Source organism: Roseovarius indicus (assembly GCF_008728195.1).
In the GTDB taxonomy this organism is placed as follows: domain Bacteria; phylum Pseudomonadota; class Alphaproteobacteria; order Rhodobacterales; family Rhodobacteraceae; genus Roseovarius; species Roseovarius indicus.
Window position 1 is genome coordinate 3,861,761 of the sequence record NZ_CP031598.1, and the last position, 55,208, is coordinate 3,916,968.

A 55,208-nucleotide genomic window follows, 5' to 3' on the forward strand; every position below is an offset into this window, starting at 1 on the left:
CGCCCGCGCCTCGATCAGCGCCTCGGGCTCGCCAAGACTGCGCAGAAGGTCCGGATCCGTGCTCAGCACCCGGTGCCCGGGCGAGACCACCATGTCGCGTTCCGGCTGACCCGGCCCGAGCGCGCCCGCGCGAATCCGCACCGGCGCCGCGTCTCGCGGCGCATCGCTCAGCGCCGCACGGCGCATCCCGCGCCACACCACCGGCTGAAAGCCGCGATCCCGGGTCAGAAGCTTGTCCCCCGGCCGCACCGTCTCGACCGCGCGCTTGCCGCCGAGCGTCGTCACCATCGTGCCGGGGGTAAAGCACGGCACGACCCGGTCGGCGACGGTTTCCACCCGCCGGTCGCCCAAGGCGCCGGCCGCTGTCGTATATTCGCCTGTCGTGTACTCGCCCGCACCAAGGGCATCCACACCCTCGGCATGCACCGGCATCGCCTTTGCCCTGAACACCTGCTTCACCTCTTGAGACATCAACCGCATCGGCAGTTGATCTGTATCAGCGCGGCCTTCTGCTCGCCCGACGAAACTAGGATCGGTTTGTGGCGGGAATAGGAACTTCTCGGGGATACGAGTTGACATTATGGCGACAATCCTGCCGAAACCGTTAAGACATGGGCCCGGCACAACCGGGCAGGAATGCGCAGGAATATGAGAGGCGAGGACATGGATTTTTCAATCAGGCCAGAGATCAGGGAGTTGCTCGACAGGGTGTCCACCATGGTCCGCGACGAGATCGCCCCGCTCGAGGCCGAGTATCAGGCCGAGATCGGCAAGGGCGACCGCTGGCAATATACCGAACGCCAGGCCGAGATCCTCGAAGGGCTCAAGGCCCGCGCCAAGGCGGCCGGACTCTGGAATTTCTGGCTCACCGACAGCGACCGGGGCTTTGGCCTCACCACCGTCGAATACGCCTATTTCGCCGAGGAGATGGGCAAAACCCCGATGGGCGCCGAGGTGTTCAACTGCAACGCCCCCGACACCGGCAACATGGAAGTCTTCGAACGCTACGGCTCGCCCGAGCTGAAAGACCGCTGGCTCACCCCGCTGCTCGAAGGCGAGATCCGCAGCGCCTACCTGATGACCGAACCCCAGGTCGCCAGCTCGGACGCCACCAATATCGAAATGTCCTGCGTGCGCGACGGCGACGACTACGTGCTCAACGGCGAGAAATGGTGGGCCACCGGCGCCGGCGATCCGCGCTGCAAGGTCTACATCGTCATGGTCAAGACCGGCGGCGAAGACACCTCCAAGCACAAGCGCCACTCCATGATCGTCGTGCCCGCCGATACGCCCGGCGTCGAAAAGCTCCGCCCGATGGAGGTCTACGGCCATGACGACGCGCCCCACGGCCACATGCATTTCCGCTTCACCGACGTCCGCGTGCCCGCAGGCAACATGCTCCTCGGCGAAGGCCGCGGCTTCGAGATCGCCCAGGGCCGCCTCGGGCCGGGCCGCATCCACCACTGCATGCGCGCCATCGGCCAGGCCGAATCGGCGCTCGAACTGATCTGCCGCCGCGGCATCGAGCGCGAGGCCTTCGGCAAACCCCTCGTCCAGCTCGGCGCCAATTACGACATAATCGCCGAATGCCGGATGGAGATCGAACAGGCCCGCCTGCTCTGCCTCAAGGCCGCCTGGATGATGGATCAGGGCGACGCGCGCGCCGCCGCGCCGTGGATTTCCCAGATCAAGGTCGTGGCGCCCCGCGTCGCGCTCAAGGTGGTCGACGAGGCGGTGCAGCTCTTCGGCGGCCAGGGCGTCAGCCAGGACGTGCCGCTCTCGGCCATGTGGACCCACCTGCGCACCCTGCGCCTCGCCGACGGGCCCGACGCGGTGCACCGCCGGCAGGTCGCCCGGACCGAGCTGAAGAAATACACCCAGCAGAAGATGTGAGGCGCGGAAGAATGCCCGGCGGAGTAGCCCCTACTCCGCCACCTCCGCCTCTTTCGCCCGCCGCTGCATCCTGACCGGGATCTCCCGCGCCAGCCTTAACAGATGCGCCATGAAGGGCTTGTCGCCGTCATCCTCGCGGATCGCCGCGTAAAGCCGCTTGGTCACGCCCTTCTCCGTCAGCGGCCGGGTGATGTAATCCGAACTCGCCCTTTGCTCGCGCAGCACCCAGTCCGGCAAAACCGCCACCCCCCGGTTCGACGCCACCAGCAGCAGGATCACCGCCGTCAATTCCACCTGCCGCACCGCCCGCGGCTCCACCCGCGCGGGCGTCAGCAGCTCGGTGAACACATCGAGCCGCGTCCGTTCCACCGGGTAGGTGATCAGCGTCTCGCCCCTGAGATCCTCCGCCTCGATAAACGCCTTCTCCGCCAGCGGATGCTGCGACGAGGCAACGAAAACCGGCTCATAGTCGAAAAGCGGCCGGAACGTGATCCCGTCCAGATCCTCCGGATCCGACGACACCACGAGATCCACCTCCTCCTTCTGCAAGGCCGGCAGCGCGTCAAACGCCAAGCCGGGCCGGATGTCCACATCCACATCCGGCCAGGATTTCCGGAACTGCTCCAGCACCGGGAACAGCCACTCGAAACAGGCGTGGCACTCGATGGCGATATGCAGCCGCCCGGCACTGCCCAGCCGCAGCCCGTCGAACTCGGCCTCCAGCGCCTCGATCTCGGGCAGCACCTTCTCGGCCACCCTGAGCAGCCGCATCCCCGCCGCCGACAGGCGCAAGGGCTTGGACCGCCTGACAAAAAGCTCCACGCCGGCCTGATCCTCCAGCCCCTTGATCTGGTGGCTCAACGCCGACTGGGTGATGTGCAACAGGTCCGCCGCCTTGGCCAATCCGCCCGCCTGGTGAACCGCCCGGATCGTTCTGAGGTGCCGGAAGTCGATGTGCATTATTAGTCCGCCTCAACTAAACCATGAATATTATGAAGTTGTCTCACGTTCCCGCGCCTGCGACAAGGGTGGCAAGCATGCCCCTTTGCAAAGGATCGATCACCATGAAAGCCCCCTCCGTCTCCTTCGAGTTCTTCCCCCCCAAGTCGCTCGAGGCCTCCTTCCGCCTCTGGGACACCGTCCAGGCGCTGGCCCCGCTCGAGCCCGACTTCGTGTCGGTCACCTACGGCGCCGGCGGCACCACGCGTGAGCTGACCCGCGACGCGGTCGCGACCCTGCACAAGACCTCCGGCCTCAACGTCGCCGCCCACCTGACCTGCGTCGACGCCAGCCGCGAGGAAACGCTCGCCATCGCCGACGGCTTTGCCGAGGCCGGCGTGAACGAGATCGTGGCGCTCCGCGGCGACCCGCCCAAGGGCTCGGGCGGCTTCACCCCCCACCCGGATGGCTTCAACGACAGCTGCGAGCTGATCTCGGCCCTGGCCGAAACCGGCAAGTTCAAGATCCGCGTCGGCGCCTACCCCGAGAAACACCCCGAAGCGGCCGACTCGAACGCCGATATCGACTACCTCAAGCGCAAGATCGACGCCGGCGCCGACGAGGCGATCACCCAGTTCTTCTTCGAGGCCGACACCTTCTTCCGCTTCCGCGACGCCTGCGCCAAGGCCGGCATCGACGCGCCGATCCTGCCCGGCATCCTGCCCATCGAGAACTGGAACGGCGCGCGCCGCTTCGCCGAATCCTGCGGCACCTCGGTCCCGGCATGGCTGGCCGACGCCTTCGAAAAGGCCCAGGCCCATGACGACGGGCGCGAGGACCTGCTCGCCGTGGCCGTGGCGACCGAGCTCTGCAGCAAGCTGATCGACGGCGGCGTCGAGCACCTGCACTTCTACACGCTCAACCGCCCCGACCTCACCCGCGACGTCTGCCACGCCCTCGGCGTGCGCTCCAAGGTCGAACTGCGCGACGTCGCCTGACACCGTTCCGACGGGGCTCTCCGCCCCCGTCCCTCCAGCCCGGCCGCAGCACCGCCTGCTGGCCGGGCTTTTTTCGTGCCGTAGCGTCAGGCTTGCCCCGCACGCCGCGGCCCACCTAGGCTCTGCCACAACGAAGGGAGCCCGCCGCATGTCCGACCCCCAGCCCCACGTCGCCCAAACCCTCGACGACCTGCCCGACATGGCCGACCTGCTGTCGCGCACCGGGCTCGAATTCATGCAGGACGTGCTCGCCGGCAAGCTCTCCGGCCCGCCGATCGGTGCCACCATGGGCTTTCACCTCGCCCATGTCGAACCGGGTCGCGTGGTCTTCGAAGGCACGCCCGACTTCACCGTCACCAACCCGATGCGCGGCGTGCATGGCGGCTGGTACGGCGCCATCCTCGACAGCTGCATGGCCTGCGCGGTGATGACCACGCTGCCAAAAGGGCAGATCTACACGACGCTCGAATACAAGGTGAACATCACCCGCGCCGTGCCGCTCGGCACCCGGATGGAAGCGGTGGGCGAGGTCAGCCACGCCGGCCGCCGCACCGGCGTCGCCACGGGCGAGTTGCGCGGCGTCGACGACGGCAAGCTCTACGCCACCGCCAGCACCACCTGCCTGGTCATGGACGCAAACCCCTGAAGCCGGGGCACCGGGCCTCACCGCTGGGGGCGCTGCCCCCAGACCCCCGGGATATTGGAACCAAGAAGAAGCAGGGGCGCGCGCAAGGCCCGGCTGTCAGTGTGCCGCCGCCGCCCCGGGCAGCAGGTCGTCCCGCCCGCGCACGGTATCATGCAGCCGTTCCGACCGGTCCTGCCCCACCACGCGCGCGCTGCGGATCAGGAAGATCTTGCCCCAGCCGCTCCACGTGCCGCAGGAGGGCGCGTCGGGATCGGCCGGAAACCGCGCCTCCCAGCCTTCGGGCAGGGCCACGCCGCACTCTTCCAGCTTGCCCATCATCCAGCGGAACGGCACGTTGGCCAGCGGCCTTGCCGCCTCGACCCCGCCAAGCTGGCCGCCCACGTCGCCGTGATTGCCGCGGAACCAGACCTGTTCGACCTTGCCGGGAAAGCCCTCCGGCGTTTCCCACAGGACCGGTGTGTAGACCGTCCGCCGCTCGTCCAGCGCCAGCGCGTGATAGCCGCGCTTGATCGCGGGCCCGAGGCGATGGTTGTGGAAGGCATGCGCCGGCTCCGACCAGCGCCAGACGATGGGAAGACGCAGGCCCAGCGCCTTGACCGTGTCCCAAACGCCGATCATCTCGATCTCGACCGTTTCGTGGCAATAGGCGGCGACAAAGGCGCGCTCGGCCGCCGTCTCGCCGCCCGCCTGGTAATGGCGATAGGCGGTCATGATGTTGCGCTCGGTCGCATGCCGCGCCTTCAGGAGCCCGACCTGGTCGATGATCCCGGCCAGCGAGCGCACCGCGTAGGCGCCCCGGGAATAGCCCATCAGGATGATCCGGTCGCCGGCGCGATAGCGGCTGGCAAGATAGCCGTAGGCCCGCCGGATCTGCCGGTTGATCCCGCGCCCCGTCACCACGTCGCCGGTCGAGGCCCAGTCCTGCCACTGCACGCCCGCCTCGTAGTAAAGCGACAGCCGCGCATGGGCGACCTCGCTCAACAGCCGATAGGCCAGCCCGGCATTGCTTTCATGGCCTGCGTCCAGCGTGGACATCGTCCCGTCGAGGATGATCACATGCGTGACCTGCCCCCGCGTGCCTTCGTACCGGCTCTGCTCGTGGCGCAGCCCCGGCCGAACCAGATGGTAAAGACGCTTAGCCCACCGTGTCCATTGCATCGTTCAGCATCTTCCATACGCGCGACGGCGTGAACGGCATGTCGGCCTGCCGCACCCCTCGTTGCCACAGCGCGTCGGCCACCGCATTGGCGGTCGCCGCCATCGCCCCTACCGTGCCGGCCTCGCCACAGCCCTTCATGCCCATCGCGTTGGCGGTCGACGGCACCGGCTCCGAGGTAAACCCGATCATCGGCACATCATCGGCCCGCGGCATCGCATAGTCCATGAAACTCCCGGTCAGCAGCTGGCCATCCTCGTCATAACCCACATGCTCCCAAAGCGCCTGGCCGATGCCCTGCACGCTGCCGCCATGCACCTGGCCCTCGGCCAGCATCGGGTTGATCAGGTTGCCGAAATCGTCGACCACCGTGTACCGCTCCAGCGTGACATGCCCCGTCTCCGGATCGACCTCGACCTCGGCCACATGGGCCCCGTTGGGGTAGGACCGGCCCGGCAGCGTCGCCGTCTCCTCATGCACCAGCAAATCGGTCCGCCCGTCGACCCGCGCCATCTCGGCGGCCTCCACGAAGGTCGGCGTCAGGTTCGAGCCCGGCGCGCGGAAGGTCTCGTCGTCGAACGCCACATCCTCCGGCGCCACGCCCATCTTCTCGGCCAGGTAGGGCGTGAACGCCTCGACCATCTTGCTCACCGTCGCCAGCGTCGCGTTGTTCTGCGTCGTCACCGACCGCGAGCCGCCGGTGCCGCCGCCGGTGGCCACCTTGTCGCTGTCGCCCTGCACGACGCGGATATTCTCCACCGGTATCCCAGTCTGATCCGACAGGAAGCGGGCATAGGCCGTCTCGTGCCCCTGCCCGTTCGACTGCGTGCCTACATAGATCGACACCGTGCCATCCTCGTGAAACTCCACCTTCGCGGTCTCGGTCGGGTTGCCGAGGATCGCCTCGATATAATAGCACAGCCCCATGCCGCGCAGCCGGCCCTGACCTTCGCTCTCGGCCTTGCGCGCCGCGAACCCGTCGCGATCCGCCGCCTCTTCCGCCTTGGCCAGAAGCCGCGCGAACTCGCCCACATCATAGGTCTCGCCGGTAAAGGATGTGTAAGGAAACTGGTCCGGCTTGATGAAATTCCGCCGGTGCAGCTCCCACGTATCCACGCCCAGCTCGCGCGCCGCCCGGTCCATCACCCGCTCCAGCGCATAGATCGCCTCGGGCCGCCCGGCCCCGCGATAGGCATCGACCTGCGTCGTGTTGGTATAGAACCCCTCGACATGCTGATAGGCGGTCTGGATATCGAACACCCCCGTCAGCACCTTGGAAAACAGCACCGTCTGGATCGGCTGGTTCAGCCCGCTGTTATACGCCCCCATGTTGCAGCGCGTCTCGACCCGGTAGGCGGTGATCTTCAGATCGTCGTCAAACGCCAGCGTCAGGTCATGCTCAAGGTCGCGCCCCGCATTGTCGCTCAGCATCGTCTCCGACCGGTCGGCATACCAACGCACCGGGCGCTCCAGCATCCGTGCCGCCTGCCCGACGAGATAGGTCTCGGGATAGTCCGGCGCCTTGGTGCCGAACCCGCCGCCCACATCCGGGATGGTCACCCTGATCTCTTCCGGCTCCAACCCGTAGATCTTCGCCCCGTTCCGCTTGGTGTTCCACACCCCCTGCCCGCCGAAGGACAGGTGCAAACGCCCGTCTTCCATGTCGGCCCAGGCCCCGCGCGGCTCCATCGGGTTCGAGATGATGCGGTTATCCCCCACCGACAGCCGCACCACATGCGCGGCCTCGGCAATGGCCTTCTCCGTGCCCTCTTCATCGCCCAGCGCCCAGTCGAACGCCCGGTTCTCCGGCACGTCCTCGTGCAGCGGCTCGCCACCGGCGGCCAGCGCCATGTGTACCGGCAGATCCTCGTAATCCACCTCGATCAACTCGGCCGCATCCCGCGCCTCCTGCAGCGTGTCGGCCACCACCATCGCCACAGCCTCGCCAACAAAGCGCACCCGCCCCTCGGCCAGAAGCGGCCGGCGCGGGGCGGCGCCCTTGCTGCCGTCGCGATTGTCCACCGTCACGGCGGCCAGCCCTTCGGTCACCCCCGCCTCGCGCAGGCCTTCGCCATCCAGCACGAGGTGCACCCCCGGCGCCTCCTTCGCGGCCTCCAAATCGATCGACGCAATCGTCGCATGCGCCATGGGCGAGCGCAGGAAATACACCCGCAGCGCCTCTTCCGGCGGCGTGTCATCCAGGTACCGGCCGTGACCGGTCAGGAAACGAACGTCTTCAAGGCGGGAGGCCGGTTGGCTCTTGCCGAATTTCTGCATGGGTCAGCGTCCTTCTGGCCTGTGTCGGGTCGAGCCCGACCCTAGCCCTTGGGCGCCCGGTGTCCAGACCCGATCAGCCCAGCCGCGCCACCGTCACCGCCTCGCCCGGCCCGTACCCGTTGAACCGGGTCGCGATGGCGCGCGAATAGGCACCCATGCCATCGAAGAGCACATAGTCCCCTTCCGCCATGTCGCCGGGCAGCGCCACGGGCGCCGGCAACCGGTCGAGGCTGTCGCAGGTCGGCCCGTAAACCACCCGGCTCACCGCCTCGCCGCCCCGCGCCGCACCATCCGGCCCGATCACCCGGATCCGGTCGCCCATGCCGATATCGCGCGCCTCGAACAGCCCGCCATAGATGCCGTCATTGAGGAAAACCGCCCCGCAACCGCGCAGCGCCTTGACCCGCGTGGCCAGCGTGAACGCCTCGGCCACCATCGCCCGGCCCGGCTCGCATACGAGCGCCGGCGCGTCCTCACCGAAAGCCCGGCGGGTCACCACCGCGACATGATCGAAAATCGCCTCCAGGTCCGGGGCGACCCCGTCCCGATGCGAGGCAAACCCGCCGCCGACATTCAGCCGCCTGATCCTGACACCGGCCGTCTTCGACACATCCGCCGCCGCCTCGATATAGGCGCCCCACGCCGCGGGGTCCGCGCATTGCGTGCCCGGATGGAACGTCATCGCCGGCACGAACCCCATCGCCGCCACCTCGCGCAACAGCGCCGCCGCCTTCTCCGGCCCGGCCCCGAACTTCTCGCCGAAATCATAGGCCGCCCCGCTCACCGGCAGCGCCAGCCGCACCGCGACCTCCGTCTCCCTCGGCAGCGGATCGAGCTTCGCCAGCTCTCCGAAACAGTCGACCGAGCACGACGCCACACCCACCGCGCGGGCCACGGCCACCTCCTCCCGCGACCGGACCGGGTTGTTGTAATGCAGAACCGCATCGGGGCAGAGCGCGCGCACCGCGTACATCTCCCTCGGGCTCGCCACGTCGAAGGCGCGCATGCCCGAGGCCACGAGGTTGGCCAGAACCTCCTCCCCGGCATTGGCCTTGACGGCATAGGTCACCAGCCCCGGAAACCCGTCCCGAAACCGCCGCGCCGTTGCCTGCAAAATCGCCGGAGAGAAATAGAACTGCGCCATGTCCGGCGTATGCCGCGCAATATGGCTGGCCGGGTCGGCCCATGTCGGGGTGTCTCGCATCTCACTGCCTCGCGTCCTGTTTTCTTTTCAGTCTGCGCGCAAATCTCGTCGATTTCATCAGGCGGATCGTATAAATTGACGCAAACTGTCGTCAGATCGCCAAGACACCATGCAAATCGACCAACTCGACCAGGCCCTGCTCTCGCTGCTTCAGGAAAACGCCCGCATGCCGGTGGCCGTCCTTGCCCGCCGCCTCGGCCTTGCCCGCACCACCGTGCAAGCCCGGCTCGACCGGCTTGAGGAAACCGGCACCATCGCCGGCTATACCGTTCGCCTGACCGACGCGCTGCGCGCGCCCCTGCGCGCCACGGCCCTTGTCAGCATCGAGCCGCGCAGCGCGCCCACCGTCCTCGCCCGGCTCGAGTCGCTGCCGGGCGTGCGCACCGTCCACACCACCTCGGGCCGTTTCGACCTGATCATCGGGCTCGAGGCCACCACCACGGAAGAGCTCGACGACACGCTCGACCGCATCGGCGAGGCCAAGGGCGTCAAGGGCTCCGAAAGCCTGATTCACCTCTCCACGAAAATCGACCGGCGCGGGTAAGCGGCCTCAGCTGCCGTAGACCCGGCCCCAGCGCTCCAGCAGCCGCTGCTGCAGATCCTTCGACCGCGCGTTCCACGTCCGCGCCCCCTCGGGCCGCGCGCCCGAGCCCTTGTCGAACCCTTTCCGAAGCTCGGGATTCGCCGTGAAGATCGCGAAAGCCAGCTCCCGCCCGTCCGGCGCCGTCAGGTACCCGGCCAGCGAACTGACGAAATACAGCGTCCCGGTCTTCGCGACCACCTTCACCGGGTGGGCGACATTGACCTGCCCGTTCGAGCCGTACATCGGAATATCCTTCAGGATCGGCTTCAACAGCCCGTCCTTGTGAACCTTCGCCAGCGCCTGCGCCAGCGCCGCAGACCGAAGCCGCGATGTCTCGCCCAGCCCCGAATGGTCGACCAGCTTCGCCCCCGGCATCCCCAGCGTCGTCTGCGCCCAGCGGCTCATCTCCTCGGCCGAGTCCTTCATCGACGCGGGCTTGCCCAGCCGCCGCGCGGTCGCGGTCATGCCGCACAGCTCGGCGGTCAGGTTGTTGGAATAAAGCAGCATCAGGCGCAGGATCTCGTCCAGCGTCTCGCTCTTGTGGGTCACCAGAACCCGGCCCTCCGGCGCGCGTTCCGGCGGCTGACCCATCTCGAGCTTGATCCCGTGCGACCGGGCGAAGGTGGCAAACACCTCCGCGGCATAGGCCTCGGGCTTGCGCACCGGCAGCCACCTTGCGCCGCCATTGCCCAGCGCGCCCCGCGCCACGGTCCAGGCATCGTGGTCGCCCATGTCGGCATAGGTATAGACCGGCACATCGCGCGCGGCGACCTGCATCCGCGCGACCGTCACGTCGGGGCGGTACTTGCCCGACCGCGCATCCATCGTCACGGTGTATTTCCCGCCCGACAGCTTCCATTCGAAATGCACGCGGTTGTAATTCAGGTTCAGCCCCGAAATCGCCGGATTGTAGCCGACCTCCTCGGGCTGGCTCGGGTCGATCACCCGCTCGAAGGGCAGCGCCCCGCCCCACACCCGGAACTTGCCACGCACCTCGCGCACCCCGGCAGCCTTCAGCCTGGCGGCCATGTCCGCCAGCTGATCGGTGTCCAGCATCGGGTCGCCCCCGCCGGCCAGCACAAGGTCGCCGTGCAGCACCCCGTCCTTCACCTCGCCCCCGGCCAGAAGCCGCGTCTCGAACCGGTAGTCCGGCCCCAGCGCATCGAGCGCGTAAAGCGCGGTGACCGCCTTGGTCACGCTGGCGGGCGGCTGGCCGGTATAGCCGTCATGGGTCTCCAGCACGTCGCCGCTTTTCACGTCGATCACCGAAAAGGTGACAACCCCGCTCAGCCGCGACTCCCGGATCAGCTCTTCGACGCTTGGAACAGAGCTTTCGGTAAATCCCCCGGGCCGTGCCCTGGGCCTCAGCGAAACATCCGGCGCTCCAGCCCAACTCAGGCTGGCGAGCCCCCCCAGAGCCCCTCCCAAAAACACCCGTCTCGAAACACGCTTCAACATATCGTCAATTATGCCAAACTTTCTCGCACAAACAATCCGCTACACGGCTCACGATACCGTCAATTGTTGACGTTACGTCGCCAATCCCCGGCTTCCCGAAGCTCGGTCGACGAAATCCCGCGCATCGGAACGTTCACGAAACACCAAGCGGGCGCCTCGGCCTGCCCCAGAAACCGGCTTTTCGCCCCCTTGAGCCGCGCAAAGCGATAGACCCGCGCCGCCTTCGACACCCGGGCGGAGATTCGCTGACCCGGCCGCGCCAGCACCCCCAGCGGCACCCGCTCGACGATATCGCGCCAATCCTGCCACTGGTCGAGCTGCGCCAGGTTGTCGGCGCCCATCAGCCAGACGAACCGCACCTTCGGCCGCGCCCGCTGCAACACGCACAGGCTTTCGGCCGTGAACCGCGTGCCGGCCTGCGCCTCGAAATCCGAAACGAACATCCGCGGATGATCCAGCATCGCCCGGCACGCCGCCATCCGGTCATCCAGCGGCGCGGGGCCCCGCGCCTTCAACGGGTTGCCGGGGCTCACAAGCCACCAGACCTGGTCCAGCCCGAACCGGCGCAACGCCTCGCGGCTGATATGCACATGGCCCTGGTGCGGCGGGTCGAAGGACCCGCCCAGAAGCCCGACCACCTGTCCGGGGCGCGTATGTGGCAGCTGATATCGCATCGCGCCTTTGTGACCGCACCGGCGCCCGGGTGTCCAGCGGTTTCGTGCCACCGGTCCGCCTGTGCCCGGGGCAGGCCGGGGAAGCCTCCGGCGGGGATATTTGGACCAAGAAGAAGCAGGGGCGGCGCAAAGCCCCTTTCCCCATTTGAATTTGCCGCGCGGCCCGGTTACATGGGCGCCAACCCGAGAGTTTTCAGGAAGAGAGCCCCAATGGCGCAGAAATTCGTCTACCACATGCAAGGCGTGTCCAAGGCCTATCCCGGCGGCAAGAAATGCTTCGAGAACATCCATCTCAGCTTTCTGCCGGGCGTGAAGATCGGTGTCGTGGGCCCGAACGGGGCCGGTAAATCGACCCTGATGAAGATCATGGCCGGGCTCGACACCGAGTTCCAGGGCGAGGCCTGGGCGGCCGACGGCATCCGCGTGGGCTATCTCCCGCAGGAGCCGCAGCTCGATTCGGATCTCACCGTGCGCGAGAACGTCATGAAGGCGGTCGCGCCGCAGCTGGCCAAGCTCGAACGGTTCAACGAACTGGCGATGAACTATTCCGACGAAACCGCCGACGAGATGGCCGCCCTGCAGGACGAGATCGACAGCCAGAACCTCTGGGATCTCGACGCCCAGGTCGACGTCTCGATGGAGGCGCTCCGCTGCCCGCCCGACGACGCCGATGTCGACTCGCTCTCGGGCGGCGAACGGCGCCGCGTCGCGCTCTGCAAGCTGCTGCTCGAGGCGCCCGACATGCTGCTGCTCGACGAGCCCACCAACCACCTCGACGCCGAGACGATCGCCTGGCTCCAGCAGCACCTGATCGACTACAAGGGCACCATCCTGATCGTCACCCACGACCGCTATTTCCTCGACGACATCACCGGCTGGATCCTAGAGCTCGACCGCGGCCGCGGCATCCCCTACGAGGGCAACTACTCGGCCTGGCTGGAACAGAAGGCCAAGCGCCTGGCGCAGGAGGCCCGCGAGGACAAGTCGCGCCAGAAGACGCTCGAACGCGAGCTGGAATGGATGCGCCAGGGCCAGAAGGCCCGGCAGGCCAAGCAGAAGGCACGGATCAACGCCTATAACGAGCTCGCCAACCAGTCGGAGCGCGAGAAGGTCGGCAAGGCCCAGATCGTCATCCCCAACGGGCCGCGACTGGGCTCTAAGGTGATCGAGGTCGAGGGGCTGAAAAAGCACATGGGCGACAAGCTCCTGATCGAGAACCTCTCCTTTTCGCTGCCGCCCGGCGGCATCGTCGGCGTGATCGGCCCGAACGGCGCCGGCAAGTCGACCCTGTTCAAGATGCTCACCGGGCAGGAAGCGCCCGACGAGGGCACGATCGACTACGGCGACACGGTCGAGCTCTCCTATGTCGACCAGTCCCGCGATGACCTCAAGGATGGCGACACCGTCTGGGAGGCGATCACCGGCGGCGCCGAGGTGATCGAGCTGGGCGATGCGCAGATGAACTCCCGCGCCTATTGCTCGGCCTTCAACTTCAAGGGCGGCGACCAGCAGAAGAAGGTCTCGCTCCTCTCGGGCGGCGAGCGCAACCGCGTGCACATGGCGCGCCTGCTGAAATCCGGCGGCAACGTGCTGCTGCTCGACGAGCCGACCAACGACCTCGACGTCGAAACCCTGCGCGCCCTGGAAGACGCGCTGGTGGATTTCGCCGGCTGCGCCGTGGTCATCTCGCACGACCGCTTCTTCCTCGACCGCATCTGCACCCACATCCTCGCCTTCGAGGGCGAGGCCCACGTGGAATGGTTCGAGGGCAACTTCGAGGATTACGAGGAAGACAAGAAGCGCCGGCTGGGCCCGGATGCGCTGGAACCCAAGCGGATCAAGCACAAGAAGTTCGCGCGGTAGGGAGGCCACGCCGCGGCGGCGGGGTCGGCAGACGACGGCGGTACCATGCGCGGGCGCCAATCCCGGCGCGGCCCTGCCGAGATCATCGTCGAGGGCCACAGGGGCTTTGCATCCTGCCTGTGGTCCGGCCAGCTCATGATAGCACACGTGGCGGCCCCTCCGGGCAGGTGGCGGCGAGGCCGACCACCGATGGTCCGTTGGCTCTTGCGGGGATGTTCGGCGCAACCGAACATCGTCTGCCCGTACACTTGCGGCGCGCAATCCAAACTGTCCGACCGCCCAACCGTAGGCCGGGCTTCAGCCCGGCCATCCTGCAATCCCCGGCCTGTCTCGACCTTGGCTTGGCGTGCCGGGCTGAAGCCCGGCCTACGCGGCAGCCCAGTTCGCCTCGACCAGCCCAAGCCGCACATCCCGGTGGATCGAAGAGTACGGCCAATCGACGGCCCGCTCCACGTAGCCATGCTTCACCGGATTGTCCCAGCAATAGCGCACCAGCCGCCGGTATTCGTTCAGGTCCCTGACATGATGCTCCCAGAAGCGCCGCTGCCAGATGGCAGATTCGCGCTTGTCCGCCCGTAGGCCGGGCTTCAGCCCGGCATACCGCCCCGCCGTGACAACCGGCAGCTCGGTCGGCAAGGCCGGGCCGTCGCCCGGCTGACGCGCCGCCTCGTTCAAGCTCCTGGAAAATCGCGCCTTGATCGAGCCCCAGCGGGTCGAGAAATCCGAATCGCCCGGCGGCAGGGTCCAGACCGCGTGGATGTGATCCGGCAGAACCACCCAGGCATCGATGTGAAACGGCCGCGCCGCGCTGGCCTGCCGCACGGCGGCGCGCAGCCGCAGGATCTCCTCCACCAACAGCCGGCTGCCGCGATGGGCAAGATTGACGGTAAAGAAGACGGACGCGCCGCCGCGGCGAGGACGGATGTAACAGGACATGCCCCACCTTGGCTGATTCCGGTTAAGAAACCGTTCCCGCCCACCCGGCAGACCGGCGGCGGTCCGTCGCACCGACGCAATACCGACAAAATACCGACGTTATACCGACGTGGATTTCCGGCACAAATCCGGCACCACAAAACCCCGCTCCCGCTCGAATTCCGGCAGATTTCCGGCGCACACTCCGTCAATCGAGGAGAGCAGCCATGCAACGCAACCCCACCCAGAAATGGAGCCACCCCCGCCGCCGGCCGGGCCGCATCCCGGGCTATCGCCCGGAAAAGCCCTTCCGCTTCCGCGACTGGGCCGCGTTCTGACATAAGCGCCTGTGAACAAGGCGCCTTTCCCCGCGGGCGGGGGTGTTCTATGTAACGCGACAGACGTTGCAAGAGCCTGACCGCGCATGCCCCATTTCGATCTCGTCATCCTCGGCGCCGGCCCCGCAGGGGCGTCGGCCGCGGTGACCGCGCGGAAAAAGGGCCTGTCCGTGGCGCTGATCGACAAGGCGCGCTTTCCCCGGCCAAAGCTCTGCGGCGGGCTGATCACCGGCCGTTGCGCCACCCACCTCAGGGATGTCTTCAACCTCGACATCGACCCGCAACTCTTTGAAACACGGCGGAATTTCGAGTTCTTCATGGACGGAAAGCCGCTCGGCCGGCTCGACGGCGTGCCGCCCACGCACCTGACCATGCGGTGGGATTTCGACCAGCTTCTCGTCTCGAAAGCCCTGGCCGCCGGCGCCGCCGATTACACCGGCCAGCGCGTTGAAACCCTCGACCTCGAGGCCAACCGGATCATCCTGCAGTCCGGCGAAACGCTCGGCTACACCTGCCTGATCGGCGCCGACGGGGTGCAAAGCATCGTCGCCCGCGCCCTCTTCGGCGACCCTTTCGACAAGTCCCGCGTGGGCTTCGCGCTCGAAATCGAGGCGCCCAGCCAGACGCCCACCCCCGACACGCCCATCCGCATCGATTTCGCCGCTGCAGACTGGGGCTATGGCTGGTCCTTCCCCAAGCGCGGCAGCACCACGATCGGGCTGGGCGGGCTGCATGACAAGAACCCCGACATGAAGGGCCATCTCGCCCGCTACCTCGATACGCTCCACACCGGCCAAGATGCCAGGGTCAAAGGACATTTCCTGCCCTTCGGCGGCTATCGCAGCGTGCCGGGGCGCACCAATGTCCTCCTCGCAGGCGATGCCGCGGGCTTCGTCGACCCGATCACCGGCGAGGGCATCGGCCACGCCATCCAGTCCGGCGCGCTCGCCGCGACCGCCGCCGCCGACGCCATCGCCGCCGGCCGCCCCGACACCGCCCTGGCCCTTTACCGCCCGAAGACCCGGCCGATCCGCACCGCCCTGCGCTCGGCCCGTCTCCTGCGCCCGGTGATTTTCTCGCCTGCGCTCAAGCCCTTCTTCGCCAGCACCTTCCGCGCCTCCCGCACGCTCAAGCGCGACTACATGCACCTGCTCTCGGGCGACGCCGAATATCCCCAGCTTCTCGCACGCACCGCGCTGCGCCTGCCCCGGGCGGCGCTGCGATGGGCGTTGCGCCGGAAACGCAGTGTTTCCCGGTAACACCATGGAATCACTTGGTTTGCCTGACGACTCCGAAGAATACTACACGCTGTAGTGTCAGTGGGGGCTGGCACGGGCATGCCGAACGCATCCCGACCGGCCCCGGTGCAAGAGGGTCCGACATGCGCGATACGGTCTTCGATGAAACAGGGTTCCCCGACGCGGGCTTCGACTGGGCGGCGACCGGCCGCACCGATGATCCCTTCGCCGACCTGCCGGGCAACACCGCAATGCCCCGCAAACCCGTGATCGTCTCCGATTTCGACCCGGTCGAAGACATGCTCGTCATCGCGCTGGAAGAGGGCGACGGCGAAGCCGTGATCGAAACCCGCCCCACCCGCGACCGGCGCGGCACCGATATCCTGCTCAACGGGCTGCGCGTCGCCACCGTCGCCGACGTGGCCGGGCTCACGCCGTCGGATATCGGTCAGATCCTGCTCTGAGGCTGGCCCCGCGGCCACACTCCTCGCACGCCTGTTTAACTGTCTTTTGACTCTTTCGCCGACATGGTGGCAAATTGCCCGGGTGGTGCATATGTATGTGCGCCCAATCAGGAGGCTGCCATGCTCGACCGACGCCATTTCATCGCCACCGGCCTGTCCATGCTGGCCGCTCCGGCCATCGCCCAGACGGCCGTCAAGCCCAAGTTCCAGCCGACCAAGGTGCAGATCAAGGCGCCCTATGGGCCCGGACAGCTGCTGATCCTGCCGCGTGCACACTTTCTTTACTATATCACCGCCCCGGGCGAGGCGATTCGCTATGGCGTGGGCGTCGGCAAGGCCGGGCTCGAGTTCCAAGGCACGGCCACCATCCAGGCCAAGCGCAAATGGCCCGACTGGCGCCCCACCGACGAGATGATCGAACGCGATCCGGGGGCCTATTCGAAATTCGTCGACAATGACGACTACCGCCAGCCCGGCGGCCCCAGCAACCCGCTCGGCGCGCGTGCGCTCTACCTCTTCAAGAACGGCCGTGACACCTATTTCCGCATCCACGGCACCAACGCGCCGCGCACCATCGGCCTGTCGGTGTCGAACGGCTGCATCCGGATGCTGAACGAGCATGTGAAGGACCTTTACGAGCGGGTCCCGATCGGCACGAAGGTAACAGTTCTTTAACCGAATCGGCGGGCCCGAACCGGGCCCGTCAACTGGTCAACTTTCGCTATGTCATACAAATTTTTCTTGTGTTAGCGCCGGAAGAGCGCCATATCAGGCGTGCGACGTTATCTCTATCGACCACCTGCTCCTATCCACGGCTCAGTCACTCGATCTAGCAATGACTTGCCGACCTGCCGCAATTCCGCGGGCAGACACAGACTAGGAGACGACACATGGCCACTGGCACTGTGAAATGGTTCAACACCACCAAAGGCTTCGGCTTCATCGCACCTGAAACGGGCGGCAAAGACGTGTTCGTGCACATCTCGGCTGTCGAGCGCGCCGGCCTGACCGGCCTCGCCGACAACCAGAAGGTGACCTTCGACGTTGAAGCCGGCCGCGACGGCCGCGAAGCAGCGACCAACCTCGCCCTCGCCTGAGGCGCGTGTTGAAAAGATAGAGAAGGGCCCCTTGCCGGGGCCCTTTTTTGTTGGGCCGCCCCCACCTTTCGCGGCCTGGCAACCGGCGACGCGGCCTGGTCCGTGACCGATCCGACACGCCCCCGGCGCCCGGATCAGGCGCCACCTTGCCCTCTCCTCCTCCCGTCCCTACTTACCCCACAACCCGAGGTCAGACCCCTCGGACCGATGGAGATTTCATGCAAGAGCCCCGGGCAACCGCCCGTTCCTGAGCCCCTCAAGGCCGGGAACAGCTGAACCGAAAGGCCCCACCCGCGATGCCGGGCGGGCCTGGTGCTGTACTCTCATGAGATCGAGACATTCCCTTGAACATATCAAAGCACGAACAGCGTGTTTTGCACGAACTCGCATTGGGTGGAGCCATCCTCCACGAACGCGGCGCTTCGGGCAAAATCCGTAAGGTCACCTGCGTCACGCGCGAGGGGCACATCCTCTCCGACTGCACGCTCGAGGTCTTCCAGCGCCTGAAGCGCCGGCGCCTCATCCACTCGAAACAGGGCCAGCCCTACCGCGTCTCGCGGCTGGGCATCACCACCGTCCGCGCCCAGTTGAACCAGCGCTGACGGCCCCTGAAAGACCCCGGCCGCCGCTTGTGAAAGGCGGCCGGGCTACTCCGCCTCGCCGATCAGGTCCAGCACCTTGGGCCCCATCGCCTCGACGATCAGGCCCACGCCCTCGGCATTGGGGTGTATCCCGTCCGACTGGAAATATTGCCGCGCCCGCGCCGGATCGCTCTCCCCCAAGCCCTTGAAGAAGCTCTCGAAATAGAGCGTTCCGTATTCTTCCGCCAACTCCGGGTACATCCCGTCGAAGGCCGCCTTGTACTCCGGCCCGTAATTCCCCGGCGCATCCATGCCCACCAGCAGTACCTCGACCTCCTTCGCCTCCGCCGCGGCCAGGATCTTGTCGAGGTTCTCGCGTGACACGCCCGGGTCGATCCCCCGCAGCAGGTCATTGCCGCCCAGCGCCACGATCATCGCATCCACCTCCGGCGTCAGGCTCCAGTCGACGCGCGAGGCCCCGCCCGCCGTGGTATCCCCCGACACGCCGCCATTGATCAGCGCCACCTCGGCCCCGTGCTCGTCCAGCCACCCCTGCAACTGCGGCACGAACCCCTGCGCTTCCGGCAGGCCATAGCCTTGCGTCAGGCTGTCGCCAAGGGCCAGAACCGTCACCTCCTCGGCCCAGGCCGGCGCGGCGGCAAGCATTATCACCGCCAGCGCCTTGCCCCGCGCGACCGCGACCCCATATGTCAGAAAACCTTGGAATTTCAGGCGCCAGTTCATGTCTTCTCCCGTTCTATCCCTTCAGGATGCATCGCTTTCTCTGCAGGGCAATGCCGGCCCCGTCCGGATACTTGATGCGATCTCCCTCGATGTCCACCGGCAAGAGACCGTGGGCCTGATCGGCCCCTCCGGTTCCGGCAAATCCTCGCTGCTGATGCTGATGGGCGGGCTCGAACAGGCCACCGGCGGCAAGGTCACCGCCCTCGGCCACGACCTCACCACCATGACCGAGGATCAACTGGCCCGCCTCCGCCGCGATCACTTCGGCGTGGTCTTCCAGTCCTTCCACCTGATCCCGACCATGACGGCGCTCGAAAACGTGGCGACCCCGCTGGAACTCGCCGGCGAGCCGGATGCCTTCACCCGCGCCGAGGAAGAACTCAAGACCGTCGGCCTCGAAAGCCGCATGAACCACTACCCCTCGCAGCTCTCCGGCGGCGAACAACAGCGCGTGGCGCTCGCCCGCGCCGCCGCCCCGCGCCCCGATATCCTTCTGGCCGACGAGCCCACCGGCAACCTCGATTCGGTCAACGGCTCGGCAATCATCGACCTGCTCTTCGGCCTGCGCGAACGCCACAACGCCACGCTCATCCTCGTCACCCACGCCCCCGAACTGGCCCACCGCTGCGACCGGGTCATCACCCTGACCGACGGCCGCCTCTCCAAGACCGAGGCCGCCGCATGAGCACATTGCGGCTGGCCGCGAAACTGGCATCGCGGGAACTGCGCGGCGGCCTGCGCGGCTTCCGCATCTTCCTCGCCTGCGTCATCCTCGGCGTGGCGGCCATCGCCGCCGTGGGCACCGTGCGCGAAAGCATCGCCACCGGCCTCTCGCAGGAAGGCGCCCGCCTGCTGGGCGGCGATGCCGAGATCGAGCTCACCTACCGCTTCGCCAACGACACCGAACGCGCCTGGATGGAGCAGACCGCCACCCGCGTCTCCGAAATCGCCGATTTCCGCTCGATGGCCACCGTCCCCGACGGCCCCCGCGGCCTGACCCAGGTGAAGGCGGTCGACGACGCCTACCCGCTGGTGGGCACCGTCACGCTCGACCCGCCCATGCCGCTTGCCGAGGCCTTGGCCGGCCAAAACGACACCCCCGGCCTCGTCATGCACCCCCTGCTGATCGAGCGGCTCGAGATCGCCCCCGGCGCCACCGTCCGCCTCGGTACGAAAGACTTCCGCCTGATGGCGGCGCTGGAAACCGAGCCCGACAACGCCACCGCCGGCTTCGGCCTCGGCCCCCGTACCATCGTCGCGACCGACGCGCTCCAGGGCTCCGGCCTCCTCGAACCCGGCTCGCTCTACTCCACGAAATACCGTCTCGACCTGCCCCCAGGCACCGCCCTGCCCGCTGTCGAAGCCGAAGCCAAGGACGTGCTCGCAGACAGCGGTCTGCGCTGGCGCGATGCCCGCAACGGCGCGCCGGGCGTCGCCGAATTCGTCCAGCGCCTCGGCGCCTTCCTCGTGCTCGTGGGCCTCTCCGGCCTTGCCGTCGGCGGCGTGGGCATCTCGGCGGCCCTTCGCGCCTACCTCGCCGGCAAGACCCAGACCATCGCCACCCTGCGCACCCTCGGCGCGGGGCAATCCACGATCTTCCTCACCTACTTCCTGCAAGTCGGCGCCCTTGCCGCCCTCGGCCTGATCCTCGGCCTCGCCCTCGGCGTGGGCGTGCCCGTCCTCCTCTCGCCGCTGATCGAGGCACAACTCCCCGTCCCGGCGGTCTTCGCCCCCTACCCGGCCCCGATGATCGAGGCCGCGATCTACTCGATCCTGACGGTGCTGATCTTCACCCTCTGGCCGCTGGCCCGCGCCAAGGACGTCCGCGCCGCCGCCCTCTACCGCGACGCGCTCGCCCGCGCCCGTGCCCTGCCCTCCTGGCCCTTCGTGGGGGCCACGCTGGCCCTGCTCGGCATCCTCCTCGTCGCGGCCGCCAGCTTCTCCGGCAACCTCGAACTCACCCTCTGGACCGCCGGCGGCATCCTCGGCGCCCTCCTGATCCTCGCCCTCGCGGGCCTCGGCATCCAGGCCGCCGCCCGCGCCCTGCGCCCCGCCGCCCGCGGCCGCCCGGCCTTGGGCTGGGCCCTCGCCGCCATCGGCGGGCCCGGCAGCACGGCAGGCCCCGTCGTCCTCTCCCTCGGCCTCGGCCTCTCGGTCCTCGCCGCCGTCGGCCAGATCGACCAGAACCTGCGCGGCGCCATCGCCCGCGACCTCCCCGACCAGGCCCCCTCCTTCTTCTTCGTCGACATCCAGAAAGACCAGATCGGCCCCGTCCTCGAGCGCCTAGAAACCGACCCCGGCGTCAGCCGCATCGACCAGGCCCCCATGTTGCGCGGCATCATCAGCCGCATCAACGGCCAGCCCGCCTCCGAGGTCGCGGGCGAGCACTGGGTCGTGCAGGGCGACCGCGGCATCACCTATGCCGATGCCGTCCCTTCCCGCACCACGATCGTCGATGGCAACTGGTGGGGCGAAGGCTACGAGGGAGACCCGCAGGTCAGCTTCGCGGCCGAGGAAGCCGCCGAAATGGGGCTCAAGCTCGGCGACGAGATCACCGTCAACATCCTCGGCCGCGACATCACCGCCACCCTCACCTCCTTCCGCGAGGTTGATTTCTCGACCGCCGGGATGGGCTTCGTCATGGTCATGAACCAGGCCGCGCTCGAAGCCGCGCCGCATACCTTCATCGCCACCGTCTATGCCGACGCCGACGCCGAAGGGGCGATCTTCCGCGACCTCTCCGACAGCTACCCCAACATCACCGCGATCCGCGTCCGCGACGCCATCGACCAGGTCAGCGACCTTCTGGCGGGCCTCGCCTCGGCCACGGCCTGGGGCGCGGCGGCGACGCTGCTGACCGGCTTCCTCGTCCTCATCGGCGCGGCGGCAGCCGACCAGCGCTCGCGCAGCTACGAGGCGGCGATCCTGAAAACCCTCGGCGCCACCCGCGCCCGCATCCTCGCCGGGCTGACCCTGCGCTCCGCCCTTCTGGGCATGGCGGCCGGGGTGGTGGCACTTGGCGCGGGCATCGCCGGCGGCTGGGCGGTCAGCCATTACGTCATGGACACCGGGTTCGAGATCGCCTGGGGCCCGGCGGTGCTGATCGTCGCGGGCGGGGCGGTCATCAGCCTGCTCGCCGGCCTCGCCTTCGCCCTCGGGCCGGTCTCGGCGAAACCGGCACGGGTTCTCCGCGCACAGGACTAAGCCCAAGTTGAACTTCCCGGCCAAGGGTGGCAATTCATGGCCCAAGCCAGCCCGAAAGGGGAATCGCCCATGCCCGACAGCCTGCCCATCCCGCTGACCTCGCCGCTCAGCCGCGCCCAGCAGACGAGCCTCGTGAACCTCGTCCGCCGCGCGGCCAAGACCGAGATCATGCCGCATTTCCGCAACCTCGGCCATGCCGACATCTCGGCCAAGGCCGACCGGTTCGACCTCGTCACCGCCGCCGATGTCGCGGCCGAGGCGATGCTCGCCCGCGGCATCCAGCAACTGTTCCCCCACGCCCTCGTCGTGGGCGAAGAGGCCGCGGCCGAAGACCCCTCGATCACCGACAAGCTGGCCGAGGCGGAACTCGCCTTTATCATCGACCCGGTCGACGGCACCTGGAACTACGCCCACGGCCTGTCGCTCTTCGGCGTGATCCTCTCGGCCACGCGCTTCGGCCGCCCGGTCTGGGGCCTGCTCTACGACCCGGTGATGGATGACTGGATCACCGCCGACGAGGGCAGCGAGGGCGCCATGCTCGCCCGCAGCCTCGGCGCCGACCGCCCGCTCAGCGTCTCGCGCGGGGCAGAGCTGTCAGACCTCTCGGGCTTCGTCCCCCTCTACGCCCTGCCGGAAGAGAAGCGCGCGGCGCTGGCCGAAACCCTGCCCCGCTTCGCCTTCACCACGGCGCTGCGCTGCGCCTGCCACCACTACCGGACCCTCGCGCAAGGCGGCATGGATTTTCTCCTCTCCGGCCCGCCCAAACCCTGGGATCACGCGGCCGGCGTGCTCATCACCCAGAAGGCCGGCGGCGTCGCCCGCATGCTCGACGGCTCCGACTTCGTGGCCGGCAAGATGGACAGCTACGTCCTCACCGCCCCCGACGAACAAAGCTGGACCCGACTGCGCGACACCTTCTCGTTCCTGCTGGATTGAGGGCGCAGGGGGGCCAGCCCCCCACGTTGAAATCAGAAGATTTCAACGCTCCCCCCGGGATATTTCCCACCAAGAAGAAGCACAGGCCCCGGCTTCTTCTTGGCCCAAATATCCCCGCCGGAGGCATCCGACAGTCAGACCAGGCGCCGCCGCTCAGGTCAGCCGCGCCCGCTGTCCACCCGGCGACACCCCGAAAAGCCCCCGATACACCCGAGCGAAATGCGTGGTCGAGCGGAACCCCGTCGCCACCGCGATCTCGGTCACCGACTTCTCGCTCTGCAACAGCAGGTTCCGCGCCCGCTGCAGCCGCATCTCGAGATAGTATTTCGACGGTGATCGCTCGAGGTACTGTCCGAAAAGCCGCTCTAGCTGGCGCGTCGAGATCCCCACCTGCCGCGCGACCTCCGCCGTCGGCACCGGGTCCTCGATCGACTCCGACATGATCTGAACCGCCTGGGTCAGGTGCGGGTTGCGCATCCCGTGCCGCGCCTGCACCGAGACCTTCTGCGTGGCCGAGGCCTCTCGCACGGTGTTGTAGACCATCTGGTCGGCCACTTCGTTGGCCAGGTCCGCCCCATGTGTCTCGCCCATCAGGTGGAGCATCAAGTCGGCGGTCGCCGTTCCGCCCGAGGAGGTGATGATCTTCTCATCCGCCACGAAGACATTGGGCACCAGCTCCACGTTCGGGAACTCCTCGACGAAAAGGTCGTGATAGGCCCAGTGGATCGCCGCGCGCATCCCGTCGAGCATCCCGGCATAGGCCAGAATATAGGCCGCCGAACACAGCGCCCCCACCGGCGTGCCATGCGACCGCTCGCGCCGGAGCGCCGAGAGAAGCCGCTTGGTCATGTGGTTGCGCATGTTCGAGCCCGCCAGCAGGAACAGCCGATCCGCCTTCACCGGCTGGTCGAACCCGCCATGCACCCGCACCACCGTGCCGTTGTTGCTGAGCGCCGTCTCGCCGTTCTCCGAGGCGAAACTCCATTCGTACAAGGGCTTTCCGGACACGAGATTGGCGATCCTGAGCGGCTCGACCGCACAGGAAAAGGACAGATGCGCAAATTCATCGACCAGGTAAAAGACGAAGCTTTCCGTCCCAGCCATCACCGCCTCCCGGACATGGGTTTATCCGGATGGCGATTAGAGGAAGCGCGGGGCTCCGTAAAGCCCCGCCAGACGTGGCCTTTACTCTGCTGCCTCGGCATACTCCTCCATCGGCGGGCAGGTGCACACGAGGTGCCGGTCGCCATAGACATTGTCGACCCGGTTGACCGGCGGCCAGTACTTGTCGACCCGGAAGGCGCCCGGCGGGAAACAGGCCTGCTCGCGGCTATAGGGCCGGTCCCACTCCTTCACGAGGTCTTCCATCGTGTGCGGCGCGTTCTTCAGCGGGTTGTTCTCGCCGTCGATCTTGCCGTCCTCGATATCCCGGATCTCGTCCCGGATCGCCAGCATCGCGTCGCAGAACCGGTCGAGCTCGGCCTTGGTCTCGCTCTCTGTCGGCTCCACCATCAGCGTGCCGGCCACGGGCCAGCTCATCGTGGGGGCATGGAAGCCGTTGTCGATCAGCCGCTTGGCGATATCGTCCACCGTCACATGCACGCGGTCGGCAAAGGGGCGGGTGTCGATGATGCACTCATGCGCCACCCGGCCCTGGCTCCCCTTGTAAAGCACGTCATAGGCCCCCTCGAGACGCTTGGCGATGTAGTTGGCATTCAGGATCGCCACACGCGTCGCCTGGGTCAGGCCCGCACCGCCCATCATCTGGATATAGGCCCAGCTGATCGGCAGGATCGAGGGCGAGCCGAACGGCGCCGCCGACACCGGCCCCTCCGCGCCACCTGTCGCCGGATGCCCCGGCAGATGCTCCGCCAGATGCGCCTTCACCCCGATCGGCCCCATGCCGGGCCCGCCGCCGCCATGCGGAATGCAGAAGGTCTTGTGCAGGTTCAGGTGGCTCACGTCACCGCCCACGTCGCCGGGCCGGGCGAGCCCCACCATCGCGTTGAGGTTCGCCCCGTCGATATAGACCTGCCCGCCATGGTCATGGACGATCTGGCAGACATCGCGCACGTTCTCCTCGAAGACGCCATGCGTGCTGGGATAGGTGATCATGCAGCCGGCCAGGTTCTCGGAATGCTGCTCCGCCTTGGCGCGGAAATCCTCGATATCGATATCCCCCGTGGCGCCCGATTTCACCACCACGACCTTCCAGCCCACCATCTGGGCGCTGGCCGGGTTGGTGCCGTGGGCGCTCATCGGGATCAGGCAGACATTGCGGTGCCCCTCGCCATTCGAACGGTGATAGGCGGCGATGGTCAGCAGCCCCGCATATTCCCCCTGCGCGCCCGAATTGGGCTGCATGGAAATGGCGTCGTAGCCGGTGATCTCGCACAGCTTGGCGTTCAAATCGTCGATCAGCTCCTTGTAGCCCAGCGCCTGATTGTCCGGGCAATAGGGGTGCAGGTCCGCGAATTCGCGCCAGCTGATCGGCATCATCTCGGCGGCCGAGTTGAGCTTCATCGTGCAGCTGCCCAGCGGGATCATCGCCCGATCAAGCGCGAGGTCGCGGTCGGCCAGCCGCCGCATGTAGCGCATCATCTCGGTCTCGGCCCGGTTCATGTGGAAGATCGGGTGCGTCAGGTACTCCGACTTGCGCAGCATGGCCTCGGGCACGCGGTACTCGGGGTCGAAATCATCGTCCTTCCGCTCGATCCCGAAGGCCCGCCAGACGCCCTCGACACTCTCCGGCCGCGTCGCCTCGTCGATGGTGATGCCGACGCGGGTCTCGCCCACCCGGCGCAGGTTGATCCCCTCGTCCACGGCCGATTTCATCACGGCCGCCTGCAAGGGGCCCACATCCACGGTAATCGTGTCGAAGAAGCTCTTCGGGTCCACCTTGAACCCGTTCTCCTCCAGCCCGCGGGCCAGCCGCACGGTCTTGCGGTGAATGCGCTGCGCGATGGCCTTCAGGCCCTTGGGCCCGTGAAACACCGCATACATCGACGCCATCACCGCCAGAAGCGCCTGCGCGGTGCAGACATTGCTGGTGGCCTTCTCGCGCCGGATATGCTGCTCGCGGGTTTGCAGGGCAAGGCGATAGGCCCGGTTGCCGTGGCTGTCCACCGACACGCCCACGATCCGCCCCGGCATCGCCCGCTTCATCGACTCGCGGCACGCCATGTAGGCCGCGTGCGGCCCGCCATAGCCCATCGGCACACCGAAACGCTGGGTGCTGCCCACGGCGATATCCGCCCCCATCGCCCCCGGCTCCTTCAAAAGCGTCAAAGACAACGGATCGGCGGACACCACCCCGATCCCGTTCTGCTCATGCAGCGCCGCGATCTGCTCGCTGAAATCGCGCACATGGCCATAGGTGCCCGGATACTGGAAGATCGCGCCAAAGACCTGCGACGCGTCCATCTTGTCGGGGTTGCCGACGATGACCTCGATCCCCAGCGGCTCGGCCCGGGTCTTGATCACGGCGATGTTCTGCGGGTGGCAGTCGCGGTCGACAAAGAACGCCTTGGCCTTCGATTTCGACACCCTTTGCGCCATGGTCATCGCCTCGGCACAGGCCGTCGCCTCGTCGAGAAGCGAGGCATTGGCAATCTCCAGCCCGGTCAAATCGCTCACCATGGTCTGGAAGTTCAGCAGCGCCTCGAGCCGACCCTGGCTGATCTCGGGCTGGTAGGGCGTGTAGGAGGTGTACCACGCCGGGTTCTCCAGGATATTCCGCTGGATCGCCGGCGGCGTCACCGTGCCGTGATAGCCCTGCCCGATCAGGCTCACCAGCACCTTGTTCTTCGACGAGGTTTCGCGCATGGAATGCAGCAATTCCCGCTCCGACTTGGGCTTGCCGAAATCGAGCGGCTTGTCCTGCCGGATCGCCTTCGGCACCGTCTCGTCGATCAGCGCATTGAGGCTGTCGGCCCCGACCACCTTCAGCATCTCGTCCATCTCTTCCGGAGAGGGGCCGATATGCCGGCGGTTGGCGAAATCGTAGGGCAGGTACTCGGTGGGTTTGAAGGGCATATCGTTCCTCTCCACTAGGTGGCGTTTCGGCGTTCGGTGGTGTGCTTCAGGGCCGTTTCGAATATCATCCGCGCGCCGCGGGCGTTGATGAACGCCTCGGCACCGGAACGATTGAAATAGCCCTTCAGCTCGGCGTTACTGCACGTTGCGAGAAGCCGTTCGAGTGTTCGGCGAAGCCGCAGCCTCTCCTTGACGTCAAGGCCATCGACCATTTCGGCAATGGCCTCGTCGAGCGAGCCATGGATCAGGAATGTGTCCTGATCAAACACGTGGCCCAGATGTTGCAGGGCCTCCCGCTCCTCGCTTGTGAGCCGCATGACATCAACTGATGAACTGCTGGTAGGCGGCCTCGTCCATCAGGTCGTCCATCTGGCTCGGGTCCGACGGCTTGATCTTGAAGAACCACGCGTCGCCCATCGGGTCTTCGTTCACCTTGCCCGGCTCGTCGACGATCGCGTCGTTCACTTCCGTGATCTCTCCATCGACCGGCGCCATGATGTCGGACGCCGCCTTGACGCTTTCGATCACCACGATCTCGTCATCCTTGCTGACGGTGGTGCCCTCCTCGGGCAACTCGATGAAGACGATATCGCCCAGCTCGTTGGCGGCATGTTCGGTGATGCCGACGACAACCTCGTCGCCTTCGGGCTTCAGCCATTCATGCTGTTCGGTGAATTTCATGTGGGTCTCCCTGGTTTGGATCAGCGTTTGAAATTGGCAGGTACAAAGGGCAGCTCGGCCACCCGCACCGGCAGGCGCTTGCCACGCACCTCGCCGAAGAGCCGGGCACCGGGGCGCGACAGCTCGGCGGGCACGTAGCCCATCGACACGGGCGCCCCCACCGTCGGGCCGAACGCGCCGGATGTCACGTGCCCGACGGGCTCGCCGCCCTCTTCATCGGCGAAAAGCTGCACGCCCTCGCGCATCGGCGCGCGCCCCTCGGGGGCAAGCCCCACGCGCAGCCGCGGCGTGCCCTCGTCGAGTTCGTTCAGAATGCGCTCGGCACCCGGAAAGCCGCCCGCCCGGTCGCCGCCCGACCGGCGCACCTTCTGGATGGCCCAGGCAAGGTTGCCCTCCACCGGGCTCGTCGCCTCGTCGATATCGTGGCCGTAAAGGCAAAGCCCGCCTTCCAGCCGCAAACTGTCCCGCGCGCCAAGCCCGATCGGCTCCACCGCGTCGTGCGCCAGCAAGTGCCGCGCCAGCGCCTCGGCATGGGTCGCGTGCACCGAAATCTCGTAGCCGTCCTCGCCGGTATAGCCCGAGCGCGACACCCACAATTCCCCGAAATCGGAATTGAAAATCCCGGTATCCATGAATTTCATGATGTCGCAGCCCGGCGCGACCGGCTCCAGCACCTCTTCCGCCGCTGGCCCCTGCAGCGCCAGAAGCGCGCGGTCCCGCTGCTCGGCCACCTCGACACCGTCGAGCCCGGCCTTCATATGCGCGATATCGGCCTCCTTGCAGGCCGCGTTGACCACCACCAGCATGTGATCGCCCCGGTTGGTCATCATCAGGTCGTCGAGAATGCCGCCGTCGTCATTGGTGAAGAACCCATACCGCTGCCGCTTCTCGCCCAAGGGCAGAAGGCTCACGGGCACCAGCCCCTCCATCGCCTGCGCCACCGGGCCATAGCCGCCCTCGTGCCGCAGAATCACCTGTCCCATGTGGCTGACATCGAACAGCCCGGCCTTTTCGCGGGTGTGAAGATGCTCCTTCATGACGCCAAGCTTGTACTGCACGGGCATCTCGTAGCCGGCAAAGGGCACCATCTTGGCCCCTAGCTCGACATGCAGGTCATATAGCGGCGTCTTGCCGAGATCGCTCATCCCGCACCTCTTTCGCTCTTCAAGGCCGGGTCATGCGGTGGATCGCATCCGGCACCGTTCCGGCACGCACTCCGCGCGCCCTTTCGATGCCCCCTCTGTCCTTCTGCCTGAGATCGCTATCCCTTCGGCGCCCCGGTCATCGGCCGGGATCTCTCCAGAGTTCACTTCAGATGCAAAACGGTCCCTGCGGCCTGAGAGTTTCCGGGGCGGTTGCTCCTTCGGCACCGGCTGTTGCCGGTTCTCCCGTTTCGATCTGGGTGTACGCTAGTATACGGGACGAGTCGTTTCAAGCCCGCTTCGCGCAAGCCTGCGGCATGAAGATATCGGCCAGCGCCACGTTCTCGCAAATCAGGTCATCCAGCGTCAGCTTGTCGAGATGCGCATAGAACGCCTCGGCCGCGTCCGCCATCGCCTCGCGCAACCGGCAGGCCTCGACCAGCGGGCAGGTGTTGTCGACATCGGCGAAACACTCGGCCAGCGGTGCCTGCGCCTCGAGGTCGCGAAACACGCCGCCCACATCGATCTGGTCCATCGCACGGGCCAGCGTGATGCCTCCGGACCGGCCCCGCTGCGTATGGAGGTAACCCAGCTGCGCCAGCCGGTTGATCACCTGCGCCAGGTGGCTCTCCGAGGTGTTGCACCGCTCGGCAATCTCCGCCTTCGTCACCAGCCTGTCGGCATGGACGCCGCAGAACATGAGGATGCGGAAAGCGATGTTCGTTCTCTTGGTGACGCGCATGACGGCGGTGTAACCCTTGCTTGATGTCGGGCGACAATGCAGGCACAAACACACCCGCACCATGACACAGATCAAAAGATACACGTCGGATAGAACTTCTGAGGCCGCGCCCCCCGAGGCGTATTTCTTCGGCTATGGCAGCCTCGTGAACCGCGAAACCCACCATTTCCAGAATGTCGAACTGGCGCGCCTGAGGGGCTGGCGCCGGGTCTGGCGGCACACCGTCATCCGCCCTGTCGCCTATCTCACCGTCATCCCCGACCCCACGGCCGAGATCGACGGCCTGATCGCGCCCGTGCCCGCGGCCGACTGGGCGGCGCTCGACGAACGCGAAGGCGCCTATGACCGCGTCGCCGCCCACGAACAGGTCACGCACACCCTCGCCCACCGCCCCGAGATTGCCGTCTACACCATCCCCGAAGGCAAACATGGCGCGCCGGATGAAACATGTCCGGCCCTGCTGAGTTATATAGACGTGGTCGTGCAGGGCTATCTGCGCGAATTCGGTGAAGCGGGCGTGAAACGGTTCTTCGACACGACAGACGGGTGGGAGGCCCCGGTGCTGGATGACCGGGCCGATCCGGTCTATCCGCGTCACCGGGTGCTCACCGCCGACGAACGCACCCTGGTCGATGACCTGCTGGCCGAAAGAAAGGTTCGCCTTTTGCCCGGCTAGGTGCCTAAGCTCCGACGACGGGAAAGGAAACGAGGGATGGCCAGATTCACGATCGTGTCGGGCAAGGCACTGAAGGTGCTGCGCTTCGTGCGCAAGCTTTGGGTGCGGGTCGCGCTGATCTCGCTTCTGGCGCTCGTCGCCTCGGGCCTGGCGATGACCATCGAGAGCATCCTGCCAGAATCCCTGCGCCAGCGCTTTTCGCCCGACGCCGTAATGCCGGTGCTCAAGATCCTCGCCTCGGGCATGCTGGCGGTCAGCACCTTCTCCCTCAACGTTATGGTCACGGCGCACCACGCCGCCGCCCAACAGGCCACGCCCCGCGCCCACCGCATCCTGCTGGCCGACCCGATCACCCACACGGCGCTGGCCACCTTCATCGGCGCCTTCGTCTATTCGCTCAGCTCGATCATCCTGCTGCAGGCGGGCCTTCATGCCGAGGATTCGGCGGTCATCCTGATGGGCGTCACCGTGCTCGTGGTGGTGCTGGTCATCCTCGCGATGCTCCGCTGGATCGACCACCTCAGCGACCTCGGCAGCATGGACGCCACGCTCAACACCACCGACACCGAGGCACGCACCAGCCTGATGACCACCCGCCACAGCCCGGCCCTGACCGCCACCCCGCTGACCGGCGACACGGTGATTCCGCCCGATGCCGACCCGCTCCCGGCGCCGCGCTCGGGCTATCTGCAAGTGATGAACCTGCCTTATATCGACGATTGCCTGCCCGGCGACGCCGCCCGCGTCTGGCTCAGCACCCCGCCCGGCACCTTCGTTCTGAAGGGGCAGACCGTGGGCTATATTTCGGGCCTTACAGACGCACAGATCGAACAGGTGCAGGGCGGCCTCACCATCGGCGAATTCCGCACCTTCGAGCAGGACGCCACCTATGGCCTGCTGGTCCTGTCCGAGATCGCCTCGCGCGCGCTCTCGCCGTCACTCAACGACCCGGGCACTGCAATCGACGTCGTCTCGCGGCAGGAACGGCTGCTCTGGGAATGGGGCACCACCAAGCGCAACGATGCGGCGCCGACCTATCCCCGCATCTTCGTCACCGAAGTCTCGCCGGAAAGCCTGATGGAGTTTGCCTTTGCCGGGGTCGCCCGCGACGGGGCCGGTTTCCTCGAGGTCCAGCGCCGCCTGCTCCACGCGCTCGACGCTCTTCAGGATGCCGGGAACGACCGCCTCGCCAGCGCAGCCCGCGACTGGGCAAAGCACACCTACGATTACGGGCAGTCCGCGTTGGCCATCGAATGGGAAAGAACCCAGATGGAAAAAACCTACAACACGGTCTTCGGCGCTAGCGCTTCGCCTTGATCGTCTGAAGCAGCGGCAGAACCTGGCTCATGTCCGGCCCGTGGCTCTGACCCGTCAGCGCCTTGCGGAGCGGCATGAAGAGCCCCTTGCCCTTGCGCCCGGTCTTCTCCTTCACCTCGGCCGTCCACTTGCCCCATGTGTCGCCGTCATAAGGGCCGTCAGGCAGCAGCGCCATCGCCTCGGCCACGAACTCGCGGTCCTCCTCGGCGATATCCGGCTCCGCCCCGTCGCGGAACATCACCCACCACGGGCCAAGGTCCTTCACGGTCGAGATATTCTCGCGCGTCACGTCCCAGAACCGCTCGGCCTGATCGTCCGGCACGCCCAGCGCGGCAATCTCGTCCTTCACGTCGGCGAAAGGCCGGTTGTGCAATATCCGCGCCGTCAGCGGGAACAGGTCATTCGCATCGAACTTCGTCGGCGCCGAGCCGAAGCGCGAGATATCGAACCCCTCGACGAGCTCGTCAACGCTTCCGCGAAGCTCCACCGGATCCGCCGAGCCCAGCCGCGCCATCAGCGACAAAAGCGCCATCGGCTCCACCCCCTGCGCCCGCAGATCGCGCAGCGCCAGCGTGCCCAGCCGTTTCGACAGCGACTCGCCCATCGGCCCGGTCAGCAGGGAATGGTGCGCGAATGACGGCACGTTGCCGCCCAGCGCCTGAATGATCTGGATCTGCGTCGCCGTGTTGGTGACGTGGTCCGACCCGCGCACCACGTGGGTCACGCCCATCTCCGTGTCATCCACGACCGACGCCAGCGTATACAGCACCTGCCCGTCTCCGCGGATCAGCACCGGGTCAGACACGCTGGCGGCGTCAATCGACACCGGCCCGAGAATGCCATCGTCCCACTCGATCCGCTCGTGATCGAGCTTGAACCGCCACACGCCATTGCCGCGCTCGGTGCGCAGCTTGTCTTTCTCCTCGTCCGACAGCGACAAAGCCGCCCGGTCATAGACCGGCGGCCGCCCCATGTTCAGCTGCTTCTTCCGCTTGAGGTCCAGCTCGGTCGGCGTCTCGAACGCCTCGTAGAACCGCCCCATCTCGCGCAGCCTTTCGGCAGCCTCCGCATACCGGTCCAGCCGCTGCGACTGCCGCTCGACCCGGTCCCATGTCAGGCCCAGCCATTCGAGGTCTTCCTTGATCGCGTCGACATACTCTTCCTTCGACCGCTCCGGGTCGGTGTCGTCGATCCGCAGGATGAAGGTGCCCCCGGCCTTGCGCGCGATCAGGAAATTCATCAGCGCGGTGCGCAGGTTGCCCACGTGGATGTAACCGGTGGGCGACGGGGCGAAACGGGTGGTGGTCATTGGTGCATGCTCCGGATGGTCGCAGCGGGCAATGTCACAGGTCGCGCGCTTTGTCCAGTTCACCCCTGCGTCGGCCACGCCCGATGCTCGTCATCGATGACGAAAACATGCGCGTGCCGCCTGTTTCCGTGATGCGCGCGCAGGTGCGGGTGATCCGGCGGCAGGTCCGGATGCTCGTGCTCCACCACCCGGCCCAGCCCCGCCGGCCACACCAGCCGCGCCGCCACCACACCCAGCAACGCCAGCCCGCCCAGCAGCGCCAGCGCCGCCCCCATGCCCAGCGCCTTGCCGGCCCAGCCCGCCAACGGATAAGTCACCAGCCACCCGGCATGGCTCAGCGCGAACTGCGCGGCAAAGACCGCCGGCCGGTCCTCCGCATGGGCCGAACTCCGCAACAGCCGCCCCGAGGGCGTCAGGATCGACGCGTAGCAGAACCCGATCACAGCCCAAAGCATCAGGAACACCCCCCAGCCCGGCAACCCGGCCATCGCAATCCAAGCGCCAAGACCCACGCAAACCGCCGCCGCCCCGGTCGCCCCCGACATCATCACCCGCCGGTCATTCCCCTGCTCCAGCAGCCGCGGCAGCATCAGCGCCGCCACCATCGACCCCGTCCCGAAGGCCGCCATGGCAATCGCCAGGTCCGACTCGCTCCCGCCCATCTGCCCGCGCACCAGCACCACCGTGTTCACCAGCACGAACGCCCCCGCCGAACAGGCCGCCAGGTTCAGCGCCAGCAACCCCCGCAACCGCGGCGTCGCCAGGTAGATCCGCGCCCCCCGCGTCAGCCTCTCGCGAAACGGCCGGGCGCCTGAGGCGGGGTCGAGCGCCGGCACCGCCGCCATCCCGATCAGCAGCGCCGACCCGGCAAACCCCACCGCCGTCCCGGCAAATAGCGCGCCATACCCTGTCACCGTCAGCAACAGCGCCGCCAGCGCCGGGCTCGTCAGGTTCTCCAGGTCATAGGCCAGCCGAGACAACGAAAGCGCCCGCGTATAGTCGCCCTCGTCCGGCAACAAATCCGGCAACGTGGCCTGATACGCCGGCGTGAAGGTGGCCGAGGCCGATTGCAGCACGAAGATCAGCCCGTAGATCTGCCACACTTCGCTCACGAACGGCAGGCACAGCGCGACGCCCACCCGCACAAGATCGGCCCCCACCAGCACCGGCTTGCGCGGCAGCTTCTGCGCCAACGCCTGCGCCACCGGCGACAGCACGACATAGCACACCATCTTGATCGTCAGCGCGACCCCCAGCACCACGCCCGCATCCGCCCCGGCCAGGTCATAGGCCAGCAAGCCCAGCGCCACGGTCATCAGCCCGGTGCCCAGCAGGGCGATCACCTGCGCCGAAAACAGCGCGGCATAGGTGCGGTTGGCGAACAGTCCCAGCATGCCTCAAACGATCTTTTCCGCGCTCGAAAGCGCCCACTCACCAGCAAATTAACGCGCGCCCGGCCCGCCTGTCACCCGTCCGCGCGACACGCCCCCTTTCATTCGGGCATTCCACCCCGCATATCAGGGGCATGACACGTCCCGGCCCCAGCCTTGAAAAGATCGAAGAGATGGCCCGCGCCGCCATCGAAAGCCTTCCCGAAGGCTTCCAGCCCGCCGCGAAGGACGTGGCTCTGCGCGTCGTCGACTGGCCCGAACGCTGGATGCTCGACGATCTCGGCATGACCGACCCGCTGGAGCTTACCGGCCTCTACGACGGCATCCCGATGACCGAGAAATCGGTCATCCACCAACCGCTCAGCCCCGACAGCGTCTGGCTCTTCCGCGAACCCATCCTCGCCGAATGGCACGACCGCGGCGACGTGGAGATCGAAGACCTCGTGGCCCATGTCACCATCCACGAATTCGCCCACCATTTCGGCTGGTCCGACGATGATATCGCTTCGATAGACAGGTGGTGGGAGTGAACCTCGAACGGCCAGCGCCCAGAGGGTTCGGCCGACCTAAATCACCGTCAGGCAGGCACACCTTGCCCCATGCGCCACCGCCTGGCTGACCGACCCCAGCACCAAAGCCTGCGCCGCCCCCACGCCGCGCCGCCCCATCACGATCAGGTCGGCATCGATGGCATCCGCCACCGCCAGCAGGTTCTCCGCCGCATCCCCGTGCCCGATATGGATTTCCGTGAACCGCACCCCCGCATGCGCCGCCCGCTCGGCCGCATCCAGCGCCACCCGGTCGGCCGCCTCGCGGTAATCCTCGTCCGTCGGCGCCCGCTCCAGCTGCGCCACGAACGACCCGATCACCACCGGCGGCACCTCGAGATACGGCGTATGGGAAAGATGCAGTTCCGACCCGAAGGCCTTCTTCATCTCCGCCGCCGCCTTCAACGCGTTCTTGGCATGGTCCGACCCGTCATAGGCCAGCAGGATTGTCTTGAACATCGGCGCACGCCTCCTTGCCCCCAATCTGACCCGGCCCAAGCAACAAGGCGTTGATCCCGATCAAGCTCAGCTCTCGTCGCGCCACCGGTTCACGATCGGATAGCGCCGGTCCAGCCAGAACGCCCGCTTCGACAGCCGTGTCCCCGGCGCCGACTGGAAGCGCTTGTATTCCGAAATGTAGAGCAGGTGCTCCACCTTCTTCGCGTCCTCGCGCGAATACCCGGCGGCCACGCAATCCGAAATCGACCCGTCCTGATCCACCAGGATATCCAGAATACCATCCAGCACCGGGTAATCGGGCAGCGAATCGCTGTCCTTCTGATCTTCCCGCAGCTCGGCCGTGGGCGGCTTGGTGATGATATTCTGCGGAATGACCTCACCCTCCGGCCCCTTCATCCACGGCCGGTGGTTGGCATTGCGCCAACGACAGGTGTCGAAGACCCGCGTCTTGTACATGTCCTTGATCGGGTTGTACCCGCCCGCCATGTCGCCATAAATCGTGGCATAACCCACCGCCACTTCCGACTTGTTGCCGGTGGTCAGCAGCATCTCCCCGAACTTGTTCGACATCGCCATCAGCAGCAGACCCCGAAGCCGCGACTGGATGTTCTCTTCCGTGAGATCCGGCTCCAGCCCCTCGAAAAGCGGGGCGAGCGTGTTGGTGATCGCCGCCCGACCCTCGGAAATCGGCACAAAATCATACCGGCAGCCCAGGTTCTCGGCCACCGCCTTGGCATCCTCCAGCGACGCCTCCGACGTGTACTCCGACGGCAGCATCACGCAGCGCACGTTCTCCGCCCCGAGCGCATCCACCGCCACGGTCGCCACGATCGCACTGTCGATCCCGCCGGACAGCCCCAGCAGCACCTTCTTGAACCCGGTCTTGCGCAGGTAATCCCGCAGCGACAGAACCATCGCGTGATAATCCTGCTCATGCCCGTCGGGGATATGCGCCAGCTCGCCCTTCTCGGCCCGCCAGCCCTCGTCGGTGCGCACGAAATCGACATGCGAAATCGCCTCTTCCATCAGCGGCATCTGCACCATCAGCTCACCGCCGGGGTTCAGCACGAACGTGCCCCCGTCGAACACCTGGTCATCCTGCGCCCCCACAAGGTTCAGGTAAACCAGCGGCAACCCCGTCTCGACCACCCGCGACACCATCAGGTTCAGCCGCGTATCCAGCTTGTCGCAGTAATAGGGCGAGCCGTTCGGCACGAGCAGAAACTCCGCCCCGGTCTCGGCCAGCGTTTCCGAGACATCCTCGTACCAGCTGTCCTCGCAGATCGGGCTGCCGATGCGCACGTCATCGACCACGTATGGCCCTCCCACGGGGCCGGAATCGTAGATTCGCACCTCGTCGAACACCGTTTCGTTGGGCAGGTGATGCTTCAGCACCTTCGCCGACGTCCGACCCTTCTTGAGAATGTAATAGGCGTTATACAGCCCCGCCCCTTCCAGCGCCGGGCCACCGATGGCCAATGCCGGGCCGTCGGCACAGTCCTGCGCCAGCTTCTCGATCTCGGCAATCGCGGCCTGGTGAAAGGCGGGCTTCATCACCAGGTCCTGCGTGTTGTAGCCGGTGATGAACATCTCCGGCAGGGCCACCATCTGGGCGCCCGCCTTGCGGCCCTCTTCCCACGCCTCGCGTGCCAGCGCGGCATTGCCGGCCAGATCGCCCACCGTCGCGTTCAGCTGTGCCAGTGTCAGGCGAAACCTGTCCGTCATGTCGCGCGCGCCCTTCGTTGCCGGTCGTTCCAGCCTGATTTAACAGATGACACCGCGAGGGAAAGGCGATTTGACCAAAACCCGTTGTCACCATGGGCCCCGTCCACTAGATTTAAGCCACCTGAAGGGGCGACAGGCCGGGGCAACAGAGGCAGACATGAGCAAAACGCTGACCAGATCACTTGTATTCGCAGTCGCCAGTGCCGCCAGCGCCGCTCTTGCGCAGGATGGCGAGGTGCAGACCAAGCAATACGAGGATGGCGGCATCTACGAGGGCACGTTCAAGGACGGGCTCCAGCATGGCACCGGCACCTATACCCTGCCCAACGGCTACGAATATTCCGGCGAATGGGTCGAAGGCGAGATCCGCGGTCAGGGCATCGCGCGCTTCCCCAACGGCTCGGTCTACGAAGGGCAGTTCGCCCGGGGCAAGCCCCACGGCGCAGGCAAGATCATTTTCTCCGACGGCGGCACCTACGAAGGGGAATGGCTCGACGGCAAGATCACCGGGCGCGGCGTGGCGGTCTATGCCAATGGCGTCAAGTATGACGGCGAATTCCGCAATGCCATGCACCACGGCCGCGGCCGGATGGAAAGCCCCGGCGGCTATGTCTACGACGGCGAATGGGTCGACGGCGTCAAGGAAGGCATGGCCAAGATCACCTATCCCGACGGCGCGGTCTACGAAGGCCAGGTCGTCAACGGCGCCCGCGAAGGCCAGGGCACCCTCTCGATGCCCGACGGGCTGATCTATGCGGGCCTCTGGAAAGACGGCCAGATCGACGGCGAAGGCAAGCTCACCCAACCCAACGGCGATGTCTACGAGGGCGACCTCGTCCGCGGCCGCCGCGAGGGCGAGGGGCGCGTCGTCTACAACAACGGCGATATCTACGAAGGCGAGTTCGCGGATGACCGCCGCCACGGCCAGGGCACCTTCACCGGCACCGACGGCTACCGCTACGAAGGCAACTGGGTGGCCGGCAAGATCTCCGGCCAGGGCACCGTCACCTATCCTGACGGCTCGGTCTACGTGGGCGAGTTCCGCGACGACCTCGCCAACGGCATGGGCAAGATCACCTATCCCGACGGCTCGACCTACGAGGGCGAGTGGACGGGCGGCGTGATCGACGGCACCGGCAAGGCCACCTACCCCAACGGGCTGGTCTACGAGGGCGAGTTCGAGAATGCCCGCAATCACGGCTACGGCGTCATGACCTATGCCGACGGCTACCGCTACGAGGGCGACTGGCAGGATGGCCAGCGCGACGGCGATGGCACCGCAACCTACCCCGATGGCACGGTCTACGAAGGCCAGTTCGCCGACGGCCAGCGCCATGGCCAGGGCAAGATCGTCATGCCCGATGGCTTCACCTATGAAGGCGACTGGCAGGAGGGCGAAATTTCCGGCCAGGGCGTCGCCACCTACACCAATGGCGACGTCTACGAAGGCACCTTCCTGCGCGGAAAACGCCAGGGCCAGGGCACGATGCGCTATGCCACGGGCGAAGAAGCCACCGGCGAATGGCAGGACGGCGCGCTGGCCGAGGCCTCCAACCAGACGCAATCGGGCGACGACACCGCGGAAGAAACCCAGTCCACCGAGTAACGCGTCTGATCCAGCGGCGCGCCTTGCGGCGCAACAGGTCAGTTTGCGTTCAGGCCACGCGGGCCTTGAGGGGCCAGCCCCTCAAACACCCCGGGATATTTCCGACCAAGAAGAAGCAAATGTGACCTACAGGCTTCTTCTGGCCCGAAATATCCCCGCCGGAGGCTCCCCACCTAGACCGGCTCGCCCGCGTCGAGCTTTTTCAGGAAAGCCTCCGCCTCCTTCAGCACCGTATCGCGCTTCGCCTCGTCCATCTTGTCCCATGTCCGGTACATCTGCCCCATCCGCGGGTTGCCCTTGAAACGCTCGCGATGCCGCACGAGGAAATGCCAGTAGAGCAGGTTGAAGGGGCAGGCCCCCTCTCCGGTTTTCGTCTTCACCGAGTAGGCGCAGCTGCCGCAGTAATCCGACATCCGGTCGATGTAATTGCCCGAGCTGACGTAGGGCTTCGACGCGATGATCCCACCATCGGCGAACTGGCTCATCCCCACCGTATTGGGCGCCTCGACCCATTCGAAGGCGTCGAAATAGACCGACAGGTACCATTCATGCACCTCTTTCGGGTCGACCCCCGCCAGCAGGGCGAAATTGCCTGTCACCATGAGCCGCTGGATGTGATGCGCATAGGCCTCGTCCCGCGTCTGCGCGACGGCATGTTCAAGGCAGGCCATTTTCGTTTCCGCCCCCCAGTAAAGCGGCGGCAGCTCTCGTGAATGCTCCAGACCGTTTCGACGGGCATAATCCGGCCCCTCTCGGAAATAGAGCCCACGCACATATTCCCGCCAGCCGATCACCTGCCGGATATAGCCTTCGGCCGAGTTGAGCGGCACCTTCCCGGCTTTCCATTCCTCTTCCACACGGGTGCAGATTTCCACAGGATCCAGCAAGCCGATGTTCAGATATGCGCTCAGAAGCGAATGATGCAGGTACTTGTCCCCAGCCAGCATCGCGTCCTGGTAGGGTCCGAATTCCGGCAGCAATTCCTTGGCGAAATGATCGAGCGCCCGAAGCGCCTGCCCCCGCGTGACGGCGAAATGAAACGGCCGCAGTGTTCCGAAATTCTCTCCGAACCGCGCCTCGACAAGGTCGAGCACCTCTTCCGTCATCTCGTCCGGCGTGAACTGCATCGGCTTCGACCGCAGCATGTCATCCGAGGCCGGCTTGCGGTTGTCGTGGTCGTAATTCCACTTGCCGCCCGCGGGCTTGTCGCCCTCCATCAGAAGGCCGGTCTTGCGGCGCATCTCTCGGTAGAAATACTCCATCCTGAGTTCCTTGCGCCCCTCGGCCCAGTCGTTGAACTCGTCGAGGCTCGCCACGAACCGGTCATCGGGCAGCACCGTCATCTTGAGCGGCGCGTTCTCCAGCGCCTCTTTCAGCCGCCATTCTCCCGGGCTGGTCGCGATCACCTCGCTGGTGTCGTGCTCCTGCCCCCGCCGCATCAACTCGCCCACGATGGATTTCGTGGCATCCGGATCATCCAGCCTCGTGTACGCAACCGTCCAGCCATCGTCCTCGAGATGCTTCGCGAAATGCCGCATCGCCGACAGCACCAGCGCGATCTTCTTGGGGTGATGCGGCACGTAAGACGTCTCGTCGCCTACCTCTGCCATCACCACCACGTCCTCGGACTTGTCCGCCGCCTTCAGCGCCGCCACCCCGTCCGACAACTGATCGCCCAGCACCAGCACCAGTTTCACCACGGCACAGGCTCCCCCTGCCAGTCAAAGAACTGCCCCGTATCCTTCGGCCCCAGCCCATCGATCACCGACAACAGGTTCGCCGCCGCCTCTTCCGGCGATACCGTCGGATGCCCCTTCGCGTATTCTGCCGTCAGTGCCGTCTCCACCGTGCCCGGGTGCAGCGCCACGCAGACCGCCCCCTTGTGCGTCCGCCCCAGCTCGATCGCCCCGGTATGGATCATCTGGTTCAGCGCCGCCTTGGCGGTCCGGTAGCTGTACCAGCCCCCGAACCCGTTATCCCCGATCGACCCGACCCGCGCCGAGAGCGCCGCAAAAACCGACCGGCCTTTGCGCGGCAACAACCGCACTGCGTGTTTCAACACCAAAGACGGCCCCACACAGTTCAGTCGGAACTGTTCCACCATCGCCTCCGCCTCCAGATGCTTCAACGATTTCTCCGGCCCCCGCCCGTTCAGTTCCAGCGCTCCGGTTGCCACGAACACCAGGTCATACGGTCCTTCCAAACCACCCATCGCCCGCTCGACCGACGCCTCATCGGTCACGTCCAACCCGTCGCCAGACCGCGACAGCCGCGTCACCGCCACCCCGCGCGCCTCAAGCGCCGCGCACAAAGCCGAGCCAATCCCGCCCGACGCCCCGATCACCAATGCCTTTTCCATGATGGCAGAGCTAAAGCCCGCCCGTCCGGTATCAAGCCGACCCCGCGGCATGGCGCCGTTTTCTTGAAAAGAAAACGCCCGGAATCTTTTCAAGATTCCGCCCCCGCCCGGTATAGACTGGCCCATGACACCAGGGAGGACTGACATGAAGATCACCGGCGCCTGCCATTGCGGCGACATCACCTACGAGGCCGAGCTCGACCCGGCCCGATTCGGCATCTGCCACTGCACCGATTGCCAGGTCACCTCGGCCTCTGCCTTCCGCACCATCGCCGTCGTGAAGCAGGCCGAGTTCCGCCTCCTCTCCGGCACGCCGAAGACCTACGTCAAGGAAGCCGAAAGCGGAAACCGCCGCGCACTGACCTTCTGTTCCACCTGCGGCGCCGGGCTCTGGGCCACGGATGAAAAGGGCGAAAGCGGCATCGTGAACCTGCGGGCCGGCACCATCACCGAGCGCCGCGACCTGACCCCGCGCTACGAAATCTGGTGCAGCTCCGCCATGCCATGGCTTGCCCGGTTCGACGGCACCGAACGGCATGACAAGGGCTTCACCTGACGCAACGTGCAATCCGGGGGTTTTCAAGCCCCCGCACCATGCCTATACTTCGCCCCATGACGAAGCAGGACCATATCATGCCGAAAGCAACCCGCCCCCGCGCGGCTTGCCTTTCCGTCCTGCTGCTCCTAAGCCGCCTCTGAGCGTGCCGTAGGCCGGCGCGACCGCTCAGAGGATGTGCCTTTCTCGCGCCACCAGGCTTAGGACAACGAAAAGAGACCAGACATGACAAACGCAGACAAAGATCGAGTCGTCATTTTCGACACGACCCTCCGCGACGGCGAACAATCCCCCGGCGCGACCATGACCCATGACGAAAAGCTCGAAATTGCCGGGCTGCTCGACGAAATGGGCGTCGACATCATCGAAGCGGGCTTCCCCATCGCCTCGGAAGGCGATTTCCGCGCGGTGAGCGAGATCGCCAAGAACTCGAAGAACTCGGTGATCTGCGGGCTGGCCCGCGCCAACACCAAGGATATCGACCGCTGCTGGGAGGCGATCCGTCATGCCGAACAGCCGCGCATCCACACCTTCATCGGCACCTCGCCGCTGCACCGCGCCATTCCGAACCTCACGCAGGACGAGATGGCCGAGCGCATCCATGAAACCGTGACCCACGCCCGCAACCTCTGCGACAACGTGCAATGGTCGCCGATGGATGCCACCCGCACCGAGTGGGATTACCTCGCCCGCGTGGTCGAGATCGCCATCAAGGCCGGCGCCACCACCATCAACATCCCCGATACCGTGGGCTACACCGCGCCCGTCGAATCCGCCGACCTGATCCGCCGGCTGATCAACGAAGTGCCGGGTGGCGACGAGGTGGTCTTTGCCACCCACTGCCATAACGACCTCGGCATGGCGACCGCCAACTCGCTGGCCGCCGTCGCGGGTGGCGCGCGGCAGATCGAATGCACCATCAACGGCCTCGGCGAACGCGCCGGCAACACCGCGCTGGAAGAGGTGGTGATGGCGCTCAAGGTGCGCAACGACATCATGCCGTATTACACCAATGTCGACAGCACCAAGATCATGCATATCAGCCGCCGTGTCGCCACGGTCTCGGGCTTCAACGTGCAGTATAACAAGGCCATCGTCGGCAAGAACGCCTTCGCGCACGAATCCGGTATCCACCAGGACGGCATGCTCAAGAACGCCGAGACGTTCGAGATCATGCGCCCCTCCGATGTGGGCCTTGCCGAGACCAACATCGTCATGGGCAAGCACTCGGGCCGTGCCGCGCTCCGCGCCAAGCTCAAGGATCTCGGGTTCGAGCTGGGCGCCAACCAGCTCGACGACGTGTTCTACCGCTTCAAGGATCTCGCCGACCGCAAGAAGGAGGTCTACGACGAAGACCTCGTCGCCCTCGTCGCCGCCGGAGAGGACGAGGCGAAAGACCGTCTCACCATCAAGTCCCTGCGCGTGGTCTGCGGCACCGGCGGCCCGGCCGAGGCCAAGCTGGTCATGCTCATCGACGGCGAGGAGAAGACGGTCACCCAATCGGGCGACGGCCCGGTCGACGCCACCTTCAAGGCGGTGCGCGACCTGCACCCCAACGACGCGCATCTCTCGCTCTACCAGGTGCACGCCGTGACCGAGGGCACCGACGCCCAGGCCACCGTCTCCGTCCGGCTCGAGGAAGAGGGCAACATCGCCACCGGCCAGTCGGCCGATACCGACACGGTGCTCGCCTCCGCCAAGGCCTATGTGAACGCGCTCAACCGCCTGCTCGTCCGCCGCGGCAAGACCGGCGAGGACAAGCGGGAAATCAGCTACAAGGACGTGTCGTAACGTCCTGAAGCGGAACCGGAAACGTCAAACGCCGTCAGCCCCGCTGGCGGCGTTTTTCCATGTCCTCCGATCATCTCCCCAACCCTCACTCAGGGTTTCGCACCGCCTTCATTCGCCGACGGCGTAATCGCACCCAAAAATGGACAATCGGTTTGAATGGAAGAAGCAGGGTTTTCACCGTTTTGAAGAACCAAGGATGCGCCGCGCACATCGTTCATCGCGCGAAGTCATCCGCCTCGCGTTCCAGCTCCGGCGCCTGCCCGCCTTCGACATGCCCGCACACATGGTGCCCCACCTCGTGATAGAAGGTATGCTCCGCCTCGATCCGCCGCCACCACCGCACCAAACCCCACGCCCGCCCGGTGGGCCAGGTCAGAACGATGGCCGACTCACAGATCCGATAGAGACCGACACAGTCCATCTCTCCCGACCACCCGATCACGTCGATCCGCGAGACGTCGCCAAGCTCCACACCCGGTGTCCGGCTCCACCGGGCGATATTCCCGGCAATCCGCTCCCGGTCCTCGATATCCTCCGCCACGAATACCGGCGTGCCATCCGACAGCCGCAGCACCGGTGCGGCATCGCCCATCTTCGCCATGAAATCCACGACCTGCCGGTGCCGATCACGCAACCGCGACGCTCTCAGCCGCCCGATCTCTGCCCGAAAGGCAGGCACATCAAGCTCATGAAGCAACGACAGAAGCACGCCCAGATACAGGTACGACGGCCCCTTCGGCCGCTCGCCCCACGCAACCGAGTCGAGCTTCGCCCGAACATGCGGCACGGCCTCCGGCCCGGCATCGACCAGGCGCCGCCAGGCGTCACGGCGGATCACGGTGTCGCCGGTGGCCACGCCCTGAAGAAGGCGGACGACCGCGCGCTCGACATCACTCATTGCCATGATAGATCGACATGGGCCCTGCCTTTCATGCCTGTATTTCTACAGCAATCCGCCCATAGGCCAAAGCCGGCACAGACCGTGCCGACTTCTTTTTCCGACCTGCCCTCACATCTTGCAGATCGAGTTGCCCCCATCCGCCAGCATGGCCGAGCCGGTCACAAAGCTCGCCATGTCCGACAGCAGGAACAGCGCCGCATCGGCAATCTCACTCGGCTCCGCCATCCGCTTGAGGGCATGCAGCCCGGCAATGAAGGCCTGCGTCTCCGGGTTCGTCGCCGCATCCATCGAAATCGCCGTCAGCGTGCCGCCGGGCATCAGCACGTTCGCCCTGATCCCTTCCGCGCCATATTCCGCCGCAACCGCCTGCATAAGCCCCACAAGCCCCGCCTTAGACGCGGCATAGGCCCCCATTCCGGGCAGGGTCGCGGTGTGCCCGATGAACGATCCGGTAAATACCAGCGATCCCCCACCCCGCGCCCGAAGTGCCGGGATCTGCGCCCGCGCGGCGTGATACCCCGAGGTCAGATTGGTCGCCAGCACCTCGGCCCACTCCTCCGGCCCGGTCGCCTCCACCATTTCCCCGCTCCCGAGAATGCCGGCATTGTTGAACGCCCCGTCCAGCCCGCCGAACCGCTCTTTCGCCACCTCGACCAATTCCTCGGCATAGCCCGCATCCTTGACGTCTCCCGGAACCGCCACAGCCGCCGCGTTCGACCGGGTGATCTGCCCGGCAACCGCCTCCAGCGCATCCCTCCGCCTCGCCCCCAGCACCAGCTTGGCCCCCTGCTCCGCAAACTTCAGCGCCGCCGCTGCGCCGATCCCGCTCGACGCACCGGTGACGATGATGACCTTATCCTTCAGCAACATGGGTAAACTCCTTTTCAGATGTCGCAGGCGCGACCATCGCCGCCCCCGCAAACGCGCTCGACCCGGATCATGCGCAGGCATGACCCGGATCCTGCGCTTTCCGAAAAGCCCTCAAGCGTAAACCGCACACCCCACCAGCAGCGCCGCCGCCGACAGCGCCGAGGCCGCGGTGCGCACATGGTTCCACCGGGTCCAGGTCACCGCGTAATGCGCCCAATAAGCTTCCGTCTCCGGCCCATCGACCGCCAATGCATCCAGCCGCCGGTTCATCGGCACGTTGCCGAAAAGCGTCACCAGGAACGTGCCCAGCACGTAGACCGCCCCGCTCGCGATGAACCACCCCTGCGCCGGCCCGCCAAGGGCAAACCACGCATAGGCCATCACCCCAAGCGACACAGGTGCCAGCGCGATCAGCGAAAAGACAAAGGCCGACGACAGCACCTCGCGGTTGATCTGCTGCATCGCCTCGATCCCCGCCCGGGGCGAGCTGACCCTGAGCGACCGCATGATGAAATCGGAAAACCCGAGGAAGACGCCGGATACCAGCGCCATGATCAGCGCAACCGACCCGAAAGTGATGAGGGTAATGGTTTCAGACATTTCAATAACTCCTTGATGTGAGGGAATATTTCAGGCCGCGGACCGGCCCATTTCATGCGCGCTGTCCAACCAGCGCGCGATCTTCTCCGGCGCGGCCAGCTTGACCGACCCGAACTGTTTCAGCCGCCGCATCCGGATGCCGCAGAACCCAAGAACCTGGTTCTTCAACACCCGCCGCCCCGGCTTGCGGTACAAAAGCGTGTCCAGCAAAGGCGGCGTGTCGGAGGTGATGACCGCGTCCGCCGTCCGCCCGGTCAGAAGCTTGTCCCACCCCATGCCGCGCCGGTGATACTTGAAGCCAAAGCCCGAGGTCAGCGCCCGGTCCAGCACCGCCTTGGCCCGAGTCGGCATCGCGCCCCACCAATAGGGATGCACGATCAGCAGGTGATCGGCCCAGGCCACCCCCTCCTGCCAGGCCAGCAGGTCCGGCTCCAGTTCCGGCGCGTCCGGCCCATACCCTTCGAACGCCTCGTCGAACCGCATGTCGGCCAGGTCCATCCGCCGCACCTCGGCGCCCTTGCCTTCCGCCCCCTGCTGGTAGGCATCCGCCAGCGCCGCACACAGCGAGCCCGCCTTCGGATGTGCCACCCAGATGAAAATCTTCCGTGCCATATTGGGTCTCCTCTTGACTTGACACTGTGTAAATTGACACGGTGTAAATAGACAGGAGTTTACATTGTGTCAAGCGAGAAGAATCCAACCCGCACCCGCATCCTGAAAGCCGCGTGGGAGTTGCTCGAATCGAACCCCGGCGTCGCCGCCCGCATGTCGGATATCGCGAAGAAGGCCGGGGTCAGCCGACAGGCGCTCTACCTGCATTTCCCCAACCGGACGGAACTGTTCGTTGCCACGACGAAATACATGGACGAGGTCTATTGCGTGCAGGACAGCCTCGCCGACAGCCGCGCCGCCACCACCGGCGAGGCCCGGCTGGAGGCCTACATCACCGCGTGGTCGGCCTACGTGCCGAAGATATTCGGCATCGCCAAGACGCTGATCGTGATGGCCGAGACAGACGAAGACGCCGCCCGCGCCTGGGCCGAACGGATGCAGGACATGCGCGAGGGATGCGAGGCGGCGGTGGCCGCCCTCGCCCGCGACGGCGCGCTGTCATCGGACCATTCGGAAACAGAGGCGACCGACCTGCTCTGGACCCTGATGAGCCTCCAGACATGGGAGTCGCTGGTGGTCAAATGCGGCTGGGATCAGGCGCGCTACAAGGCCACGGTGCTGTCATTGGCACGCAAGGCGCTCGTGGAGAGGTAGCCGGGGGCTCTGCCCCCAACGTTGAAATCCCGAGGGATTTCAACGCCTCCCCCGGGATATTTAAGGCCAGAAGAAGCGCAGGCAGGTGCCCGGTCTCAGGCGGTTTCCTTTTCCGCCCAGGCCCAGGGCCGCGTGAACCGGCCGAGAACCTCGTTCAGTTTCGCCTCGTCCACATCGCCGGTCTTCTCGATCTGCGCGACGAGACCCTGCTTCTTGGAATCGATCACCTTGACCACGCGGGCATTCAGCCCTTCCTTCTCCAACTCGGCATTGTAAATGCGCGTGATCGCCGATTTCCGCAGGTCGGGCTTGAACACCTTGCCCACCGCCGTCTTGGGCAATTCAGGCATGACCTCGATGTATTTCGGCTGCGCGGCGCGTTCGTGGACATGCACCTTGCAGTATTCCACCAGTTCCTCGCCGGTGACGCTGCCACCCTCGACCAATTCGACATAGGCGCAGGGCATCTCGCCCGTATACCCATCCGGCTGGCCGATCGCGCCGGCCATCGCCACCTCGGCATGGGCCATCAGCGCCTCCTCGATCTCGGCCGGGTCGATATTGTGCCCGCCACGAATGATCAGGTCCTTGGCGCGGCCGGTGATCCAGAGATAGCCGTCGCCGTCGATCCGGCCCAGGTCGCCGGTGCGCAGGTACGTCTCGTGATAGTAGAGTTTCTCGTTCTTGGTCGGGTCGGTATAGGTGTTGCCGGGGAAAACACCCGGGTTCGAGATACAGATCTCGCCCACCTCGTCGGTCGCGGCCTCGACCGGGTCCTCGCCCTCGCTGGCCTTGTAGATGCGCACATCCGTATAGGGCAGCGGGCAGCCGACCGAGCCCACCTTCTTCTCGCCCGTGGGCGGGTTCACGGCCACGAGGCACGTGGCCTCGGTCAGGCCATACCCCTCGATCACCGCCATGCCGGTCGCCGATTCGAACCGCTTGAACAGTTCCAGCGGCATCGGCGCCGAGCCGGAAAACGCGTTCTTCACCGTCGAGAGATCCGCATCCACCTTCCGCTGCATCAGCGCCGAGACAGCGGTCGGCACGGTGATCACGAAGGTGATCTTCCACCGCTCGCAAAGCTTCCAGAAATTGTCGAACACCCCGTCCCCGCGATAGCCCGCGGGCGTCGGAAACACCACATGCGCCCCCGACTTGATCATCGCCATCAGGATCACATGCGTCGCGAAGACGTGGAACAGCGGCAGCGGGCACATGATGTTGTCTTCCTCGGAAAACAGCAACTGATCGCCCAACCAGCCGTTATAGATCATCCCCGAATAGCGGTGCTGCGCCACCTTGGGCATGCCCGTCGTGCCGCCGGTGTGGAAATAGGCCCCCACCCGGTCGCCCTGTGCATCGGGGAAATCGAGCGTCTTGTTCTGCCGCTTCGCCTCGGCCACGAAATCCTTGATGTCGGCATGGTGCTTGCCGGTCACCTTGGGCCGCAGGAAGGGCACGATCCAGCTCTTCGGCGGGCTGAGATAGCTGTTCAGGTCGATCTCGAGGATCGTGTGCACATGCGTGGCGTGCCGCACCGCCTCGGCCGTCTTCTGGGCGATGTCCGTCTTCGGGAACGACTTGAGCGTCACCACCACCTTGGCATTCGTCTCGCGCAGGATGGCGCCAATGTTCTCGGGCTCAAGCAGCGGGTTGATCGGGCTCGCGATACCGGCCACCATCGCGCCGACCATGGCCGTGGCCGTCTCAAGACAGTTGGGCAGGATCAGCGCCACAACGTCGCCTTCCTCGACCTTCAGCGAGCGGAACAGGTTCGCGGCCTGGCACACCTGGTCGTGGAACTGCTGCCATGTCAGCGTCTGCGCCGGGTCGGTCGCGCCCGAGAAAAGCTGGTAGCTGATCGCCGGACGATCGGGAAACGCCTCGGCGACGTTCTTCAACATCGCATAGAGCGTCTCGGGCCGGTCCCGCTCGGTCCACGGCATTTCATTCTGAATATCCAGCACATCCTGGCGCGTGGCAAAGCCCATGCCTTCTCCTCCCTTCGCGGCGGCCTCCGTTGATCTCCTGACCCCCGCCGTTTCTTACCCGTCAGGATAACATGAGTATCTTCGCGCCAAGTCGCAAGTTTTACGCTGCGTTTCGGGCCCTCAGGGCGGCCGGGCCCTAAGCGCACCGCGGCCGACGCGAACCGAATCCTCTTGACTATTTTGGTCAGAAACCTCAGGAAAAACCTATTATTTCAGTCGGAATAAGAGAGGACCGATCCGAATGACCAGCCTTACCCGCAGCGTCACTGCCGCTGCCGCCATCATGGCCCTCGCCGCACCTGCCCTCGCGCAGGAGGTGAACATCTATTCCAGCCGTCACTACGATTCCGACGACGTGCTGTTCGACACCTTCACCGACGAGACCGGCATCTCCGTCAACCGCATCGAGGCCGATGCCGACGAGATCATCGCCCGGCTCGAGGCCGAAGGCGACAACAGCCCGGCCGACATCTTCCTGGCCGTCGACGTGGGCCGCATGGAACGCGCAGAAGAGGCCGGCGTTCTGGCGCCGTTCTCTTCCGACGTCATCGAGGAACGCATCCCCGAGCACTTCCAGCACCCCGACAACCTCTGGTTCGGCGTCTCGCAACGCGCGCGCATCATCTTCTACGCCAAGGACCGGGTGGAAAACCCGCCGGTGACCTACGAGGCGCTGGCCGAGCCGGAATGGAAGGGCAAGATCTGCATCCGCTCCTCCTCCAACGTCTACAACCAGTCGCTGCTGGCCTCGATCATCGAGGTGCACGGCGAAGAGGGCGCCCGTGACTGGGCCGCCGGCATCGTCGAGAACATGGCCCGCGCGCCCCAGGGCGGCGACACCGATCAGCTCCGCGGCCTCATCTCGGGCGAATGCGACGTGGCCGTCGCCAACCACTATTACTTCCTGCGCGGCTTCGGCGGCGACGTCAGCGGCCTGTCGGAAGAGATCGACAGCATCGGCTGGGTCTGGCCCAACCAGGACGACCGCGGCGCACACGTCAACCTCGCCACCGCCTCGATGACAGCGGCAGCGCCTCACCCGGAAAACGCGGTCAAGTTCCTCGAATTCCTGACCAGCGACTTCGCCCAGACCCATTTCGCCTCGCAGAACAACGAGTACCCGGCGGTCGAAAGCGCCCCGGGCGTCGAGGCGACCGACCGGCTGGGTGACTTCAAGGCAGACGACACCACGCCGACGGCTGCGTTCAGCCGCAACGCCAAGGCGGCCCAGACCATCTTCAACGAGGTCGGCTGGGACTGACCTGCCTAAGATTGGACAAACCAAACCCCCGCCGTATCATCCGGCGGGGGTTTCTATTTGAGACGCCGCCAGGCACCAGAGCTGAACCGAGACCGAAGACCGCCGCGCCAGCCCCCACCCTGATTAACCCGCGGCAATGCCCACCACCCCGACTCGCCCCATACTCCCGCTCGCCTTACAGCACAGGAGCTTTGACATGGTCGAGAAATCCCACACCGCGGGCCTCTGGCCCACCTTCTACGAACCCTTCCGCCACCTCGGCACCCGCATGGCCGACTGGCTTTCCCCCGCCTCCGACGCCAAGTCCGATGAAAACGCCTACCGCATCACCATGGAACTGCCCGGCGTCGAGGAGAAGGATATCGACGTCTCGGTTCACGAGGGCGTCGTCACCGTGAAAGGCGAGAAATCGGCCGAGCGCGAGGACAAGGGCGACACCTGGTTCTTCTCCGAACGCCAATACGGCGCCTTCAGCCGCACCTTCCGCCTGCCGGCCGATGCCGATGGCGACAAGATCGCGGCCGACCTCAAGGATGGCGTCCTGACGCTCAGCGTGCCGAAAGCCTCGCCCAAGGTGGCCGAAGCGAAGAAGGTGAAGATCACCAAGGCCTGACCGCCTCAGCCCGGAAAATCTCGAGTTTCCTCCAGCCCCGCCCTCCGGTCCGGAACCGGTGGGCGGCCAGCGGGCATGGCTTGGGTGAAAGTCGACCAGAGCATTGACCTACAGCCGTTGCCTTGCTCAATTCGCTTTCACGACAAGAACTCTGATGGTCAGCCGAAACACGACCGCAAAAATCGAAATAGCCCTACAGGGACACCATGCGCGACATTGACTGGTCAGAGGATTACTATCCGCTGGAACGCTTCGCGACCGGCCCCGCGGCCCCCAACGGGGATATCGCAATCCTACGCGCGGGTTTTGACCTTTTCACCAAGCAGAAAGAAGAAAGACTTCGAAAGCTGGCGGCTCTCGTCGGAAAATACGACGGCGTCACGCTCGATCATTCAGATGGGTCGCTGATGGACCTGAACAGGTTCTTCGCGGAGCGTTTGGAACAACTTCCGGTCCATCACCAGATTTCTTTCGAATGGGCCGAAGTGTGTTTGGACACGAGTATATACATTGGGGAAACTGCTATTCTAAGGCGCCCTCAACTTGGATGGGCGATCCTGGAGGAAGAAGATCCGATCCACCCCTATTTTCACGAGATTGGCTTAAGCAGCGGCACCTTACAGGTGCCGATCTTCTCGCTCGTCTTCACCTATGCGCGGAACATTCTGGATCGGTACGTCGCTTCGCCAGAGCTATATACACATCAGTTTCTCCAGATGATCCGGGACCTGAACGGGTACCTGCCTGAAGTCAGATACAACTAGACGATCTCCCCCTCACCCCCGCAGGTCAAGCAACTCCCTCACCCTCGCCCGCTCCGTCCGGAACGTGTTGGCAGGGTGGTCGGGGTCCTCGTAGCCGAAGGATATGGCACACAGGATCCGGCGGCTCTCGTCCAGCCCGAAATGCGACCGGATGAAATCGGCATAGCCGGCAACCGAGGCCTGGGCCACCGTCGCCACCCCCTGCGCCGTTGCGGCCAGCATGAAACCCAGCACGAACTCCCCGCAGTCATGCGCGCCATAGGCGCCAAGTTTCGCCTCGGAATGGATGATCGCCACGTGCGGCGCGTCGAACAGGTGAAAGTTCCGCATCGCCTGCTCGGCCCGTGCGCCATGATCCTTCCGGTCGATCCCGACGGCACTGTAAAGCTGGTACCCGCAGGTCCGCCGCCGCTCGCCATAAACGCCCGGGTAATCCTCGGGCCATTCCAGGTCCGGCCCGGGCTTATCCGACGCCACCGTCTCCAACAGCGCCGCGCGAAACCGCTCCGTCTCATCCCCTTGCGTCACCACCAGCCGCCACGGCTGGGCGTTGCACCACGACGCGGCCTTGCCCGCGGTGCCAACGATCTGCCCGATCACCTCTTCCGACACCGGATCGGGCCGGAACCCCCGGCAGCTGTAGCGCGCGTCCATGACCCGGTTCAGCGCGTCGAAATCCTCGGGCATACCCGCCTCCTCAACTGTTCTGCGAAATCAGGTAGCCCACGCCACCCGCCACGATCAGGCCCAGCACCACGGCCACGGCGATCTTCCACGCCGACCACGGCCGTTCGCCCTGCACCCGCCCGGTGCGCCCGTTGACGACGAAACGATAGGTCTCGCCGCGGTACTTGTAGGCGGCCAGCCATACCGGCAACAGCACGTGCTTGAAGGTCACGTCGCTGATCGCGGTGTCGATATCGTGAATCCGCTGACGATCCCCCCCGATATCGAACCGCACGTCGCGGGCGATCACGTTGTCCATATGCGCCCGCGCCTCGACGAACCCCTCGTCCAGCTCCACCTGGTACCCCTCGGCCCGGAACCCCGCCAGGAACTCCGGCCGGTAAGGCTCCATCGCCGACAGGTCCCACGGCTCCAGCGCATCGGTGTACTTCTTGGGCAGCGTCTTGGAGGCCAGCACCAGCACATCGTCGAAGAACCGCGCCACCCGGCCCGACACCGACCGCCAGCGCACCTTCTGCACCCGGATCGTCTGCTCCTTGCCGTCGCGCACCACCCGGCGCGTTTCATAATAGACCGTGCCCCGCTCGCCGCGATAGCTCGACTTGGTGTCAGCATCGAAGGTCCAGTAAGGCACGTAAATCCCCTGCAATTTCCGCCCCTTGCGGGCATACTCCTGCAAGCCGTTCGGCGCGAACCACAGCCGGCCCAGCCACTCGGTCATCGCCGTCCTTGCCGCCCGCTCGTCCAGCGCAAACGGCAACACCCCCTTTGGCTTGATATGCCGGTGCGTGCCGGTCCCGGTGACCACGGGCGTCGCGCAGAACGGGCATTCCTTGGAATGGGTGGCATCGTCGAACTCCACCCTTGCCCCGCAACTGGGGCATTCCAGAACCCGCGTCTCCTCGATCTCCTCGTCGCCCAGACCGCCTGCCAGCGCCGCCTCGAAATCCAGCTCGCGGATATTGGCCGCCCACGGCCCGGCCTGCGCGATCTCGTCGACATGCCCGCAATGGTCACAGACCAATTGCCCCTTCTCGGGGTCGAACCGGTAATCGGCGCCGCATTGATCGCAGGGAAAGCGGTGCTCTTCCGGGGCGGGCGGCGGGGCGTCCGTGACGGTCTCGCTCATGGTACCGTGCGCCTCAGCTGCCCGGCGGGGGCGGCGGCAGGATGGTGAACAGCTGCGCCAGTTCCTGCACGTCCTCGGCCTTGAGCCAGCCATCCTGCCCGGCGGTCCAGACATGGCTCTCGCGGGTCAGCTTGCCCTCCGTCGCCATCCGGCCCATCGCGGCCTTGGAATAGGGGCCATGGGTCTGTCCGTTCTCGGCGATGTGCCAGACATGCTCGACCGGCGGCGGAGGCGGCGGCGGCGCAGAGGGCGCCTGCGGCTGCTGGCCCTGCGCATTATTCCCCCACGGCCCGTTATTGCCGGAAAGCTGCTGCGCCATCGCCATGCCCATCCCCATGCCAAGCCCGGCCCCGATGCCGGCCCCGCCAGAAGGGTTCTTCGCCGCGGCCGTCATCGCCTCGGCGGCAGAATACTGCGTGAACTTGCCCAGATCACCCGCCAGCCCCATCGAGGTGCGCTTGTCCAGCGCCTCCTCCACCGCGGGCGGCAGGGAGATGTTCTCGATATAGAATTCCGGAATGATCAGCCCGTACTCGGCCACCACGGCGGAAATCTCCGACGCGATCAGCTTGCCCAGGTCGGCGGTATTCGCCGCCATGTCCAGCACCGGTATCCCGCTCCCGGCAATGATCCGGCTGAAACTCTGCACGATGATGTTGCGGATCTGGTAGCTGATCTCGTCCATCGTGAACTCGCCATCGGTGCCCACGATCTCGGTCAGGAACTTCGCCGGATCGCTCACCCGCACCGAATAGGTCCCGAACGCTCGGATCCTCGTCGGCCCGAACTCCGGGTCGCGCAGCATGATCGGGTTCTTCGTCCCCCATTTCAGGTCGTTGAACCGCGTCGTGTTGACGAAATAGATCTCCGACTTGAACGGGCTCTTGAAGCCATGGTCCCAGTGCTGAAGCGTCGTCATGATCGGCATGTTGTTGGTTTCGAGCATGTAAAGCCCCGGCGTGAACACATCCGCCAGTTGCCCCTCATGCACGAACACCGCCGCCTGCCCCTCCCGCACGGTCAGCTTGGCGCCATACTTGATCTCGTGCCCCTCACGCTCGAACCGCCAGACCATCGTGTCGCGCGTGTCGTCGACCCAATGAATGACGTCGATGAACTCGCCCGTCAGGAAATCGAAAATGCCCATGTCTCAAGTCTCCCTCATTCTCAAATCTGGCCCGGGTCCCCGGCCAGGATCCGGCTGATCAGCGGGCGAGCCTGCTCCAGCGTCATCCCCGGCGTCAGGTTCGGATGATACAACAGCCGCAGCAATTCTTCATCATGCGTCGTCAGCAGCGCGAATTCCTCGTCATCGTTGAAGATCGACGGCCGCGCCGTGTCGCTGTCATTGCCAAGGCCAAGGCCCTGCGCCAGTTCCTCGTGAATGCACGACCGGCGCATCAGCTCGGGCTGTTCGGTCCGGATCAGCGCGATCGCCTTGTTGATCGTATGCGGCTGCGAGGCGCCCACGAAGGTCAGCACGAGGCAATAGATGCTCCGCGGCGGGCTCTCCACCAGGTCCATCGTCGCCTGGCCGATCTCCGGCGCCAGCTCCCGCACACGGGCCACGGTATCCGC

The 55,208-nt window shown here is 65.9% G+C and carries 54 protein-coding genes and 2 riboswitches (2 of these 56 running past the window's edge); of the genes, 23 read left to right on the forward strand and 31 right to left on the reverse strand.

The window, feature by feature from the left end:
- Positions 1-471, reverse strand: partial view of a Hint domain-containing protein gene (locus RIdsm_RS18615; RefSeq protein ID WP_160325874.1) — the 5' portion only. Its footprint begins 273 nt before the window's first position; the window shows 471 of its 744 coding nt (coding positions 1-471); the start codon lies at positions 469-471; the stop codon falls past the left edge of the window.
- 192 nt (positions 472-663) lie between these two features.
- Here RIdsm_RS18615 and RIdsm_RS18620 point away from each other — a divergent pair, with 192 nt between their 5' ends.
- Entirely contained in the window at positions 664-1,893 is a 1,230-nt protein-coding gene (locus RIdsm_RS18620) for an acyl-CoA dehydrogenase family protein (RefSeq protein ID WP_236553369.1), read from the forward strand.
- Between the two features lie 30 nt (positions 1,894-1,923).
- Here the strand turns inward: RIdsm_RS18620 and RIdsm_RS18625 are convergent, their stop codons facing one another.
- Complete coding sequence (locus RIdsm_RS18625; protein ID WP_057819019.1) at positions 1,924-2,853, reverse strand: LysR family transcriptional regulator; 930 nt, start codon at positions 2,851-2,853, stop codon at positions 1,924-1,926.
- Between the two features lie 104 nt (positions 2,854-2,957).
- Here RIdsm_RS18625 and metF point away from each other — a divergent pair, with 104 nt between their 5' ends.
- A complete protein-coding gene (metF, locus tag RIdsm_RS18630; protein WP_057819021.1) occupies positions 2,958-3,830 on the forward strand; it encodes a methylenetetrahydrofolate reductase [NAD(P)H] in 873 nt (290 codons plus the stop codon).
- A 148-nt stretch (positions 3,831-3,978) separates the two neighbouring features.
- The gene (locus RIdsm_RS18635) at positions 3,979-4,476 is read left to right on the forward strand and encodes a PaaI family thioesterase (RefSeq protein WP_057819023.1); all 498 of its coding nucleotides are present in this window, start codon (positions 3,979-3,981) and stop codon (positions 4,474-4,476) included.
- Positions 4,477-4,572: 96 nt separating this feature from the next.
- Here the strand turns inward: RIdsm_RS18635 and RIdsm_RS18640 are convergent, their stop codons facing one another.
- The 3 genes from RIdsm_RS18640 to RIdsm_RS18650 form a co-directional block, all read right to left on the reverse strand.
- Complete coding sequence (locus RIdsm_RS18640; RefSeq protein ID WP_057819025.1) at positions 4,573-5,634, reverse strand: DUF2235 domain-containing protein; 1,062 nt, start codon at positions 5,632-5,634, stop codon at positions 4,573-4,575.
- Entirely contained in the window at positions 5,612-7,909 is a 2,298-nt protein-coding gene (locus tag RIdsm_RS18645; RefSeq protein WP_057819027.1) for a xanthine dehydrogenase family protein molybdopterin-binding subunit, read from the reverse strand. Before RIdsm_RS18645 ends, RIdsm_RS18640 begins: the two co-directional genes overlap by 23 nt.
- Positions 7,910-7,982: 73 nt before the next feature.
- Entirely contained in the window at positions 7,983-9,113 is a 1,131-nt protein-coding gene (locus tag RIdsm_RS18650) for a type III PLP-dependent enzyme (protein ID WP_057819029.1), read from the reverse strand.
- Between the two features lie 109 nt (positions 9,114-9,222).
- On the opposite strand from RIdsm_RS18650, the gene RIdsm_RS18655 reads away from it, so the two are divergent.
- Complete coding sequence (locus RIdsm_RS18655; protein ID WP_057819031.1) at positions 9,223-9,657, forward strand: Lrp/AsnC family transcriptional regulator; 435 nt, start codon at positions 9,223-9,225, stop codon at positions 9,655-9,657.
- A gap of 6 nt (positions 9,658-9,663) precedes the next feature.
- Here the strand turns inward: RIdsm_RS18655 and dacB are convergent, their stop codons facing one another.
- Both dacB and RIdsm_RS18665 read right to left on the reverse strand, forming a co-directional pair.
- Entirely contained in the window at positions 9,664-11,154 is a 1,491-nt protein-coding gene (gene dacB / locus RIdsm_RS18660) for a D-alanyl-D-alanine carboxypeptidase/D-alanyl-D-alanine endopeptidase (RefSeq protein ID WP_057819033.1), read from the reverse strand.
- A gap of 59 nt (positions 11,155-11,213) precedes the next feature.
- Positions 11,214-11,828: a nicotinate-nucleotide adenylyltransferase gene (locus RIdsm_RS18665; RefSeq protein ID WP_057819035.1), complete on the reverse strand. Its 615-nt coding sequence runs from the start codon at positions 11,826-11,828 to the stop codon at positions 11,214-11,216.
- A 210-nt stretch (positions 11,829-12,038) separates the two neighbouring features.
- Here RIdsm_RS18665 and ettA point away from each other — a divergent pair, with 210 nt between their 5' ends.
- Positions 12,039-13,691, forward strand: coding sequence for an energy-dependent translational throttle protein EttA (gene ettA, locus RIdsm_RS18670; protein WP_057819036.1), 1,653 nt, complete (start codon positions 12,039-12,041; stop codon positions 13,689-13,691).
- A gap of 366 nt (positions 13,692-14,057) precedes the next feature.
- On the opposite strand, the gene RIdsm_RS18675 is transcribed toward ettA, so the two are convergent.
- Entirely contained in the window at positions 14,058-14,627 is a 570-nt protein-coding gene (locus tag RIdsm_RS18675; RefSeq protein WP_057819038.1) for an REP-associated tyrosine transposase, read from the reverse strand.
- A 403-nt stretch (positions 14,628-15,030) separates the two neighbouring features.
- Between RIdsm_RS18675 and RIdsm_RS18680 the strand changes: the two genes are divergently transcribed.
- The 5 genes from RIdsm_RS18680 (at position 15,031) to RIdsm_RS18700 (ending at position 18,345) form a co-directional block, all read left to right on the forward strand.
- A complete protein-coding gene (locus tag RIdsm_RS18680; RefSeq protein ID WP_057819040.1) occupies positions 15,031-16,203 on the forward strand; it encodes a geranylgeranyl reductase family protein in 1,173 nt (390 codons plus the stop codon).
- A 122-nt stretch (positions 16,204-16,325) separates the two neighbouring features.
- Entirely contained in the window at positions 16,326-16,646 is a 321-nt protein-coding gene (locus tag RIdsm_RS18685) for a hypothetical protein (RefSeq protein ID WP_057819042.1), read from the forward strand.
- Between the two features lie 120 nt (positions 16,647-16,766).
- A complete protein-coding gene (locus RIdsm_RS18690; RefSeq protein ID WP_057819044.1) occupies positions 16,767-17,321 on the forward strand; it encodes a L,D-transpeptidase in 555 nt (184 codons plus the stop codon).
- A gap of 215 nt (positions 17,322-17,536) precedes the next feature.
- The gene (locus tag RIdsm_RS18695) at positions 17,537-17,743 is read left to right on the forward strand and encodes a cold-shock protein (protein WP_057819046.1); all 207 of its coding nucleotides are present in this window, start codon (positions 17,537-17,539) and stop codon (positions 17,741-17,743) included.
- Between the two features lie 344 nt (positions 17,744-18,087).
- Positions 18,088-18,345 (forward strand): YjhX family toxin, encoded by a 258-nt coding sequence (locus tag RIdsm_RS18700; protein ID WP_057819048.1) that lies wholly within the window; start codon positions 18,088-18,090, stop codon positions 18,343-18,345.
- 45 nt (positions 18,346-18,390) lie between these two features.
- Here RIdsm_RS18700 and RIdsm_RS18705 read toward each other — a convergent pair whose 3' ends face one another.
- Entirely contained in the window at positions 18,391-19,068 is a 678-nt protein-coding gene (locus RIdsm_RS18705; protein ID WP_057819050.1) for an arylesterase, read from the reverse strand.
- Between RIdsm_RS18705 and RIdsm_RS18710 the strand changes: the two genes are divergently transcribed.
- The 3 genes from RIdsm_RS18710 (at position 19,067) to RIdsm_RS18720 (ending at position 23,208) form a co-directional block, all read left to right on the forward strand.
- On the forward strand, positions 19,067-19,753 hold the full coding sequence (locus tag RIdsm_RS18710; protein WP_057819052.1) for an ABC transporter ATP-binding protein: 687 nt from the start codon (positions 19,067-19,069) through the stop codon (positions 19,751-19,753). The genes RIdsm_RS18705 and RIdsm_RS18710 overlap by 2 nt on opposite strands.
- Complete coding sequence (locus tag RIdsm_RS18715; protein ID WP_057819054.1) at positions 19,750-22,272, forward strand: ABC transporter permease; 2,523 nt, start codon at positions 19,750-19,752, stop codon at positions 22,270-22,272. The genes RIdsm_RS18710 and RIdsm_RS18715 overlap by 4 nt, the downstream gene beginning before the upstream one ends.
- Positions 22,273-22,341: 69 nt before the next feature.
- Positions 22,342-23,208 (forward strand): inositol monophosphatase family protein, encoded by an 867-nt coding sequence (locus RIdsm_RS18720; protein WP_057819056.1) that lies wholly within the window; start codon positions 22,342-22,344, stop codon positions 23,206-23,208.
- 153 nt (positions 23,209-23,361) lie between these two features.
- Here the strand turns inward: RIdsm_RS18720 and RIdsm_RS18725 are convergent, their stop codons facing one another.
- The 6 genes from RIdsm_RS18725 to RIdsm_RS18750 all read right to left on the reverse strand — a co-directional run bounded on the left by RIdsm_RS18725 (position 23,362) and on the right by RIdsm_RS18750 (position 29,808).
- Positions 23,362-24,312: a GlxA family transcriptional regulator gene (locus tag RIdsm_RS18725; protein ID WP_057819058.1), complete on the reverse strand. Its 951-nt coding sequence runs from the start codon at positions 24,310-24,312 to the stop codon at positions 23,362-23,364.
- Positions 24,313-24,393: 81 nt separating this feature from the next.
- On the reverse strand, positions 24,394-27,243 hold the full coding sequence (gene gcvP / locus RIdsm_RS18730; RefSeq protein ID WP_057819060.1) for an aminomethyl-transferring glycine dehydrogenase: 2,850 nt from the start codon (positions 27,241-27,243) through the stop codon (positions 24,394-24,396).
- Positions 27,244-27,257: 14 nt separating this feature from the next.
- On the reverse strand, positions 27,258-27,560 hold the full coding sequence (locus RIdsm_RS18735; RefSeq protein WP_057819062.1) for a hypothetical protein: 303 nt from the start codon (positions 27,558-27,560) through the stop codon (positions 27,258-27,260).
- Between the two features lie 4 nt (positions 27,561-27,564).
- Positions 27,565-27,924, reverse strand: coding sequence for a glycine cleavage system protein GcvH (gene gcvH, locus RIdsm_RS18740; RefSeq protein ID WP_057819064.1), 360 nt, complete (start codon positions 27,922-27,924; stop codon positions 27,565-27,567).
- Positions 27,925-27,944: 20 nt separating this feature from the next.
- Positions 27,945-29,069 (reverse strand): glycine cleavage system aminomethyltransferase GcvT, encoded by a 1,125-nt coding sequence (gcvT, locus tag RIdsm_RS18745; RefSeq protein WP_057819065.1) that lies wholly within the window; start codon positions 29,067-29,069, stop codon positions 27,945-27,947.
- Positions 29,070-29,154: 85 nt separating this feature from the next.
- Positions 29,155-29,237: riboswitch (glycine riboswitch) on the reverse strand.
- A riboswitch (glycine riboswitch) is annotated at positions 29,238-29,325 on the reverse strand.
- Positions 29,326-29,355: 30 nt separating this feature from the next.
- A complete protein-coding gene (locus RIdsm_RS18750; RefSeq protein ID WP_057819067.1) occupies positions 29,356-29,808 on the reverse strand; it encodes an RrF2 family transcriptional regulator in 453 nt (150 codons plus the stop codon).
- Between the two features lie 61 nt (positions 29,809-29,869).
- On the opposite strand from RIdsm_RS18750, the gene RIdsm_RS18755 reads away from it, so the two are divergent.
- Entirely contained in the window at positions 29,870-30,484 is a 615-nt protein-coding gene (locus RIdsm_RS18755; protein WP_057819069.1) for a gamma-glutamylcyclotransferase family protein, read from the forward strand.
- Between the two features lie 36 nt (positions 30,485-30,520).
- Positions 30,521-31,801, forward strand: a complete 1,281-nt coding sequence (locus tag RIdsm_RS18760; protein WP_057819071.1) for a DUF2254 domain-containing protein — start codon at positions 30,521-30,523, stop codon at positions 31,799-31,801.
- Here the strand turns inward: RIdsm_RS18760 and gltX are convergent.
- Together gltX and RIdsm_RS18770 are read right to left on the reverse strand one after the other, a co-directional pair.
- A complete protein-coding gene (gltX, locus tag RIdsm_RS18765) occupies positions 31,785-33,110 on the reverse strand; it encodes a glutamate--tRNA ligase (protein WP_057819073.1) in 1,326 nt (441 codons plus the stop codon). The two genes, RIdsm_RS18760 and gltX, sit on opposite strands and share 17 nt — an antisense overlap.
- Positions 33,111-33,169: 59 nt before the next feature.
- Positions 33,170-34,504 (reverse strand): MFS transporter, encoded by a 1,335-nt coding sequence (locus RIdsm_RS18770; protein ID WP_057819075.1) that lies wholly within the window; start codon positions 34,502-34,504, stop codon positions 33,170-33,172.
- 131 nt (positions 34,505-34,635) lie between these two features.
- Here RIdsm_RS18770 and RIdsm_RS18775 point away from each other — a divergent pair, with 131 nt between their 5' ends.
- Positions 34,636-35,031, forward strand: a complete 396-nt coding sequence (locus RIdsm_RS18775) for a metallopeptidase family protein (RefSeq protein WP_057819077.1) — start codon at positions 34,636-34,638, stop codon at positions 35,029-35,031.
- Positions 35,032-35,067: 36 nt separating this feature from the next.
- Here RIdsm_RS18775 and RIdsm_RS18780 read toward each other — a convergent pair whose 3' ends face one another.
- Positions 35,068-35,508, reverse strand: a complete 441-nt coding sequence (locus RIdsm_RS18780; RefSeq protein WP_057819080.1) for a universal stress protein — start codon at positions 35,506-35,508, stop codon at positions 35,068-35,070.
- A 66-nt stretch (positions 35,509-35,574) separates the two neighbouring features.
- Positions 35,575-37,233 carry an NAD+ synthase gene (locus RIdsm_RS18785; protein ID WP_057819082.1) on the reverse strand — a complete coding sequence of 553 codons (1,659 nt, stop codon included), beginning with the start codon at positions 37,231-37,233 and terminating at the stop codon, positions 35,575-35,577.
- Between the two features lie 157 nt (positions 37,234-37,390).
- Here RIdsm_RS18785 and RIdsm_RS18790 point away from each other — a divergent pair, with 157 nt between their 5' ends.
- Entirely contained in the window at positions 37,391-38,839 is a 1,449-nt protein-coding gene (locus RIdsm_RS18790) for an MORN repeat-containing protein (RefSeq protein ID WP_057819084.1), read from the forward strand.
- 173 nt (positions 38,840-39,012) lie between these two features.
- On the opposite strand, the gene RIdsm_RS18795 is transcribed toward RIdsm_RS18790, so the two are convergent.
- Positions 39,013-40,539 (reverse strand): cryptochrome/photolyase family protein, encoded by a 1,527-nt coding sequence (locus RIdsm_RS18795; protein WP_057819086.1) that lies wholly within the window; start codon positions 40,537-40,539, stop codon positions 39,013-39,015.
- A complete protein-coding gene (locus RIdsm_RS18800) occupies positions 40,533-41,198 on the reverse strand; it encodes an SDR family NAD(P)-dependent oxidoreductase (RefSeq protein ID WP_057819088.1) in 666 nt (221 codons plus the stop codon). Before RIdsm_RS18800 ends, RIdsm_RS18795 begins: the two co-directional genes overlap by 7 nt.
- A gap of 145 nt (positions 41,199-41,343) precedes the next feature.
- Here RIdsm_RS18800 and RIdsm_RS18805 point away from each other — a divergent pair, with 145 nt between their 5' ends.
- Entirely contained in the window at positions 41,344-41,754 is a 411-nt protein-coding gene (locus tag RIdsm_RS18805) for a GFA family protein (protein WP_057819090.1), read from the forward strand.
- Positions 41,755-41,979: 225 nt separating this feature from the next.
- Complete coding sequence (locus tag RIdsm_RS18810; protein ID WP_057819092.1) at positions 41,980-43,545, forward strand: 2-isopropylmalate synthase; 1,566 nt, start codon at positions 41,980-41,982, stop codon at positions 43,543-43,545.
- 89 nt (positions 43,546-43,634) lie between these two features.
- On the opposite strand, the gene RIdsm_RS30770 is transcribed toward RIdsm_RS18810, so the two are convergent.
- The 5 genes from RIdsm_RS30770 to RIdsm_RS18830 form a co-directional block, all read right to left on the reverse strand.
- Entirely contained in the window at positions 43,635-43,763 is a 129-nt protein-coding gene (locus tag RIdsm_RS30770; protein WP_268874609.1) for a hypothetical protein, read from the reverse strand.
- Positions 43,760-44,443 (reverse strand): hypothetical protein, encoded by a 684-nt coding sequence (locus RIdsm_RS18815; RefSeq protein ID WP_057819094.1) that lies wholly within the window; start codon positions 44,441-44,443, stop codon positions 43,760-43,762. Before RIdsm_RS18815 ends, RIdsm_RS30770 begins: the two co-directional genes overlap by 4 nt.
- Before the next feature lie 111 nt (positions 44,444-44,554).
- Complete coding sequence (locus RIdsm_RS18820) at positions 44,555-45,316, reverse strand: SDR family oxidoreductase (RefSeq protein WP_057819095.1); 762 nt, start codon at positions 45,314-45,316, stop codon at positions 44,555-44,557.
- Positions 45,317-45,427: 111 nt separating this feature from the next.
- Complete coding sequence (locus RIdsm_RS18825; protein ID WP_057819097.1) at positions 45,428-45,916, reverse strand: anthrone oxygenase family protein; 489 nt, start codon at positions 45,914-45,916, stop codon at positions 45,428-45,430.
- A gap of 30 nt (positions 45,917-45,946) precedes the next feature.
- Positions 45,947-46,528 carry an NAD(P)H-dependent oxidoreductase gene (locus RIdsm_RS18830; RefSeq protein WP_057819099.1) on the reverse strand — a complete coding sequence of 194 codons (582 nt, stop codon included), beginning with the start codon at positions 46,526-46,528 and terminating at the stop codon, positions 45,947-45,949.
- Between the two features lie 66 nt (positions 46,529-46,594).
- Here RIdsm_RS18830 and RIdsm_RS18835 point away from each other — a divergent pair, with 66 nt between their 5' ends.
- The gene (locus RIdsm_RS18835; protein ID WP_057819101.1) at positions 46,595-47,182 is read left to right on the forward strand and encodes a TetR/AcrR family transcriptional regulator; all 588 of its coding nucleotides are present in this window, start codon (positions 46,595-46,597) and stop codon (positions 47,180-47,182) included.
- Positions 47,183-47,277: 95 nt separating this feature from the next.
- Here RIdsm_RS18835 and RIdsm_RS18840 read toward each other — a convergent pair whose 3' ends face one another.
- A complete protein-coding gene (locus tag RIdsm_RS18840) occupies positions 47,278-49,176 on the reverse strand; it encodes an acyl-CoA synthetase (RefSeq protein ID WP_057819103.1) in 1,899 nt (632 codons plus the stop codon).
- Between the two features lie 241 nt (positions 49,177-49,417).
- Here RIdsm_RS18840 and RIdsm_RS18845 point away from each other — a divergent pair, with 241 nt between their 5' ends.
- The 3 genes from RIdsm_RS18845 (at position 49,418) to RIdsm_RS18855 (ending at position 51,814) form a co-directional block, all read left to right on the forward strand.
- Positions 49,418-50,437: an extracellular solute-binding protein gene (locus RIdsm_RS18845; protein WP_057819105.1), complete on the forward strand. Its 1,020-nt coding sequence runs from the start codon at positions 49,418-49,420 to the stop codon at positions 50,435-50,437.
- A 196-nt stretch (positions 50,438-50,633) separates the two neighbouring features.
- On the forward strand, positions 50,634-51,050 hold the full coding sequence (locus tag RIdsm_RS18850) for an Hsp20/alpha crystallin family protein (RefSeq protein ID WP_057819107.1): 417 nt from the start codon (positions 50,634-50,636) through the stop codon (positions 51,048-51,050).
- Positions 51,051-51,256: 206 nt separating this feature from the next.
- On the forward strand, positions 51,257-51,814 hold the full coding sequence (locus RIdsm_RS18855) for a hypothetical protein (RefSeq protein ID WP_057819109.1): 558 nt from the start codon (positions 51,257-51,259) through the stop codon (positions 51,812-51,814).
- A gap of 12 nt (positions 51,815-51,826) precedes the next feature.
- Here the strand turns inward: RIdsm_RS18855 and RIdsm_RS18860 are convergent, their stop codons facing one another.
- The 4 genes in view from RIdsm_RS18860 to RIdsm_RS18875 are tightly spaced (at most 20 nt apart) and all read right to left on the reverse strand, a layout consistent with a single transcriptional unit that may run on beyond the window.
- Complete coding sequence (locus RIdsm_RS18860) at positions 51,827-52,501, reverse strand: nitroreductase (RefSeq protein WP_057819111.1); 675 nt, start codon at positions 52,499-52,501, stop codon at positions 51,827-51,829.
- 10 nt (positions 52,502-52,511) lie between these two features.
- Positions 52,512-53,630, reverse strand: a complete 1,119-nt coding sequence (locus RIdsm_RS18865; RefSeq protein ID WP_057819113.1) for a TFIIB-type zinc finger domain-containing protein — start codon at positions 53,628-53,630, stop codon at positions 52,512-52,514.
- Positions 53,631-53,643: 13 nt separating this feature from the next.
- A complete protein-coding gene (locus tag RIdsm_RS18870; RefSeq protein ID WP_057819115.1) occupies positions 53,644-54,777 on the reverse strand; it encodes an SPFH domain-containing protein in 1,134 nt (377 codons plus the stop codon).
- Between the two features lie 20 nt (positions 54,778-54,797).
- Positions 54,798-55,208, reverse strand: the final stretch of a protein-coding gene (locus RIdsm_RS18875; protein ID WP_236553370.1) for a DUF2927 domain-containing protein. The gene runs 552 nt beyond the window's last position; 411 of the gene's 963 nt are visible here — the last part of the coding sequence; its start codon lies beyond the right edge, outside the window; its stop codon occupies positions 54,798-54,800.

Excerpts from the sequence above, each read along its gene's own strand:
- dacB (WP_057819033.1), bottom strand. The coding sequence starts at position 11,154 with ATGTTGAAGCGTGTTTCGAGACGGGTGTTTTTGGGAGGGGCTCTGGGG.
- RIdsm_RS18860 (WP_057819111.1), bottom strand. The coding sequence starts at position 52,501 with ATGCCCGAGGATTTCGACGCGCTGAACCGGGTCATGGACGCGCGCTAC.
- RIdsm_RS18725 (WP_057819058.1), bottom strand. The coding sequence starts at position 24,312 with ATGGCTGGGACGGAAAGCTTCGTCTTTTACCTGGTCGATGAATTTGCG.
- RIdsm_RS30770 (WP_268874609.1), bottom strand. The coding sequence starts at position 43,763 with ATGAACGATGTGCGCGGCGCATCCTTGGTTCTTCAAAACGGTGAAAAC.
- RIdsm_RS18675 (WP_057819038.1), bottom strand. The coding sequence starts at position 14,627 with ATGTCCTGTTACATCCGTCCTCGCCGCGGCGGCGCGTCCGTCTTCTTT.
- RIdsm_RS18790 (WP_057819084.1), top strand. The coding sequence starts at position 37,391 with ATGAGCAAAACGCTGACCAGATCACTTGTATTCGCAGTCGCCAGTGCC.
- gltX (WP_057819073.1), bottom strand. The coding sequence starts at position 33,110 with ATGACCACCACCCGTTTCGCCCCGTCGCCCACCGGTTACATCCACGTG.
- RIdsm_RS18805 (WP_057819090.1), top strand. The coding sequence starts at position 41,344 with ATGAAGATCACCGGCGCCTGCCATTGCGGCGACATCACCTACGAGGCC.
- RIdsm_RS18680 (WP_057819040.1), top strand. The coding sequence starts at position 15,031 with ATGCCCCATTTCGATCTCGTCATCCTCGGCGCCGGCCCCGCAGGGGCG.
- RIdsm_RS18800 (WP_057819088.1), bottom strand. The coding sequence starts at position 41,198 with ATGGAAAAGGCATTGGTGATCGGGGCGTCGGGCGGGATTGGCTCGGCT.
- gcvH (WP_057819064.1), bottom strand. The coding sequence starts at position 27,924 with ATGAAATTCACCGAACAGCATGAATGGCTGAAGCCCGAAGGCGACGAG.
- RIdsm_RS18735 (WP_057819062.1), bottom strand. The coding sequence starts at position 27,560 with ATGCGGCTCACAAGCGAGGAGCGGGAGGCCCTGCAACATCTGGGCCAC.
- RIdsm_RS18855 (WP_057819109.1), top strand. The coding sequence starts at position 51,257 with ATGCGCGACATTGACTGGTCAGAGGATTACTATCCGCTGGAACGCTTC.
- RIdsm_RS18780 (WP_057819080.1), bottom strand. The coding sequence starts at position 35,508 with ATGTTCAAGACAATCCTGCTGGCCTATGACGGGTCGGACCATGCCAAG.
- RIdsm_RS18845 (WP_057819105.1), top strand. The coding sequence starts at position 49,418 with ATGACCAGCCTTACCCGCAGCGTCACTGCCGCTGCCGCCATCATGGCC.
- RIdsm_RS18750 (WP_057819067.1), bottom strand. The coding sequence starts at position 29,808 with ATGCGCGTCACCAAGAGAACGAACATCGCTTTCCGCATCCTCATGTTC.
- RIdsm_RS18770 (WP_057819075.1), bottom strand. The coding sequence starts at position 34,504 with ATGCTGGGACTGTTCGCCAACCGCACCTATGCCGCGCTGTTTTCGGCG.
- RIdsm_RS18775 (WP_057819077.1), top strand. The coding sequence starts at position 34,636 with ATGACACGTCCCGGCCCCAGCCTTGAAAAGATCGAAGAGATGGCCCGC.
- metF (WP_057819021.1), top strand. The coding sequence starts at position 2,958 with ATGAAAGCCCCCTCCGTCTCCTTCGAGTTCTTCCCCCCCAAGTCGCTC.
- RIdsm_RS18810 (WP_057819092.1), top strand. The coding sequence starts at position 41,980 with ATGACAAACGCAGACAAAGATCGAGTCGTCATTTTCGACACGACCCTC.
- RIdsm_RS18665 (WP_057819035.1), bottom strand. The coding sequence starts at position 11,828 with ATGCGATATCAGCTGCCACATACGCGCCCCGGACAGGTGGTCGGGCTT.
- RIdsm_RS18785 (WP_057819082.1), bottom strand. The coding sequence starts at position 37,233 with ATGACGGACAGGTTTCGCCTGACACTGGCACAGCTGAACGCGACGGTG.
- ettA (WP_057819036.1), top strand. The coding sequence starts at position 12,039 with ATGGCGCAGAAATTCGTCTACCACATGCAAGGCGTGTCCAAGGCCTAT.
- RIdsm_RS18870 (WP_057819115.1), bottom strand. The coding sequence starts at position 54,777 with ATGGGCATTTTCGATTTCCTGACGGGCGAGTTCATCGACGTCATTCAT.
- RIdsm_RS18625 (WP_057819019.1), bottom strand. The coding sequence starts at position 2,853 with ATGCACATCGACTTCCGGCACCTCAGAACGATCCGGGCGGTTCACCAG.
- RIdsm_RS18715 (WP_057819054.1), top strand. The coding sequence starts at position 19,750 with ATGAGCACATTGCGGCTGGCCGCGAAACTGGCATCGCGGGAACTGCGC.
- RIdsm_RS18685 (WP_057819042.1), top strand. The coding sequence starts at position 16,326 with ATGCGCGATACGGTCTTCGATGAAACAGGGTTCCCCGACGCGGGCTTC.
- RIdsm_RS18655 (WP_057819031.1), top strand. The coding sequence starts at position 9,223 with ATGCAAATCGACCAACTCGACCAGGCCCTGCTCTCGCTGCTTCAGGAA.
- RIdsm_RS18690 (WP_057819044.1), top strand. The coding sequence starts at position 16,767 with ATGCTCGACCGACGCCATTTCATCGCCACCGGCCTGTCCATGCTGGCC.
- RIdsm_RS18825 (WP_057819097.1), bottom strand. The coding sequence starts at position 45,916 with ATGTCTGAAACCATTACCCTCATCACTTTCGGGTCGGTTGCGCTGATC.
- gcvP (WP_057819060.1), bottom strand. The coding sequence starts at position 27,243 with ATGCCCTTCAAACCCACCGAGTACCTGCCCTACGATTTCGCCAACCGC.
- RIdsm_RS18760 (WP_057819071.1), top strand. The coding sequence starts at position 30,521 with ATGGCCAGATTCACGATCGTGTCGGGCAAGGCACTGAAGGTGCTGCGC.
- RIdsm_RS18640 (WP_057819025.1), bottom strand. The coding sequence starts at position 5,634 with ATGCAATGGACACGGTGGGCTAAGCGTCTTTACCATCTGGTTCGGCCG.
- RIdsm_RS18650 (WP_057819029.1), bottom strand. The coding sequence starts at position 9,113 with ATGCGAGACACCCCGACATGGGCCGACCCGGCCAGCCATATTGCGCGG.
- RIdsm_RS18620 (WP_236553369.1), top strand. The coding sequence starts at position 664 with ATGGATTTTTCAATCAGGCCAGAGATCAGGGAGTTGCTCGACAGGGTG.
- RIdsm_RS18645 (WP_057819027.1), bottom strand. The coding sequence starts at position 7,909 with ATGCAGAAATTCGGCAAGAGCCAACCGGCCTCCCGCCTTGAAGACGTT.
- RIdsm_RS18705 (WP_057819050.1), bottom strand. The coding sequence starts at position 19,068 with ATGAACTGGCGCCTGAAATTCCAAGGTTTTCTGACATATGGGGTCGCG.
- RIdsm_RS18755 (WP_057819069.1), top strand. The coding sequence starts at position 29,870 with ATGACACAGATCAAAAGATACACGTCGGATAGAACTTCTGAGGCCGCG.
- RIdsm_RS18830 (WP_057819099.1), bottom strand. The coding sequence starts at position 46,528 with ATGGCACGGAAGATTTTCATCTGGGTGGCACATCCGAAGGCGGGCTCG.
- RIdsm_RS18840 (WP_057819103.1), bottom strand. The coding sequence starts at position 49,176 with ATGGGCTTTGCCACGCGCCAGGATGTGCTGGATATTCAGAATGAAATG.
- RIdsm_RS18820 (WP_057819095.1), bottom strand. The coding sequence starts at position 45,316 with ATGTTGCTGAAGGATAAGGTCATCATCGTCACCGGTGCGTCGAGCGGG.
- RIdsm_RS18635 (WP_057819023.1), top strand. The coding sequence starts at position 3,979 with ATGTCCGACCCCCAGCCCCACGTCGCCCAAACCCTCGACGACCTGCCC.
- RIdsm_RS18815 (WP_057819094.1), bottom strand. The coding sequence starts at position 44,443 with ATGAGTGATGTCGAGCGCGCGGTCGTCCGCCTTCTTCAGGGCGTGGCC.
- RIdsm_RS18865 (WP_057819113.1), bottom strand. The coding sequence starts at position 53,630 with ATGAGCGAGACCGTCACGGACGCCCCGCCGCCCGCCCCGGAAGAGCAC.
- gcvT (WP_057819065.1), bottom strand. The coding sequence starts at position 29,069 with ATGAGCGATCTCGGCAAGACGCCGCTATATGACCTGCATGTCGAGCTA.
- RIdsm_RS18850 (WP_057819107.1), top strand. The coding sequence starts at position 50,634 with ATGGTCGAGAAATCCCACACCGCGGGCCTCTGGCCCACCTTCTACGAA.
- RIdsm_RS18710 (WP_057819052.1), top strand. The coding sequence starts at position 19,067 with ATGTCTTCTCCCGTTCTATCCCTTCAGGATGCATCGCTTTCTCTGCAG.
- RIdsm_RS18695 (WP_057819046.1), top strand. The coding sequence starts at position 17,537 with ATGGCCACTGGCACTGTGAAATGGTTCAACACCACCAAAGGCTTCGGC.
- RIdsm_RS18720 (WP_057819056.1), top strand. The coding sequence starts at position 22,342 with ATGCCCGACAGCCTGCCCATCCCGCTGACCTCGCCGCTCAGCCGCGCC.